The organism is Agrobacterium sp. Azo12 (assembly GCF_029193765.2).
Classification (GTDB): domain Bacteria; phylum Pseudomonadota; class Alphaproteobacteria; order Rhizobiales; family Rhizobiaceae; genus Agrobacterium.
This window is the reverse complement of record NZ_JARFYO020000001.1, coordinates 2051811-2107423: the sequence shown is the minus strand read 5'-3', so window position 1 is coordinate 2107423 and position 55613 is coordinate 2051811. Positions and strand designations below refer to the sequence as shown.

The window sequence follows — 55613 nt, the reverse complement described above, 5'->3', positions numbered from 1 at the left end:
TCGTCACCATTGGCGGTTATGTCGCATTTCTGGTTGGCCCGCCGCTGCTGGGACTGCTGGGCGAAAACTTTGGCCTGCGCAATGCCATGCTGGTGGTGCTGGCGCTGTTGCTGTGCGCCATTTTGGCGGCACCTGCGGTGCGCCCGCGCAAGCTGGCCACAACAGATGAAGCCGTGTCTCATTCTGCATAGGAACAGCCAATGACCGAGATGGAAAAGGCAATGGCCGGTTTGCTGTATGATGCCAACAATGATGCCGGGCTGATTGAACAGCGCCACGCCGCCAAGGATGCACTGTTTGAATTTAACAGCACGCCGCCGCGCCAGTTGGAAAAGCGCCGCGAGATCCTGCGCAAACTGCTGGGCAAAACCGCAGGGGCATTTCACATCGAAGCGCCGTTCAACTGCGATTACGGTTACAACATCGAGATTGGCGAAAACTTCTACGCCAATGTCAATCTGTGCATTCTCGACTGCGCCAAGGTGAGCATTGGCAACAACGTGTTTGTGGCGCCCAATGTGCATATTTGCTGCGCCGGCCACCCGCTGGATGTAGAGCGCCGCAACAAGGGACTGGAATATGCCTACCCAGTGACGATCGAGGACGATGTTTGGATTGGCGCTGGCGCACAAATTCTGCCTGGCGTGACCATTGGTCGTGGCAGCGTGATTGCCGCTGGCGCCATCGTTATCCGCGATGTGCCGCCCATGTCACTGGTTGGCGGCAACCCGGCCCGCATTATCAGAACCATCACCGAGGCCGATGTCGCCAAATACCGCGAAGCGTGATGTGACGAAACCACACCGATAAAACAGGCCGGAACCGCCATTGGAACTGACGGCAAGTGCGCTCATGTTTTCCCGTTACCGGCTGTTCGGCGCGCTGGCCGGTGCGGCGGTTATGGTAGCGGCCGCGACGACTGTGCTGATCAATGGCTGTTTTCTGCATGCGCTGATGCCGGCAACGGCACTGTGCCTGTTGCTGGCCACGCTGCTGCGCAGGCAAACGGGCGTGCAACAGCGTGATAAGCGCTGATGTGCTGGCCGCAGCGCCACTTTACCGCAGTATACCCTGGATTAACTTGAGAAAAGTTGCTGTATACAGCCTGAAAACTACAGCAACGCGGTCGATATTCAGAACAACCACAAGTAATAAAAATATACTTCAAATATTTTCAACTATTGGCTGATGTTGAGGCCAAAAAAAAACCTCGACCAGATGAATGGCCGAGGTTCCAAGCCTGCTGAAATGCTATCCCTCAAAACATCTCACAATATATAAAACAACTTTAACAGATAGTTTATGACAAAGACAATAGCTGTTTATTGGTATAATTAACGCGAATTCGAAACAAAACGAAACTTTCATACAATACATCGTTATTACCCCTTTCGCGTTAACCCAAAATTGAAAGCCAGTTTGACGAGGTGATTGCAAATCTCTAGGCACATACACTCGGTATAGTAGTGAGTGGTGTATGTGTGACTTTGCTGAGCGTTTAACAGCAGCATTTAATCAGGGAAAGACTATTCCCCGTGAGTATGAACCTGCAGAAGCGGCCAGCAAGCGCGCCAACTGCCATGAGGCCGCAGCAGATTATGTGCGCCGGAACGGTGGCACGGTTATCCATGGATGGGTGCCAAAGGGTGCAGGTTATTACACCAAACATTGCATCGTAGAGCACAATGACCGGATGATTGAGGTGGCACGGCCAGAGCAAGCCGCCTTTCCCTTTGTGCGCCACGATCTTTTTCCCGACGACTGGAATGAGCAAGGCATTTTCGTGACGGACTTTACAGCCTGGTCCAAGGGCGCGCATGAGCAACCGAGGGCCGAGAAACCCCGCAAGTTCGGTCTGTTACGTATGCTGATCGGGTAACCGCGCCCATCTTCCCCGTGTGACGTATTCCACCTCACGCCTTATTGCGTCCACGGTTTGCATTGCCCCTGCAGGTTTTCGCAGGCCAGCACATTGTTGATGGTTCTGGCACCGGTTTCGCCCGGACGCAGATGGATGGCCTGGCGCGACGGATGCCGCCTGCCCTGACTATCAACCCCGGTCATTTCCAGCTGGCACTGCGCGGCAACGCTGCAATTGTTTTCAGCGCGAATACCGCAGGACGGATTACCAAAGCTGTCACGTTGCTGCACCTTTGAAAAAGCAACACATTGGCCAACCTGTGCGGTGCCCTGTGAGGAACCTTGTCCCGCGTTGGCTTTGGCGGCCTTTTGTCTGTCATGTTCGGCAGAAACGACATTCATGCAGGGGTTCACCAGACTGGAACTTCTCTTGATCAGCCCATTGCAATAGACCTGATTGCGGTTTTGTGGCGGGACTGCAACGCACTCTCGTTGAAACTGCTGGTTGGCGGCTTTGTATCTCTGGCATTCCGGTTGCGCCTGAGCGTAGGGGTGATTGAGAAGAATGCTTTGCAGTTCATCAAAGCCCAAAGTTTCCGGAAAAATCTGCGCGATCGATATGTTGGGCGTGGTGACAACAGTTAAAAATGCGATTGCGCACAGGCGGGCCAGCAGGCTGAACATCATCTCTCCATCATTTCCAGGAAACTCGAGGGGTCACCAGGCCAGTTTTTACGAGCCCTGGGCCTGATGTAATCACCCAGATTGGGTAACGGGGGCGGTTTAATTTCGCCAGATGGGCAAAGCCGTACGGCAAACGCCCTGCGCCTGGTTTTGTTTGGCGCGGAGGTAAAGCTGTTTAAAACCCCACCTTGAATTACATTATTCCACACTCATAAAGCGAAGAACAATGTAAGAGTTAAATTCCTGATTCCATGACAAATGTTCCGGGGGTTGTGTGGGAGAGAGTGAAGGCGTCGAAGGTGGGGTCGGTTACTTCATGTGGAGTATAACCGAAAACAGGCTCATCATGGATGAGGTAACATCTGGGTATCATGGGTTTTCAGCCGAAGTGGGTGCGCAGGGCGTAACAATCGAGGATATTCTCGAACGCATCGACATTGAAATGCGAGACCGGGTGGCCAGTGCCATCATCGACAGCATCACCGAAAAGGCGCTGTTTGACCAGCGCTACAAGGTCATCCGCCCCGACGGAACGACCCGCATCATCGCCGCCCGCGCACGGCCGATCTTCGATGCGGATGACGCGCCTTTTCTGGGCTTGGGCGCCGTACATGAGGTCACCTTCAAGCGGCCAAGGTTGTTGGGCGGGACCTAAAAGCGCAGACACAACACCACAGCATTGACGGCGAGAACAGCAAACGGCTGGTTGGCCAACTGCAACGCTGTGGCCGGTCATTGCCATAACAGACCCCTCGCCTCGAAAACATCGGTCAACTGACCGAGAATATCAGCCTCACTGCGATGACCGAAACGCGCGTGCAAGGTCACAGCCACGGCCCGTATATCCACAAAGTGCAGCCGGTTTGCATCCGCCTTGTCGGCGTGCTTGTGGATGGCGTCCATCAACCGTTGGTCATCACACATCCTGTTTTTCCCACGACTTTCCATTCCAACGAGGCATGCGCCAAGGACAAAAGCCTATGCCACCATCGGTCATCGAAGTGACCGGGATCATCGAGATGATCTGGCGATGCCGGGTTGCCCACCATTAGTGGCCACCGAAAAGCGTTTGTGGATGCCTTTCGCCAGAGCGAAATGGTGACAGAACAAAAGAGCGGCGAGACAGGATCTTGAGGAGCCACGCACGCTTCGCTGCGGCCGCTATTTCACTGTGTATGTCGAGAATGGAAGTGCACGAGGTTTTCACGTTGCGCGCTCCTGTTCAGCAGGCAAGAGCACGTGACAACCCTCAGTCATCAGCGCCTACATTTTCGGTTGCTGACGATGTGGCAGGGTAAGCGCCACCAATGGGTATGTCCACTCACTGATTTCTTTATTTTCAGCAGCGCCTGCGCGGCCCACACACTGCGGCAATGAAAAGCAGAGCGCATGGATGCGGCTGGCCTTGCGAAACCCCAACGTTCACGCTTTGCACGCTACTCGACGGTTAGCGTGTATGCGCAGTCATCTTTGGCGTTCAGAGCAGACCGGGTCGGGTAGAACGCGAGCTTAACTGGCTCCCCCGCAATTCCGGCAATCGGCACAGTGATGGGAAACCTTGCAAACTTCCTGTAGCTGACCAGACGGGTGTTCTGCAGTTCAACGGCGCAGGTTCCGTTTTCTGCTTCAAGCTTGATTTTGAGCGCTCTCGAGGTTGTCGGCGTAATAATGAATGTGCTTGACTGCCCGTTGCTGGTTTCGCCCGAAACCGTCTCCACACCACCTTCAGAAATACTGATTTCCCTGTTGGCTTCGCGCGCCATGGCGGGCGAGACTTGCAAACAGATGATCGCCAGAATGAGGCTTTTGCGCATAAAACTCTCCAAAAAAGCCAACTGCACATAGATGATGTGCAATAGCCAGCCAATTTGGTTCACGTTTGCTTTAGCGCGTACGACTGCTCCATCGCTCTCTTATCGTCAAAACCTCTATCATTCGCACAAACAAAAAAAGCCCGGGACGTGCCCGGGCTTTTGTTTTTCACTTACAGTTTCGTGTCATTCGACCGGTAGCTAAACCAACGCGGAAGGAGTCTCGCTTTGGAGACTGGTACGGTTGGTGAATCCCTTAAATCGTCCAAGCAAGATGTCTTGTGCAGGTTTCTCGATCCATCGGAAAACATAGATTGAAACGATAACAGTTAGCGCAGTCGTTGCGGCCAGTACGAGTGTCAGCAGTTCGAAACTCAAATGTTTGCCGAGTAGTTTTACAGGGAACTGCAGGGTATATGGATGGATGAGGTAAAGTGAGTAAGACGCATCACCCAATAGAACAAAGAACATTAGCGTGTTGCTTTTTTCCACTCGGACCACAAGGAATGCAAGAACTATAGTCGCCGCGAAGATGGCGGACGTGATTACGCCTGGCCCAGCCCACTTAGTACTCAATGTGTGCAATACAGGTGCCGCGACGAGCAACAAAACCGCAACCACGTTCGAGCCGGCTTTGAGGCGCGAGGAACTCATGTAGGCGTTGTAAATGAGCATCCCTATGACAAACTCGACCAGTATCGGGTTTGTGTAGAACCGCCAGGGCGCGGAGCCTTCTGGCCAAATTCGTCCGATGAGCACGAGCGTCAGTATAATGCCGGAAGCAAACCATGATGCATTGCGGCCTGCCAGCAAGCAGATTCCAAAAACAAGATAGAAAAACATCTCATAGCAAAGTGTCCACCCGAGAAATAAGATCGGCTGAATCATGCCGTTTGATTTCTCAAAAGGAATAAAAAGGAATGATTTTATGACAGACTCAGCATCTATGACGGTGGAATTGAGAAGGCCTTTCCAAAACAGGGCGATTACGATCAGCCCCAAAGTCAGCAGCCAGTAAAGCGGCACAACGCGAGCTATCCTACGACGGAAAAAGTAGATCGGGCCGCGGGCTGGATTGGCAGAGTAGCAAATGATAAATCCGCTCAGGACGAAGAAGATATCGACCCCGGCGGCACCTATACCAAAATAGTTGGTGCTGAGATTGTATTCTACCGTCAAGCCACTTCCGAAGTGGAAGAGCACGACAGCAAATGCCGCCACAAATCGTAAGACCTGTAATGAGTACAGTTGAGGCCGAGCCTGCGGCGGTGTTTGAAGTTCGTTCATATCAATTGGCCGCATCTCGTTTCCAGTTCAAATCGTGCTCTAATGTTTTGGTAAGTGTTGCAGCAAGACGTGCGTGCGTTTCCGCATTGGGATGCCAGTTGCAACCAAACCCTTTTGCTTTCGTGCGGAGGGCAAGAAACCTGATTTTACCGTCACCCCGTTGGTGTCGTAGCTTAACGGCGGCTTCAATTGCGGCGCTGGCTTCGCTAAACTGACTGTCGGTCAGCATCGGACCCAAGGCAGCGTAGATCATCGCATCAGGGCTTTGGTCGCGAATTACAGCCATGAACGCAGCATATGCGTTGACAAAATTGTCTGGTTTAGTCTTTTCCGAAAAATCATTCGTCCCCAAGTTGACGATAACGACATCAAAGACCCGTCCCTTGGGGACGGCCTGCTGGAATACAAACGGCATTGTCGTGACATCAGAAGGGAACTTTGGCGACACACGAATGCCAGATGTCGCTATGGTCGTAATGTCTGCGCCGACACTTCTGGCTACGACAGCTGGGTAGGTCAGATATTGGTTTTGAGTATCCGCCGAAAACTTGCAGGATTGATCGCTGCCTTCAATACCGTATCCGGCTGAGATCGAGTCTCCGATGGCGAGTATCTGCCTGTTTCTTTTTTTTCCCGGGAGGAGCGTACCGTCCGTTTTGATTGATGACAGTGTGGTCGGACCAAACATTTTTTCGGTTCTACGGATAAGCCTCAACGTATGCTGCTGCCCGCCACCATCCGCGACAAATTGGTAGGTCTTCTTGCCGCGCGCAAGCTGCAACTTGCTCAATTTTCCATCATTCTCAACTACGAGGCTGTTCTTTCCCGAATCCTCAAGAGTGACTGACACAGCCTTTCCAGTGAATATGATTTCAAAGCCACTTCCAGGCCATTCTAATGATTGGGTCTTCTCATTTACCAACCCTAACCAGAGAGAAGGCGTGTCAATGGCAAAGGCGGACAGTGTCGGCGAAACTGCAGAAACAAACGCCGCCATCGACGCAATGGAAAGAAATCTCCCCAGAAATCGGATCATTTTACTTGTCACTGGTGGCTTCTTTCGAAAATATTCATTTTGTCGACTACCCTGCGCAAGAAGGGGGCAACAAGAAATAGATTTATGGATATTTCAAAACATTAGAAATTTTTGGAGTATTTCAAATCGGTGTATATATCAGCCACAAAACAATAATGTAATTGGTTGCATTGGGAACGGATACACCGCTCGCGTGAAAACTACAAGTAACCGCCGTAGTTATCGACTAGCATGGCGGCATTTATACAAGCCAAATTTTACTTAGCTTTGCGACATAATTGTGAGGGGTGTTTGAATTTGCGAAGGAGCTGGAATATACACCCACTCTAACCCTCCGCGCCACCATCTGATGGCCATACATCACGCAGCCACAACACAAAAAAGCCCGGGACGTGCCCGGGCTTTTTGTTATTCCGTGTGGAGTTATCAGAACTTGATACCGAGACCAATTCGAATGGCGTGCTGGTCTAGGTCGGAATTGACTGTGCCACCGCCAAGACCGCCGAAGGTGAAGTCCTTGTCACCGAAATTGGTGTAGCGATATTCAACGCGGCCGAAGACATTGTCGGTAAAGGCGTAATCGACACCAGCGCCAACAGTGAAGCCGTTGAAAGTTTCTTTCTGCTCGGCAACGAAGCCCGGCACCTCGGCAAAACCACGGCCGATTGCCCAACCGGCAGTGCCGTAAATCAAGGCGCGGTCAACGGCGTAACCGACCCGGCCACGAACAGAACCCTGCCAATCAAGGCCGTAATTGATGGAAGGTCCACCAAAACCAAGGGCCAGGGAGTCGTCGCCCCAGTTCTTTTCGAAATCACCTTCGATACCGAGAACCCAGTTATTGTCCATCTGGTGGTTATAACCGACGAAACCGCCGAGGATGCCGCCGTCAAAATCCGCTGCAAAAGCCGGGAACGGCGCACCTGCGCCAAAATCGAGGTCATGGTTGTTCCAGCCGTAACCGCCCTGCACACCGACCGTGAAACCAGTCCAGTTGAAGCCAGGCAGCTCAACAGCCACCGGTGCTGCAGGTACTTCGTAAACAGCGTCTGCAGCCATTGCGGAGGATGCTGCAAGAATGAATGCGGCGCTCAGTGCTAGTTTCTTCATGATACTAAACCCTCTCCAAAATTTCATGAGGGTCATATTACACCCATCCGAAATATAAGATGTAACTAAAAGATCACACACTTAAACATTGCATCAATACGAGGCATCTGCGGAAATTACGCTTAAAAAAGTGTCACCAAAAACGCTGCACACCGGATGTGATGCCAATGGCTCTCGTTCGCGGGTCGGTTTGGCCCAAAAAATTGCAAACGCCACCACCCCGGTTTGTATGCCGGGGTGGCGGGTGTCGGTAATGGATTGAAGGTCGCGGGCTGTTCGCTGGCGGTTAGTGCTTGCGCAGCAGCGCGCTGTTTTGGGCCGGTTTGCCGTTGTTGCCGATGCCGGAGGCGCTGATCTTGGCCTTGCCTTCACCTTGCATTGTCATGGTGCCTTTCCAGCCATTGTTGTCATCCAGCTTGACGCTGTTGCCGGATACGGAACCGGTGACCTTGGGACGCGGGAAACCGTTATTGGTCCAGAAGGTGACCTTGCCGTTGGAGATCTTCACGGTGGTTTTTCTGCCGCCGCCGCTGCTGGTGCCGCTCCATGTGCCATCCCAGGCGTTGGCCTTGGCGGTTTTGGCCTGTGTTGCCTTGGTTTGCGCAAAGGCCGGCGTGGTAGACATCAGTGCAAGCGATGCCACTGACAGAACAAGTGTGGTGATGAATTTACGCATAGGAAGCCCCCTTTTCATGCGAGGCCAACGCTAACAGATGGCGGGCGCGGCCAAATCCCCCTTATGGGTGAGCCGGCGCTGGTTGGCGGCCAGAAAATAGAAAATTTCGGTGTGTTTGGAGGCCCACACCACTGCGTGGCTGCTGACTAGGGCGTTTTATTTACCGAAAACACCGGGAACAATAAGCCGCCTTGACAGGTTCACGGCACAGATGACCAGCAACAGGCAGGAAATGTTATGAATACCGACCTTATGGCGATGTCCGCCCCGATCAAATTTGACGACGTGGATTATCTGACTGATCTGATGCTGCAATGGAGCCAGAAGCACGGGCGATCAATGGATGACCTTATGGGCCAACGCCACACAATCCTGTCTCGGTTCCGGGCTGGAGAGCGGCGGGCGGAGCGGCTTTTCTCTGACATGTGACGATGACAGGTGCTTAAGCGCGAATTTACTGGCTATTGGCGGTGATATCTGCGCAGTGTGGATTTTCTGGAGAACTCCATGCGTCGAATCATCCTGTTTGCGGCCCTTTCCCTGCATGCTCTGACTGCCGACGCGCGAGAGGCTGCAACGGAAGTTGTGGTTAGCGGCGGCGCAGCACAAATCTTCAAAAGCACCGTCACTGGCAGTGATGCCAAATCCTTTCTCATCACGTCGGATGCCGCCAGAGCCGTGACGCTGAAATTTGCTGCCAATAACAGTATTTGCGGCGTTGAAGTACAGACCACCGGCCAGCACGACTACGCCAAATATGCGCAGTTTCCGATAACAGTGCCGTTAGCCACCATGATCAACAATTCCTATAAGGTATCGTTTTTCCTGACGCGATCCGCCTGGATCGGCAAACAGCAATGCGAGTTTACCCTGTCTGTTCAGTAAGCGTCACGCTCTTTACGCCCTGCCCTTTGCGCTCACGGCGCGATGGGAAGACAGGCGAGCTATGGCAAGGCCTGATTTGAAAAAACGGCATTCGTGAGCAGAATTTGCATTCTTAAAAAAGTGCCGGCGGCAGCCGGGACTGCCGCCAGCATTCGCCAAGGAAATTGCAACGTTTCCGGAGGTGGCGAAGGTAAAAGTTGCGGCCGTTATTCGGTAATTTCCACCGGCGTGCCATCCGGCGTGATGATCACGGCCTCGTAAAATCCATCGCCGGTCAAACGCGGACCGGACATCAGGCAGCCATCTTCCACGCAGCGGCGGGCCAGTGCATCAACAGCGGCGCGGTTGCCAAGCGAAATGGCAATGTGGTCCCAGCCAAGATGATCATGGTCCAGACGGCCACGCAGCCAGGGGCCAGTCATCAGCTCAATCTGGTCGCCACTGTCAGGCAGTTTCAGAAAACGCGACACAAACCCTTCGCGGCGCTTGCTGTGATAGGCCTCGCCCACCTCTGCACCAAAATAGCGTTGCCAGAAGGCAGCGGCGGCATCGAGGTCACGGGTCCAGAGTGCGGTGTGGGCAATGCGCATGATCAGATTTCAGCCTTTCAGAACAAGGAATTGCACCCGCATTGCTGCGGGACGACACGATGAATCATTCACAAACGTGAAATAACATGCGCAAATACGCACATCAATGCACGATGTTTTACCAATCGTGCAAGAATGTGAAGGTGTCTTTGTGTGGTGACAGATGAAACGAGGCCGCGAAAGGGATGCCGCGCCTCAGCGAAACCTCACTGTTTCCACTGTTTGCAGCTGGCCTCGTGCGGTTCAGGTTTCACACCCTGTGGCGGCACGTCGGGGTCTGCATGTTTTCGCGGTGCCTGTTTGTCACAACAAAGGGCGGTGGTTGGTGAAGGCAAACGTGTTAGCGACTTCATGAACTACAACCTACACGCAAGTTCAGCGCATGGTTATTCGCCTATATGAACAACACGGCTGATACAGCCTGAGTTCAATAACAGGATGACTGCGCGCTATGGACTACCGGATGTACCTCTTCATCGAGAAAATGTTCAAGTCCACTGTGACTGCCGACAAGAATCTCGTCGATAAGGCAATAGCATCGCACGAACGACTGATCGGTATAGTCGAAGCTAAATACCAATTTAGCCCATTTGCAAATGACATCACGGCGGCATCAAATAGAACTATTGAAACAGTTAAAAAAATTGCGGGCAGCGGCGACAAATACTTCGTTAGGTATCTGAATGATGAGCAGCTAGACGATCTCGAAATAATAACAGAAGATTCTTGGACTTTTGGCCTAGCAATACTTGCCGGATATCAGGTGAAACATAATGACAAAAGCAATGCGGGTGATCCGTATGTTCTTGAGGAAGTCATTAGTTTAATCAGTTGGCAGACAATGAGCGCAGGCCCAGAGTCCATTCACTCGATCATTCAGCCAAAGCTGGAAATCTTTGAGAAAGAAGCCACAGCCAGAGCGAACGAACTTTCTGAGACTGTTTCGGCACATCGCAAACTTTTTGATGAGCAGCAACTTCTGCACGCGCAGGCTGCCGAGGCGACAGCAAGAGCGCAAGTCGAGCTTACGGTGGCCAGTCAAGGATTTGAGCATAAGGCACTTGAACTCGAAGACAAAAGCCAAGGCATTGAAAGTGACATTCGCCAACTGCGCGCCGATCTCGACGCTCAAGTCGCCAGATTTGGAACAGAGGCTGCGCGTAAACTTTGGGGTGAACGCGAGAAACAAAGCAAATGGGCTTTGATCTTATCTTCGGTCGCGATCTGCCTGCTGATAGCCGCACCCATTGCGCTCGCGGTGTGCTTTACAACTGAGATATTGCACTATCTTGCACAGATCGTGGCTGCGTCTGCCTTGCCAACGATCGACTCCAACGGCCAACAACTGCCACCACCCACTGATGCACAGGTGACGATTGCCGCAGTCGGCCGGTTGGTCATCGTGACTGTGCCCATATTCCTTTATATCTGGGCCATCCGTCTCGTTGTACGCTTTAACTCGCGTTCACTGCTGCTGTTGGATGACGCAAGGCTGCGGCTGACGATGCTGGATACCTTTTTCCACCTCATTGAAAAGGAAGGTGCCGTTAAGGAGGATCGTGCGCTCGTGCTGAATGCCTTGTTCCGCCCAGCTCCCGGCCACGGCGATAATGTCGACCCACCAAACTTTACAGAACTTGTTTCCAAAGCCATGGGAACAGGGACATCAAAGTAGGTCGTACAAATGGCGTCTTGGTTTGAAAGATTATCGTCAAATAATCCTACAGTATGGCAAGTCTGTTCCGTCTGCTAAATGAAGCCCTGCCCCAACGTTTATTCAAATAACAGGTAGGGTCGGTATGGATCATGCGATCTTGTTTCCAGCGAAGGTCATCTCGCATTCATTATCGGATAGCTTATGATGGCCGCAAGCGAATGACACGGGGAGATTTTGATGCCTGAAAGCTTGTTCAAACCCGCTGTGCCCATCCTGTTCGTGCGTGATGTCTCGGCAAGCAGCTGCTTCTACCGCGACAGGTTGGGTTTTGTGGTGGATTTTCTCTATGGCACACCACCATTTTACGGTTCGGTTTCACGCGGTCAGGCCTGCCTGCACCTGCGCCATGTTGGTGCACCAAACTTTGCTGCGCTGGCGGCAACAGAACCATCCCTGATCCTGGCGACGATTGAAGTCACTGATGTGCATGGGCTGTATGAAGAGTTTCAGGCTCAAACCGTCGATGTGGCGCAATTGCCGACCCGGCAGGATTGGGGCGGCACGGATCTGCATATCAGAGACCCCGATGGCAACGTCATTTCCTTTGTCACCTACACGCAACAACAGTGATCATGCCACCCGGCTGATCGACAGCAGGACACGCCAGTCATAAAAATTTGATGTGACCAGCAAGCCCAAACGCCCTATCCGGCTAACGAGCCAATTTGAGAATCCATAACCTGCTTCCCCGTGGAAGTTGTTTTTTTCAGGATGATGTCCTTTTGTTCCAAGTGTTTGATCTGTTTAAACTGGCACTTTGCCTTTACGTTATTGTCAGAACCATCATGCCGCTGCCGACCTCGCGGTTGGTCAAGATCATCGTCGCCGTGGCGCTGGTGGTTATTTCCCAGCACCACCTGATTACCCGCATCACCACCGGCAACATGTTTTCGCCCGAGGTGCCGCGCGCGGTGATGATAGCAGTCAATATCGGTTTCGTGTTCATCGTGCTGGCGGCAATGATGCAACTGCTTAGCGACATCATCTCCGTGCTGATCGCCCTCGTGAAGCGTCGGCAGGTGCGCGTGTCACTGACGGCACGCGCCATCATCATTGCGCTGTCGCTGGGGCTTTCCAGCTACGGCGTGTCGCAGGCGCTGCGCGTGCCTTCGCTGAAAGAGGTCACACTGGAGATTAAGGGCCTGCCACAGCAGTTTGACGGTTACCGCCTTGTGCAGCTGACCGACCTGCATTTGAGCCGGCTGTTTCAACGCGAATGGGCCGAGGCGACCGTGACCGCCGCCAATGCCATTGGTGCCGACCTTATTGTGATCACCGGCGATCTGATTGACGGTACGATCGAGGCGCGCAAAAACGATGTGCCGCCGCTGGGCGACCTGCGCGCGCCTGACGGTGTGTGGGTTATTCCCGGCAACCACGAATATTATTTCGGCCGTCCGGAATGGATGGCACAGTTCAAGTCGCTGGGCATGCAGGTGCTGGAAAACCAGCACACGCTGATTGAGCGCGATGGCGCCAGCCTGACTTTGGCTGGCGTCACCGACCGCAGCGCCGTGCCATTTGGCCAGGAAGGGCCAGACCTGCAAAAGGCGCTGGCCGGTTCGCCACCTGACAATGTCGTCGTGCTGCTGGACCACCAGCCGCGCATGGCGCAGAATGCAGCCGATCTGGGTGTGGACGTGCAGCTGTCTGGCCACACGCATGGCGGCATGATCTGGGGTTTTGACCGCATCGTTGCCATGTTCAACAACGGCTTTGTCTCCGGCCGTTATCAGGTGGGTGACATGCAGCTTTACGTCAACAATGGCACGGCGCTGTGGATCGGGTTTGCGGTGCGGCTGGGTGTTCCATCTGAACTGACGGTCATCACGTTCAAATCCGTCTGACGCGATTTCGTTGATCTGACCTGAAAACGGCGCCTCCTCAGGCGCCGTTTTGTTATCTCGACGTCTGCGTGGCATCATCCAGAAAGGCGCGCAGCCGTGGTGTCATGAAATCCAGAAAGGCGCGCACGCGGTGTGGCAGGCGTTCACCACCCATGAACAGCGCGTGCAGGTCTTCGGTGTCACCGTCCACCTCGTGTTGCAGAATTTCCACCAGCGCGCCGGAGCGCAGCTCATCCCGGATGTGATATTCACCGAGCTGTGCAATACCCATGCCCATGACAGTCATGCGCCGCACGGATTCGCCGTTGTTGCCGAGCAGAATGGCGCCCGGCGAATAATCCCAGATACGGCGGCTGGTGCGCGGTGCGGAAATCTGTTTCGAGCGGCGAAAATTAAAACCAAGGCAGCGGTGGTTTTTCAGGTCCTGCAGGTTTTGCGGCACGCCATGCTCCCTGAGATAGGCCGGTGATGCCACCACCCGGCGCTGCGCGGTGCCAAGCTTGGCAGAGGTAAGCGAGGAGTCCCCCAGATTGCCGATGCGAAAGGCGACATCGGTCCGGTCGAGATAGAGATCGACAATCTCGTCCGACAAGGACAGGTCGACCACGATATTGGGGTACAGCGCCCAGAACTGCGGCAGCAGCGGCTCTACCGCCACGGTGGCAAACCCGACCGAGGAGGTCACGCGCACCACGCCGCCACTGGCGGCTGCGCCGCGTGACACGTCACGTTCAATATCATCCAGCTCTGCCAGCAGACCCTGGCTGCGCTCATAATAGCGCCTGCCCTCTGCCGTCAGCGACAGGCGGCGGGTGGACCGTTCCAGCAGCCGCACGCCCAGACGTTCTTCCAGACGGCCAATCAGCTTGGATATATTGGAGGGAGTGATGTTCAACTGGCGGGCGGCCTCGGAAAAATTTCCGGTTTCCACCACCCGCACAAATACATCCATCTCGCCAGCACGGTTATCCATAGTCATCTCCATTTGTGAATATGGTTCATAGATGTGATGCCGCGAAACCGCGTTGTCAAGCGCGGTGTATCACCCTATTTTTCCTGTCATATTTGGCTTTCACAAACGCTTCGCCTTCTCCCAAGCGGCGATAAATACCTTGATCGAGGAATGATGATGGAAAAGACCGGACCTAACTGGCCGTTGCTTGCCTTGGCCGTGGGCGCCTTTGGCATTGGCGTTACCGAATTTGCGCCCATGGGCATGTTGCCCGTTATTGCTGATGGTGTTGATGTGTCCATCCCGTCGGCCGGGTTGCTGGTCAGCGCCTATGCCGTGGGGGTCATGGTGGGTGCGCCCTTCATGACGCTGCTGTTTTCGCGTTTTGGCAAACGCACGGCGCTGATTGCGCTGATGAGCATTTTCACCCTTGGCAATGTGCTGTCGGCCTTTGCGCCAGATTACTGGACCTTGCTGATTGCCCGCGTGGTGACCAGTCTCAACCATGGTGCGTTTTTCGGGCTTGGTGCCGTGGTGGCGGCAAGTCTTGTACGGCCGGAAAAACAGGCAACCGCGGTTGCCACCATGTTCATGGGCCTGACCATTGCCAATATTGGCGGTGTGCCAGTGGCAACCTGGATTGGCCAGCAGATTGGCTGGCGTGAGGCCTTTGGCGCAACGGCGCTGCTGGGCATTATCACCATGGGTGGTCTGGCGCTTGCGCTGCCGAAAAGTGCCGCCGGCAAACGCCCTGATGTGCGCCGGGAACTGCAGGTGATGATGCGGCCTGACGTGCTGCTGCCGCTGTTGACCACCGTGCTCGGTGCCAGCGCGATGTTTGTGCTTTACACCTATGTCGCGCCAATCCTGCAAAACCAGACCGGCGCATCGGAAGGTTTCATTACCATTGCGCTGGTGCTGATTGGCGTTGGTTTCACCATTGGCAATTATGTCGGCGGTCGTGCAGCCGACTGGTCGCTGACCGGTGCCGCCTCGATGTTTCTGGCGCTGCTGTCGCTGATGATGTTCCTGTCGCCCCTGCTGCTGGGCACCCATATTGGCGCGGCCATTACGCTGGTCATCTGGGGCATGGCGGCTTTTGCCATTGTGCCACCGTTGCAGATGCGGGTGATGCAGGCGGCGTCTGAAGCGCCGGGCCTCGCCTCCTCCATCAATATCGGCGCGTTCAACCTTGGCAATGCCATTGGTGCGGGTATTGGCGGCATGGTGATCAATGCCGGTGTCGATTACGCCTATGTGCCGGTGGCCGGTGGCGTAGCGGCCCTTGCCGCACTGGCGCTGGTGCAGATCAGCCGCCGCCTTCCACAGGCACAGGCCTGCTGATAAGACTGGTTGAGAAAAGACAAGACACCGCGCCGGACACTGTGTTGCACAGTCCGGCGCGGTGTTTTTACATCAACAGGTCAACAATACTGGAACCCACCATGAACCGGCCGCACTACAGCCACGCTATTCAACGGTTGGGCATTCTGGATGCGCTTGCGGCCTACGATCCGCATGTGGCTGGCACACCACCGCTTGGTGTGCACACCGACACCAGCGACATCGATATATTGTGCTGCGCGCCTGACGCGGACGTATTCCTTGACACTATAGTGTCTCTCTACAGCAACCACACGGGTTTCAGCTGTTGGCAGTGGGTGTCCGGTGAGCGGCCGTTGATTGCCAAATTTCACGCGGAAGGCTGGGAATTTGAAATCTATGCCAGCCCGCAGCCAGTAAAACAGCAGGCAGGATGGCGGCACTTTACCATTGAACAGCGGTTGCTTGCTTTGGGCGGCGAGACTTTCAAAGCAAAGATCATGTCACTGCGCAGTGAAGGCTATAAAACCGAACCGGCCTTCTGGGCTGCACTTGGTTTTGCTTCAAATACCCATGGTGATGCCTATTCCGGCATACTGGAACTGTGTAACGACACAGATGAAGCTCTTGTCGATAAACTTAAACAAGCAGGCTTTGTTTAAACGCGGCATATTTTCTTAAACGCCACGCGCTGCGCAACTCTATTTTTGCACCTTTTGTTGCGATTTGTATCGTTTTGCTACGGTCCAACATGGCTGATGTGCCATTTAGACTCGTTCTGCCGCATTTTTTACGTCCAAAACTTAAGAAAAACGTCGTCGCTTAAAATTGTAGTGAATTACTACAACCCATTTCAACTGATGGTGGGCATATTGCTCTCAACAGCACGCGAATGACGAGCGTGGACTACCCGGCATGAAGCCACTTTCTAAACTCTATACTTCATCTATTCTTTTAGAGAGAACAACATGCTTAGCATTACCGCCAACATTCCATCCCTGAACGCCCAGGCCAATCTTCAGCGCAGCAACGCCAGCATTGCCAACTCGCTGTCGCGCTTGTCTTCAAACCTGCGTGTCAACACATCGCAACAAGCCCCAGTCCTGCCGCCAAAGGCCGACAATTCCGCAGCAACTGCAGTGCAGGAAGCCGTTAGCAAGACGCAGACCGAGGAAGCCAAGCTCGGCAACGCGAACGAGATTTTGAACAGAATGACCACGCTGGTTCAGACGGCTGCCGGCAACAACACATCCGCTACCGACCGCGATGCAATCAACAAGGAACTTTCCGATCTCAAGGGTGAGTTGAAGAACCTTTCTGGTAGCACCAGCAGCGACGCATTGTCCAAGTCCTATGACGGCGGAAATGGCGCCTCCTACAGCCTGGTGGGTGCCGCCGGTTCGCGTGACATCAGTATTTCTGCATCGACAACGGCCGACGACTATGCCGGCATGCTGACAGCGCTCGGCAACGCTCAGGACGGTGTTTCAGCAGCCCGCGCCAGCAACGGTGCCGCGCTTTCAGCAGCAACGCAAAACTACACAGACAGCGTGGCAAGTTCTGCCAAAAGCTCAGGCCTTGCTGTGCGTGACGTTGCGCCACTTGACCGCAGTGAACTGTTGGCGTTCGCCACTTCGGCTTCGGAAGCGATGTCTGCAGCCAGACTTTCGATGGGCAATTCCAGCATCGCCCTCATTCAGGCAGCACTTCTGCGCGGCTAACACCAGCGACAGATAAAACATGAGAATGCGTGAGCGACCCTCACGCATTTTTTTTGCGTTTTTGGCTCATCATTGGCGTTCAGGTGTGGCAGACTTGCAGTGAGAGACTTGTGGCGGGAGACTGGCTGCGGCAAGCCACTTTCATGTCTGGCGACAGTCGCAAAGGATTGTGCAGTGAGCGAAAAACCACCCGTGCTGCTTTCCGGCGGCAATCCGCAAATCGAAAAAGGTGACGGTGATGCACCGGTGCAGGCCTACATAAGTGCCATGCCCGGCTGGAAACAGGGCGTCGGGCAAAAGCTCGATGCGATCATTACGTCAGTGGTGCCCAATGTTGCCAAAAAGGTGCGCTGGAACTCCCCCTTTTATGGCATCGGCGACGGCACGTCCTTCCTGTCGTTTCATTGCATGACCCGCTATATCAAGGTGGCGTTTTTTAAGGGTACAGAGCTGACGCCTGTGCCCGACCATACCTCCAAACAGGCCAACGTGCGTTATCTCCACATTGATGAGCCGGGCGTGTTTGACGAGGCGCAGTTTACGGACTGGGTGAAACAGGCAAGTGTCTTGCCGGGCGAGAAGATTTGAGGGTGAATGTCAGGGTCGGGACCCCTCACCTGAAAAATCTATGACTTAGCAAGCTAAGACCATGATTTTTCTTCCTCTCCAGGGGGAAAGCTAAGGGCGCCGGTGGCACGGCACCCGGCTTATCTCTCCCCTTGTGGGAGAGAAAGCGATTTCAACATCTTGGGACGAAGGTGCCAAGTGTTAGAAATCGCAAGTGAGGGGTCTATTTCACAAGCCCTGAAGCATGTGACAGAATGGAAAGACAAACAAAGTCGAGATTGCGTTCTATCTCTTCATTCCAGAACCGCAGGGTCGTAAAACCTTGCTCACGAAAAAACGCATCACGCTGACGGTCTGCATCGCTTAACGCATGCTGAGAACCGTCTACCTCGACAATCAATCTGGCATCGAAGCAGACGAAATCGAGAATACAGTTGTGCATCGGCACCTGCCGGCGGAACTTCAAGCCCTCCAGTTTGCCGCCACGAATGACCTGCCACAACATGTTTTCCGCTAGCGTCGAATCCTTGCGCATCGTCCTGGCGCGCAGGCGGTTTACGGGCGGTGGCTGGTGATGATGTGCCATGCGTCGGCCTCAGTTGTATCGGCGCAGGATGAAATCTTTCGTTGCGGAAATCAACATAGGCTAAGCTTGGAAATTTATGACTTGGCAGGCTTGGAAAGCACCAACCCCTCACCAAGAAAATCTACGACTTAGCTGAAGCTAAGACCGTGATTTTCTGTCCTCTCCCACAAGGGTAGAGGTAAGGGGTGCAAGCGGCACGACCTCACCTCATCAGGAACGCTCAAGATGTGCCTCAAGGGCGCGGCACCCGGCTTATCTCTCCCCTTGTGGGAGAGAAAGCGATTTCAACATCTTAAGGCGCAGCCATAAGTGTTAGAAATCGCAAGTGAGGGGTGGAATTCTACGCAAACATGCCCTTGACTTACCCCCACAACCACCGCCAACTGGCGTGAAGTATAATGACTTCAATAGAAATAAAGGTGGGCCAGTTGGTACAGGGTAACAACAAGGTAGGCACGGCGCGGGGCATTTATCTGGGCCTGCGCCAGCAGATTGCCAGCGGCGTTTATGCCCCGGGTGCCAGCCTGCCATCCAGCCGGGCGCTGGCGGAAGAGCTGGGTGTTTCACGCACCACCGTGACCACCGCATTCGAGCAGCTGATATCCGAGGGCTATGTGCTGGTGCGCCAGGGCGCAAGGCCCGTGGTCAACGACAACATGGCCGGCGACGATGGCGAGGTGCCCCACAAGACCAGCGCCACGACACCAGGACTTTCCGCCTATGCCGAGCGCACCATGGCACTGCCGCAAAGCCACCTGCCCGCCCGGCCCGGCCTGCGTTATGACTTTCGTTATGGCGATGTGTCACCAGATGATTTTCCCAAACTGGCATGGCGCAAGGCGCTGACATCTGCCGTTTTGACCCGCCGCGAACGGCTGGGTTACGGCGACCCCGCCGGCAGCGACGCCTTGCGGCAGGCCTTGCAGGGGTATCTGTGGCGGGCGCGCGGCATAAGCTGCGATTACAGGCAGATTGTGGTCGTCAATGGCTCGCAACAGGCGCTGGATCTGTGCGCGCGGGCGCTGGTGAACCCCGGCGACCGCATTGTGGTGGAAGACCCCTGTTACGCCATGGCGCGCAATGTGTTTACAACCATCGGCGCGGAGCCATTGCCGGTGGCCTGTGATGCCGATGGCATCGACACCACACAACTGCCGCAACCCGGCCAACACCAGCTGGCCTTTGTGACACCCAGCCACCAGTTTCCGCTGGGCGGCGTGTTGTCTGCCGGGCGGCGGCGCGAACTTGTCGACTGGGCGGAAAGCGGCAACGCCTATGTTCTCGAAGATGATTATGACGGCGAGTACCGTTATGACGTGCGGCCGATTGCGCCGCTGTATCTTTCTGGCCGTGGCCGGGTGATCTATATTGGCACCGTGTCCAAAACCCTGTCGCCCACCCTGCGGCTTGGTTACATGGTGCTGCCGCCGGACCTCGTGGAACCGTTTACCCGCATAAAACAGCTGGTCGATCGACAAGCGCCGACCTTTGAGCAGGACGCGCTGGCGGCGCTGATTGAAAGCGGTGCCTATGAACGGCATGTGCGCAAGATGCGGCGGCTGAATGGCGAGAGGCGCCAAGCGTTTCTCGATATCATGCACGAGGTGTTTGGCGAGCGGGTGGAGATTGTCGGCACCTCGGCCGGCCTGCATGTGGTGGTGTGGTTCAATGGCTTGAAAACCAGTGATGAGGCAAGGCTGGCAGAGGCCGCTTTGCTGGCCGGCATTGGCATTTATCCGGTGTCGCGGCTTTACAGCGCCGCCTCTGAGCGGCGGGCCGGATTTGTGTTCGGTTATGCCACCATGCCGGTGCAGAACATTCCGGACGGTGTGCGGCTGCTGGGCCGCGTGCTGGCCGCTTAGGCTTTTATAAACCGGCAGCCAACTGGACTGGTATTTTTATCGAAAACTGGCGCTTCTGGTCTGCCAGCCATCTGTTTATTGCTGCTTCAAACAAAGCCTGCACCCTGATTTCGGAACGCATCCATGCCCGTTGATATCAACCAGCTTCTGATTGTTTTTACCGCCTATATCATTGCCGCCGGCAGCCCCGGCCCCAGCAATATGCGCATTATGGGCGTGGCGATGAATGATGGCCGCAAGGCGGGTCTGGCCATTGCATCCGGCGTGGTCAGCGGCTCGATATTCTGGGGGCTGATGGCAGCATCAGGCGTGTCGGCGATTTTAAAGACCTATCCCGGCGCCATTGTTGGCCTGCAGATTTTTGGCGGGCTTTACCTGCTGTTTCTGGCCTTCAAGGCGGCGCGCGCTGCGGCTGCGCCAGACCGACCGGTGTCTCTGGACAGTGACCGGGTGGTGCCCTCCATGGGCGCGCTTTACCGGCGCGGCCTGCTGATGCACCTGATGAACCCGAAATCCATTCTGGCGTGGATTGCACTGATGACGCTTGGTCTGGGGTCGCAGGCCTCCACCACGGGTGTGGTGATTATTCTGGCCGGTTGCGCGGTGCTCAGCGTGACGATTTTCTGCGGTTACGCCATCGTGTTTTCCACCGGGCCGATGGTGCGGCTCTACCGCCGCGCCCGCCGCTGGATTGAAGGGGTGCTGGCGCTATCCTTCGGCCTTGCCGGTTTGAAACTTCTCCTGTCACGCATTTGAAAGCCAACTCCCATGTCGCTTTTTGAAGGCCTTTCGGCATTTCCCATCACGCCCACAGATGCAGCTGGCCGTGTGGACACAGACGCGCTGGCGCGCATTCTGACCCGCATTCGTGACGCCAAGGTGCACTCCATTGGCCTGCTTGGCAGCACCGGCGGCTATGCCTTTTTAAGCCGCGAGGAACGCCGCCGGGCGGTGGACTGTGCCATGGACACCGTGGGTGGCGACATTCCTGTCATCGTTGGGGTTGGCGCGCTGCGCACTGATGAGGCGCAGGCCTTGGCGCGCGATGCCAAGGCGGCCGGTGCAAACGGCTTATTGCTGGCACCGGTGTCCTACACGCCGCTGCGCGATGAGGAAGTCTACGCGCATTTTGTGGCAGTGGCTGAGGCCGGGCAGTTGCCCATGGCGATCTACAACAATCCCGGCGCAACGCGTTTCACCTTTCCACGGGCGCTGATTGCCCGCCTGGCGCAGCTGCCGAACGTCGTTGCGGTAAAAATGCCCCTGCCCGATGGCGATGATTTTGCCAGTGAACTGGCGGCCATCAGGGCCGCCACGCCCGCATCCTTCAAGGTGGGATATAGCGGTGACTGGGGCTGCGCCGCCGCGCTTTTGGCAGGCAGCGACAGCTGGTATTCGGTTATTGCCGGGTTATTGCCGGTGGAAACACTAGCCCTGGCGCAGGCATCACTGGATGGTGATAGCGTGAAGGCCGGTCAGCTCAATGCCGCCTTTGCACCGCTCTGGGCGCTGTTCAAGGAGTTTGGCAGTTTTCGGGTGATGTTCGTGATTGCCGAGCTTTTGGGCCTTGGCAGATTTGCCCCGCCACTGCCGATCCTGCCGCTGGATGACGATGCGCGCGCTCGCATCAAGGCGGCGTTAGATGGTTTGCAGGTACAGTAAGTCCTGACCCACGAGGCTAGAGGCCGGGGTGGAACGAGTAACCCAACCTACCTCATCTCTGTCCTCGGGTCAGGCCCGAGGACGAGGCATGAGGGCTGGGTGGAGCAACGTCAGTCCCAATATTGAGGATGCGACGCAGCCATGATGGCATCTGGAAAACCAATCTCACTCAACCGCAGATAGATTTTCAACCCAACACCAAGACCTGCGATCAGGCTACAATTTGCGAAAATTGTAGCTACCGACAAATTGCAGCGAAAAAGCGTATCAGCCGTTCTGGACAAGCTCCAGATGAGCGTTGTTGCCCATCAAAATTATACAAATAAGGAAAAGCGCAATAAATACAGAGGCGGCAAAACCCGCATAGACCTTAGGTGACATTGTAACATACCCCTACAACCAAGGATAGGTTTCAGAATTAACGCAAAGCGTGCAATTGGTCTAGTCCCCAAGCAAACTTTAATTTACGGGAGGTTGTAGTGCGGTGTATTTCTCACAAGACTTGTCGTGCGTGATTGACCGCTACCACGCGGATTGTTGCAGGCCGTTCCAATCGGCCACCCAGGCGACATAGTTGACGGCCAGCATGACAAAAGAGTCTCGTCAGCCAAAGACTTGAGCTGGCATAGTTTCCTGTGACAGGTACAGGAAAGAGGGCTAGTTGGGGTGGCGAGGATCTAACCACGCTAACCAGACATATTGCGGTTGCGGATAGGTGGTTAGATCCCAGGGACAGGCCCTGGGATGACGTCGAGTGGACGGAGCGGTCTGATCAAACCAAAACCCCTCACCTGAAAAATCTATCACTTAGCAAGCTAAGATGATGATTTTTCTTCCTCTCCCACAAGGGTAGAGGTAGGGGCGCCGATGGCGCCGCCCCAACCCATGACGTTATCGTATTTGGCTCGGTGGGTGCTCCGAACTCCCTCACCCCTGTGCTCGGGCTTGGCCCGAGGGATGTCACAGGGGTCCAGGCCCAGCCCAAGTCCTTGGGATGAAAAGACTCTTCTCGCCGCGCAGACGCGGGTCGACTGGATGCCTGTGACATCCCTCGGGTCAAGCCCGAGGACGAGGCATGAAGGGTTGGCTGAAGTGGCCCTCAACGGCAAACAATGCTCCAACCATTTTCTCTGCGTCATCCTCGCCGCGGTAGTGAGGATCTAACCACGCCAGCCAGACAGGTTGCTGACGTGGGGACGTGGTTAGATCCCAGGGACAAGCCCTGGGATGACGTGGAGTGGGTGGAGCGGTCTGACGACCAGCCCTCACCCACGCTGGCGCAGTGCATCCACGACAACGGCCAGCGCCGGCGACATCTGCCGACGGCTGGGATAATAGAGATGGTAACCGGTAAATGGCGGGCTCCAGTCTGTGAGCACGCTGACCAGACGCCCGGCGGCAATATGGTCCGCAACCAGATTTTCCGGGACATAGGCGATGCCGTAACCTTGCAGCGTGGCGTCAATCATCGCCACTGATGAATTGAAGGTCAGCTGCCCTTCCACCCGCACCCGCAGTTCACGGCCATCCTGTTCAAACTCCCAGGCGTAAAGACCACCCCATGTCGCCTGCCGGTGATTGATGCAGCTGTGGCCCACAAGGTCTTTGGGTGTTTCCGGTGCGGCATGGCGGGCAAAATAGGCCGGGGATGCCACGGCAATCAGCCGCCAGTCGGGGCTGATGCGAACGGCAATCATGTCCTTGTCGACACTTTCGCCCAGTCTTACGCCAGCGTCAAAACGTTCCTCGACAATGTTGCGCATGCCATTGTCGCTATAAAGCTCGACCTTGACGTCCGGATATCGCGACAGGACCTTGCCAAGCTTTGGCCAGACGGTGGTTTGCAGCGCATGATCCGACAGTGTGAGACGCACGGTGCCAGACGGCTTTTCCCGAAACGCCACCAGGTTCGCCAGATCGGCTTCGATACCCTCAAACCGTGGCCCGATTGATAACAACAGACGCTCGCCCGCCTCTGTTGTGGCCACACTGCGGGTCGTTCTGGTCAGCAGGCGCACCCCAAGCCGCGTCTCAAGCTGCTTGATGGTGTGGCTGAGCGTGGATTGCGACGTGCCGAGCGTGGCGGCGGCCTTGGTGAAGCTCTGCTCTCTGGCAACTTCAACAAACCACAGCAGATCCTTCATGTCTTCGCGCAACATTGCTGGCCTCAATTCATATTGAATTTCGATAAGTCCATGCGGATTAGCATGGATTGTTCGAAAAGTCCTGCACCAATATCTTTGTCTCACTGCAAGAGAGCGGATTTGGCTGAGGACAACATCTGATGACACTGACCTATCATCAAGACATTGAAGGCAGACGCGCCGCGTGGAGTGCCGTGCTTTCCATGACGCTGTGCGTGTTCGTGCTGATTGCATCAGAGTTCATGCCGGTCAGTCTGCTGACGCCCATTGCTGTTGACCTTGGCGTATCGGAAGGTACGACCGGTCAGGCCATATCGGTGTCTGGCATCTTTGCCGTTCTGACCAGCCTGTTCATTGCCTCTCTCACCCGCAGGCTTGACCGGCGTGTTGTGGTGCTGGGCCTGACGGGGCTGCTGATTTTATCAGGCATTATCGTGACCATTGCGCCATCCTTTACCCTGTTGATGGTCGGGCGCGCACTGCTTGGTGTGTCGATCGGTGGTTTCTGGGCCATGTCGACAGCCATTGTCATGCGCTTGGTCTCTGCCCGCGAGGTGCCAAAGGCGCTGGCGCTGCTGAATGCGGGCAACGCCATTGCCGCCACCATTTCCGCGCCTCTTGGCAGCCTTCTCGGTGCCTATATCGGCTGGCGCGGCGCGTTCTTTCTGGTGGTGCCGATTGGGCTGCTTGCCCTGTTGTGGCAGTGGGTGCGGTTGCCTGCCCTTGCACCCCGCACTGACCGCCAGTCGCACAATGTTTTCAGGCTGTTGTTGCGCGTGCCTGTTGCCACCGGCATGGCGGCCATACTGCTGCTGTTTATGGGTCAGTTTACGCTGTTTACCTATCTGCGGCCGTTTCTGGAGCAGGTCACGCAGGTCAGAATTGAAACGCTGTCGCTGTTCCTGCTGGTCATGGGTCTTTCGGGTGCGGCCGGAACCTGGATGATTGGCCGGCTTTTGCAACGCCGCCTGTTCAGCATTCTCGCCACCATTCCGCTGCTGATGGCCTGCATTGCCGGGGTGATGATTGCCGTTGGAGAACGGCCGGTTGCGGTCTTTGCCTGCCTTGTTGGCTGGGGTTTTCTGAGCACCGCAGCGCCTGTCGGCTGGGGTACGTGGCTAAGCCGCACACTGGCTGATGATGCCGAGGCAGGCGGCGGCCTGCAGGTGGCGGTCATTCAGCTGGCGATCACGGCGGGGGCATCGCTTGGCGGATTGGTGTTCGATGCCCTTGGATGGCGCTCGACATTTTCGATGAGTGCCCTGCTGCTGTGCGGCTCTTCGCTGTTGGCATTGGCCGCGTGTCGGGTGACACGGAGGCCAGCATGACCGCACGCATTTCTCAAACCCAAAGACGGGCGCTGCTGGCCACTATTCTTGCCGCCTCCACTTTCCCCTGTCGCGCATTCAGCCAGCGCGGCCCCGGCACGGAGACCAACAGGCAGGAGCGGATGAGCATGAGGATAAAGCTGAGTTTTGCAAACCGCACCATGACGGCAACGCTGTACGACAATGCCTCGGCGCGCGACTTTGCATCCATGCTGCCGCTGGACCTGACGATCAGCGACTTTGGCGGCAATGAAAAGATTGCCTATTTGCCGCGCAAGCTGACGACAGAAGGTCATGGCCCCTTCGACAACGAACAGCCGTTTGACCTTTGTTATTACATGCCGTGGGGCAATCTGGCGATGTTCCACGGTGCCTACAAACATCCGGGCCTGATCCGGCTTGGCCGTTTTGACGATGGTTTTGAGGCACTTCTTGTGCCCGGCGAATTTGCGCTGCGCATTGAGCGCATCGGCTAAATCCAACCCTTTTTGCCCCCTTCCACGACACAGGAGACTTGCCATGAGCAACGATAAGCAGACCACCACCGGCGCAAACACCAGCCGCCGAAACCTGATGAAGGTCACCGCGCTGACTGCGGCAACCATGAGCCTGTTGCCGATGGCGGCGGGCGTGACACCAGCGCTGGCGCAGGACAATGCATGGGACAAGGTGTTCCCCAAAAGCGAAAATGTGGACCATCAGAAGGTGTCGTTCAAAAACCGCTACGGCATAACACTGGCCGGTGACTTGTACCTGCCAAAGAACCGCACAAGCGCACCTTTGGCTGCTCTGGTCATCAGCGGGCCGTTTGGCGCGGTCAAGGAACAGTCGTCAGGCCTTTATGCCCAGACCATGGCAGAACGCGGTTTTGCAGCGCTGGCCTTTGACCCGTCCTACACTGGTGAAAGCGGCGGGGAGCCGCGCAACATCGCCTCGCCCGATATCAACACTGAAGATTTCAGTGCGGCGGTGGATTACATCGGCCTGCAATCTTTCGTAGACCGCGAGCGCATTGGCGTCATCGGCATTTGCGGCTGGGGCGGCATGGCTCTGAATGCAGTTGCTGCGGACAAGCGCGTCAAGGCCGTGGTGGCCAGCACCATGTATGACATGACCCGCGTCATGTCCAAGGGCTACAATGACAGCGTGACACTGGAACAGCGCACCCAGACACTGGAGCAACTGGGCCAGCAGCGCTGGCTGGATGCACAAAACGGTACCCCTGCCTACCAGCCGGCCTATAACGCCGAAATCACGGCAGATTCGCCGCAGTTCATGATCGATTACCATGATTATTACAGCACGCCGCGTGGGTATCACGCCCGTGCGGTCAACTCTGGCAACGCATGGTCGCGCACCACGCCGCTGTCGTTCATGAACATGCCGATCCTGACCTATATTGCCGAGATTTCTCCGCGCCCGGTGATGCTGGTGCATGGCGAAAACGCCCATTCGCGTTACTTCAGCGAAACGGCGTTTGCCGCCGCCGCCGAGCCGAAGGAACTGGTGATCGTGCCGGATGCCAACCACACGGATCTCTATGACCGGATGGACAAGATTCCGTTTGACCGGATTGCCGATTTCTTCGGCCAACATTTGGCGTGACTATGCGGTGACATAGTTGGGTTAGCGGCACAGCGAGTGACGCCCCAACCACCCTCATTCCCGCGCTTGTTGCGGGAATCTAGTCATCCCCAGTCTTGGGGATGAAAAGACTCTTCACGCCGCGCAGACGCGCGTGGGCTGGATGCCTGTGACAAGCACAAGGCATGAGGAGAGTTTGTTGGATCGCCTGTGTCAATCAATTGACTGCGTGCAAATACACGAACCCCTCACCTGAAAAATCTATCACTTAGCAAGCTAAGCTGATGATTTTTCTTCCTCTCCCACAAGGGTAGAGGTTGGGGTGCAAGCCTTACCGTTCCACCCCACGCTTCCGTTTGCCGTGCAGGGCTGCTAACCATGGTCCATCAATCAGCAAGGAACCTACACGGCCATGTCCACCCGCCCTATCGTCCTCGTTACCGGCGCAAGCAAGGGAATTGGTGCCGCAACGGCCGTTGCCTTTGCCAAGGCCGGTTATGACGTCTGTATCAATTACAACAGCGATGCCGAAGGCGCGACCGAGACGGTGGAACGCTGCAAATCTGAGGGCGCAAGGGCCATTGCCGCGCAGGCCGATGTCGCTGACCGTGATGCGGTGGCGCAGATGTTCCACAGTTGCGACAAGTTGCTTGGGCCCCTCTCCTGTCTCGTCAACAATGCCGGTGTCATTGGTGGTGCAAGCACCATAACAAAGCTGAAGCCGGAAAGCCTTGTTGCCACTTTCGGCACCAATGTGTTCGGCATGGTCTATTGCATTCAGGAAGCGGTCAAACGCATGGCCACCGATCAGGGCGGTGATGGCGGCGCCATCATCAACATGTCATCGGTTGCCGCAAGTCTGGGCAGCCCCGGTGAATATGTGCATTACGCCGCCTCCAAGGGTGCGGTGGAAACCCTGACGATCGGTGCGGGCAAAGAACTTGGTCCGGCCGGTATCCGCGTCAATGCGGTGCGGGTTGGCACCACGGCAACCGACATGCACCAGCGTGAAGGCAACCCCGACCGGCCGGATATGGTGGCGCGGATGACGCCGCTTGGCCGCATTGCCCAGCCCGATGACATTGCCAATGCAGCACTGTGGCTGGCCTCACCGGAGGCGAAATTCGTGTCCGGCACCATATTGACGGTCGCTGGCGGGCTGGCGCCGTAAGTCTCTCCCCATCCATTGCTGCAGATGCGTCATGTAAGCTGGACTAGCTGTGCCATGTCGGATAGACCGGGCACATTCGAAACCCAGCATACAACCAAAACAGGATTTGATGATGGCTTTGCAGTTTTCCGGCGTATTGCTTGATCTGGACGGGCTTTTGCTCGACACGGAAAGACTGCAATTCGAAGTCGGTCCCGCCGTGCTCAAAGGCATGGGTTTTGACGTGGCGCCAAGCTTTTTTCAGGCACTTGTCGGCGTGGACCGCGCCACCGGCGCCCGCATGATCAGCAAGGAACTGGGCGGTGACATTGATGGCGCAGCCCTTGACCGGGCGTGGAATGAAGCCATGGATGAACGTATGCGTGACGCCATTCCGCTGCGCCCCGGCGTGCATGACTTTCTCGATATGCTGGATGAGCAGCAACTGCCACGCGCCATCGCCACCAACAGCGAGACGGACCGCGCCAAATGGAAATTGCAACATGCCGGCCTGTTGCACCGCATGAACGCGGTTATTGGCGTGGACATGGTAAAACGTGGCAAGCCTGCGCCAGACATCTATATCATGGCCGCTGAGACCTTGGGGCTGCGGCCTGAGCAATGCGTGGCGCTTGACGACAGCGACCTTGGCGTGCGCGCCGCAATCGACGCCGGTGTGGGAAAGGTTATCCAGATACCTGACATGGTGATGAGCCGTGACCTTTACGCCCACCATCAGGCCGGATCGCTGCGGGAAGCCGGTAGCCTTATGGGGTTTTAAGCGCCCGCATTTATGCTGCAGACCGATAAGTCCAATCGAAATTGGGCCTCTAATGTCAGGGGAATTCGCACCTAACTTTGAAGGGTTGTCATCACCTTTGAAGGAATTCCTGTATGAACAAGAAACTTGCCGCCACGGCATTGTCCATGTCGCTTTCTGCAGCCGCCCCGACATTTGCTGAAGACACCAAACGCGCCAGCATGACGCAACCGCTGACGATTGCCGATATTCGGGCGGTTTCTCCCGCCCTTGGCAAATATGCCCAGACAATTGTGCTTGATGAAATCTGGAAACGGCCGGGCATGTCGCCACGCGACAGAAGCGTGGTGACCATTGCCGCACTGATTGCACGCGGCCAGACAATCGAGATGCCATTTTATTTCGAGCGGGCGCTTGATAATGGCGTGACGGCTGGCGAATTGTCGGAAATCATTACGCATCTGGCGTTTTATGCCGGTTTTCCGCAGGCCACGGCTGCCGTTGCGGTTGCCAAGAATGTGTTTGCAGCGCGCGGCATTACCGCCGACCAATTGCCACCGGAAAACCCGGAACTGCTGCCCATAAACCAGGCGGCGGAAGACAACCGCGCAAAAAGCGTTGCAGAAAGCGTTGGCCCGATCTCGCAAGGCGTTGTCGATTACACCGCCATGCTGTTTCAGGATGTGTGGCAGCGCCCCGGCCTTGCGCCGCGTGACCGCAGTCTGGTGACGGTGGCATCGCTGATTACCAACGGCCAGTCGGCGCAGGTCGGTTTTCATTTGAACAAGGCAATGGACAATGGCCTGACCGCCACCGAGGCCTCGGAACTCTTGACGACACTTGCCTTCTACGCGGGGTGGCCAAACGTATTTTCCGCAGTGCCCGTTGCCAAGGACGTGATTGAAAACCGGCCAAGCTGAGCTTTGCCGGGCGCAAGACCTGATTTGCGTCACGCAGCGTTTTTGTCGCCACCTGGCGACCCCCCCATTTCAAAGGAAAAACCATGAAAAAGACCATCGCGATTGCTGCGACACTGAGTGCGCTTGGCAGCCCGGTTGCGGCCGAAGGCATCATCATCTCGGAAAACAGCACCAGGAAATCCATGCTTGCCTCGAAAGAGCAATTTACCGGTACGGTGTTTGTGGAGCCGATGTTTGATGCCAATGACCAAAATGGCCACAGCACCGGGCTAGTGACCTTTACGCCGGGTGCGCGCACCGCCTGGCATTCGCACCCGCGAGGGCAGCTTCTTATAATTACCGAAGGTGCCGGCTGGGTGCAGGAAGACGGTGCGGAAAAACGCAACGTCAAGGCGGGCGACGTGGTGTGGTTTGCCCCCGGCATTCGACACTGGCATGGCGCAACCGACACAACTCTGATGCGCCATATTGCCCTGTCCTACATGGAAAACGGCGCCAATGTTGCTTGGTCCGATCAGGTGACAGACGAACAGTTTCGCAACTGAATTGAAACATTGTGACCCAGCCAAACAGCCCGGCCAACCATCGACAAAGGTTGGCCGACCTTGTTTTCAGGCGGCAATTTAAAGCGGTGGCAACCCCAAGTTTTCTGTCCTATTGATGCGTCAAACCTGAAAGAAGGATTGGATAAGACCATGCCCCATATTTCCGTAAAGATGTTTCCCGGAAAGACTGAAGAGCAGAAGCAGGAATTTGCCGCCAAGGTGGTGGAAGCGGCCAAGGCGATTTTCGGCTCCACCGATGCATCGCTTTCGGTTGCCATTTCCGAGGTAGAGCCACCGGAATGGGAGACCACGGTTTACGGCCCCGACATAGCAGCCAACGAGGCCGCACTTTACAAACGCCCCGGCTACGGCGATTTGGCCAAGGCGTAAATACCAACGCCTGAGCCACAAGTTCGATTTCAAAAGGCCACCGCTGATACGGTGGCCTTTGTCATGTCAGGTAATGACGGTTGGATCAGGCGTGCGGGGTTTTTCGCACAAAACGCTGTTCCAGCACCCCGCGGCCCCATTGGCTGCCAGCATATTCTTCGACCAGCGCAAACCCTCTGATCTCATAGAGGTGGCGGGCGGCGTTGAGGCCGGCAAAGGTCCACAGATGGGTTTCGGTGAAACCACTGGCGTCAACGAAATCCATCGCGGCATCCAGCAGCTTTTTGCCAGCGCCGGTGCCGCGCAGCGTATCATCGGTGATGAACCAGCGCAGATGGGCAATGCCCTCCCCGAGATCTTCACCGTCGATGGCGACCGAACCCCGCACCTGGCCCTCACGCATCGCAGCCCATATTCGGTTTTGCGGGTTTTCCAGACGGCCGCAGAACTCTGCCAGCCCACCTGCGACCCGGCTTTCAAAGGCCTGGCCGAAATCGCTGGTGCGGGCATAATAAAGCGCGTGCATCTCCGTGATGCGAGCGATGATGCCGGGTCTATAGCCGGTGACAATCTCGACCGGGCTTGATTGTGGCTTCTGGTCTCGTGGCAACAGCGCATCGGCGTAAAGCCGCATGCCCTCCAGCACAGTCTCATGCTGCCCCTGATGCAGACGGCCAAGCGCCGACGAGACCTGCGCACGGGCAAAGGCGTGAATGGATGCGACGCGCTGTTGTCCTGCCGGGGTTAGCGACAAGCGTTTGGTGCGGGTGTCTTCTTCACCGGCCGCTTCGCGCACATCGCCCGCTTCCACCAGCTTGCGCAACATGCGGCTGACGCTTGATTTTTCCAGACGCAGGATGGCGGCCAGATCACGCGCCGTCATGCCGCCCTTTTCAATTTCAATCAACGCATGCACGGCCGAGGGTGGCAGATTGGTGCCGGCAAAATCACCGCCCATGAAACCGAGTTCTCGCACCAGATGGCGCGAGGTGGCGCGGATGTGATCAATCAGCTGACTTGCGGCTTCAACGGCCATGGCATGAACTTTCAATATAGTTGCACCATGCAACCATATGCGTATTTCGATGGCTTTGGTCAATGATGATCATGAAAAATCGGGAAGACCAAGATAGCCTCAGTCCGGCGTCAGGTGATCGGCGGTTTGCCGCACGGTTTGGCAAATGGCCGGGACCGTGCGGTGATGGTGGGTGGCGGCGGCCTACAGGGTAAGGCCACCATCAATAGTCAAACTTGCGCCGGTCATGTAGGACGAACCGGAACCGGCGAGATAAGACACTACACCGGCAATTTCTGCGGGATCTGCCACACGTTTCAGCGGGCTTCTGGCCGACAACATGTCGATGATACCGGCATTCATGTCAGTGTCGGTTGGGCCGGGCTGGACATTGTTGACGGTGATACGGCGCGGCGCAAGATCAAGCGCCAGACCCTTGACCATGGCTGCGACCGCGGCTTTGGTCAGCTGGTAGACACTGCTGCCGGGAAAACCAGTGCTGATGGCGACATTGGAGCCGATGGTGATGACCCGGCCGCCATCCTTCAAATGCGGCACGGTGGCCTGAATGGACAGGAAGACGCCGCGAATATTGATGTCGAGCATCATGTTGAGCTCATCCAGGCTGACGGCGTCCACTGGATTGAGACGCAAAATGCCGGCATTAACCACCACCGTGTCTATATTTCCTAAGAGGTCAACCGTTTTGGCAACCGCCGACTGTATGGCCGCCGGGTCCGCACTGTCTGCCTGAATGGCGAAGGCGCGACCGCCCAGCGCTTCAACATGGGCCACCAGTTCATTGGCGCTGTCTGGCCGTGAGACGTAGGTAAAGGCGGTATCAAAACCATCTGCTACCAGCCGTTCGACAGCAGCGCGGCCAATGCCGCGCGCACCACCAAATACCAGAGCCGTTTTACGTTCATTGATCGTCATTCAGTGTCTCCTTTATTGACTGATCTGTCCATAATTATGCACAATAAAACCTCTCGTCTTGGAGAGGTGTTTTTTCAGGGTTTCAGGCGGGCAACAGCAAAACGTGCCATGGCCTTGAGATCATTGAGAGATGAACCAGCGCGCGCTGCCAACTGCATGCCCGTCATCGTCATCTGGATGAAGGTAGCCGTTTGGTCGACATCGAGACTTTGATCCAGTTCTCCCAGTTTCTGCCCCTCCTCCACGCGTTCTCTGATGCGTTGGTGCAGCAATGAGCCGACCTTTTGCCGGCGGGCGTTCAGCGCCTCATCCGTCACGCCGAATTCGCCCACCGAGCCAACGCCCATGCAGCCCAGCGCCCGTTCGCCATCATCATCGGCGACCAAGCCGGCCAGTAAGGCTTCGATGCCTTCAATGGGTGACGCAGGCTGTGCCAACCGTCTGACATGGCCGGAATTGGTGCGGCGCTGATAGGTATCCAGCGCCTCCAGATAAAGTGTGCGTTTGTCACCAAACGCGCCATAAAGACTTTGGCGACCGATGCCCATGGCTTCGCGCAGATCATCGGTCGATGTCGCGGCAAATCCCTTTGCCCAGAACACCCTTAATGCCTTGTCCAGCGCCGCGTCGCGGTCGAATTCTCTTGGTCTTGCCATTAGATCAAACTAGGCATTATTGACACATCAGTCAATAATTATTTTTGGGACACTGAATTCTGTCACGGGCAATTATGGCGCGACACTGATCTGGACGTATGGGCTGGTGGGCTGAAACTTCAGGTTCTCACGTGATTTCAGGTTGCGCTGCCGTGCCTAAGTGGGGGCAGCACGGCAGCGCAACCCTGCGCCGATGCACTCAAGACACAGTCATGCGGCGCAAGACGTCAGATTTGAAATAGAAATGCTGGGCAAGAGCGCCTGCGACATGGGCACCGAGCAGCAGCCAGAGGGCTGTTTTCAGCACCTCGGCATGCAGCGTGCCGGCAACGTCAATGCCCATGTAATAGGCCATCATGCCTGAAATCGGCATTGCAAATAAAAGCGCGTAGAGCAGACCATGCACCAGCCCTGCCAGCCGGTGAATGATGGGCGGTTGGCCATTTGGCTGTGGCGGCACGCCTGATGTGATGCGGATGGCAAGCCGCACCGCAACCAGAAACAGAATGGCAATGCCAACCAGCGCATGAATATTGGCCGCTGATATATCTGCGGGTTGTGGCACCTGTCCGTGTTTGACCAAACGGTGCCAGGCATTCATGCCATCCGGCAATAGCAGGTTAAAGGCAACGAGGGCTGCAACACTCCAGTGGAGAAGTTTCTGGACGGTTGAGTAACTGCGCATGGGCATGTTCCCTGAGGCTGACCTGTTTGTGACAACAGCGATGCCGCAGATGGCTGACACGAAACTGAACGAGTTGCATTGTGGAAAAAATTACACGCGAAAACCTGTGCTGGCATCAGATATGACGGCGGCGTTTCTGATCCATTTCGGAATTATCGAAGGTCCAGTTCAACACCGAGACTGTTATCGCAATGGCGATGCCCGGCCAGATCATCAACATCGGATGGTCGAAGATGAAGACGCGATATTCAAACAGCATGGAGCCCCAGTCGGGTTTTGACGGGTCTGCGCCAAGGCCGATAAAGGCCAGCGCCGCATAGGCAACGATGGCAAGGCCGGCCTGATTGCCGACATAGGTCAACATCAGCGGCAAGGTGTTGGGCAGCAGGTGGCGGGTTATCATTCTGGCCGGTGACACGCCAAGGCTTTGTGCCGCCAGAATGAAGGGCTGGCCCAGCACCCGTTTGCTGAGTGAATGGGCCAGCAGCGAATGCGGGCCAATGCCTGCCAGCCCCAATGCCACGCCGGCACTGAGCGGTGACAGGCCAAACAGCGCGGCGGCCGTCAGCGCCACGATGAGCGTGGGTACCATGATGAAAAATTCGCAGGCGCGCAGCAGAATGCTTTCACGCCAGCCGCCCAGAATGGCGGCGGTGGTGCCAAGAATGCTGCCGACAAGAAAACCGATGGAGGCCACGGCAAAGATGACGCAGCCGGTTCTCCAGCCGCCGGCCAGAATGCGCGAAAACAGATCCCGACCCAGATGGTCGGTGCCGAGAATATGCTGGCTGCTGGCACCGGCATGGCGGGCCAGAATATTGACGGCATCCGGATCATGCGGTTGCCAGAGGCCACCGGTGACGAAAAACAAAGCGATCAGCGCCAGCAACAGATAACGGATCATAGGCGGGCTCGCGGATCGAGATATTCCATGGCAAGGCGTGCGGTCGCATTCATCAGCAGCATCCACAGCGCAATGACCACGACATAGGCCTGCAACACCATCTGGTCACGGGCGGCAATGCTTTGCACGAGAAACTGGCTGATGCCCGGCAGGCCGAACAGGATTTCCATGGTTGCGGTGGAGCCAATGACCCAACCGGCCTCGGAGCGAGCGGCCGACAGCAGCGCGTAAAGCGCGCTGTGGTGGCCGTGGCGCCACAGCGCCTGGCGGGGTGACAGACCCTTGGCCAAAGCGGTGACGTAAAATGGCAGGGTTGCGGTTTGCCTGAGATCATGGCGGTAGACCCGCGCCAGTACGGCTACCGAATGCAGCGCAATCAACACAATTGGCAGGACGATCGAGGCCGTGTCATTGGCGAAGGGTCTGATCCACTTCAACTGCACGCCCAGCACCCATAACAGCACCAACCCCGCCCAGAAGGCCGGAACGGCCTGCACGAACACAGACAGGCTGCGGCTGAACCTGTCGACGATGCCGCCGGGTTTGAGCGCAGCAAAAAAGCCAAGCGGCACGGCCAGCAGCATGGCGAGAAAAAGTCCCGACAGGCCCATGAACAGCGAGACCGGCAGGCGCGCGGCAAACTCAGCAAACACCGCCTCGCCCGTGCGGAAGGACCGGCCCCAGTCGCCGACTACGAACCCTTGCAGCCAGTGCAGGTAACGCAGCGGAATTGGCTGATCCAGCCCCCATTCCGCCCGCAAGGCAGCGAATGTTGCCTCTGTTGCCGGCAGGTTCCAGACATGCACGGCAATGGCCACGGGGTCAGACGGCATTGTCGAAATAATGGCGAAGGCGGCGAAGGAAATCGCCGCCAGCCCGATGGCTGATCTGATGCAGGGCCAGATCAGGTTCATGTCTATTTCGCTTCGCCAATATCGGCGCGCAGGACGTGGTAGTCCGAACCCCAGGGCTGATAGTTTTCCAGCCGCTTTGACACACCGACATACCAGACCGGCGAGACAAGGAACGAGGCCGGAACGTCCTCGAACAGCTTGTCCTGCGCATCCAGTGCAATGCTGACGCGGGCATCCGGCTCACCTTCCGACGCGAAGCGGTCGAGAATGGCGTCAAATTCCGGCGATGCATATTTGGCGTAATTGAGCGAGGCGCCGGTGCGCAGCATCGAGTTGAGGAAGAAGGCCGGGTCACCGCTTGGTGCGGTGTGTTGTGCCCACAGCGCAATATCGAAATCGCCTGCCGAGGCAACCTGCTGGATGCTTTCGACCACCTGCGTATCAAGCTCCACGCCGACCCGTGCCAGCTGCGCCTTGACGACTGGCAGCATGGTCACGAGGTCAGGACGCTGCGGATAGGTAATGGCCAGCAGGCGCAGCGGCTTGCCGTCCTTTTCGCGGGTGCCGTTGGACCCCTTGGTCCAGCCCGCCTCCTCCAGCAGCGTTGCTGCCTTATCCAAATCTGTCACGCGGGTATTTTTACCCGCAAAAGGAAAATAGGCGGCGTAAGCGCCGGTTGCCGGTTCACCGCCATTGATGGCGGCTGCCAGTTCCGTGCGGTCAAAGGCCAGATCAAGCGCCTGGCGCACTTTGACATCTGCCAGCAGCGGCCGGGTGGTGTTGAGGAATGCCAGATACTGATACCCGACCGGGAAAGACTTGATGGTAAGGTCCGGGTTGGTTTTCAGGCGGCTGACGACTTCCGACGGCAGGCCGAAGGCCAGATCAAGCTCGCCGGATTCCAGCGCCAGTGTCATGCTTTGCGCGTCACCGAACTTGCGGAACTCAACGGGAGACCGGCTGTCTGCACCGGCAAAATGGGCGTTGGGTGCAAGGGTAATTGCGGCATCTGTCTTGAAATCGGCAATGCTGTAAGGGCCGGTAAACAGCGCCTCACCATTGGCCGCCGGTGTGTAGGCCACCAGTGGCCACTCGGCAAACAGCGCCTGAATATAGGGAACCGGCTTTTCCGTCGTGACCTTGAGTGTCAGGTCATCCACTGCGGCAAAACTCAGCTTGCCACCGGTGGCAAGCGCCGCCTTGTTGTTGGCGAAGGTGTTGTCAAATCCGGCGGCCAGCGCCTTGGCGGTGACGGGCGAACCGTCTGAAAAGGCGCGGCCGGGCTGCAGGGTGATTGTCCAGGTCAGCTCGTCATTGCGCTCTGCCTTGTCAGCCAGTTCTGGCACCAGCTTGCCATCACGATCAACGGTAAACAGGTTTTCGCCAACGCCGTGGCTGGTCAGTGCCCAGCCATTGGAACCCTTGGCCGGATCAGTGCCCGAGGTGATGTAGGTTGCGCCAACGCGCAGCGGTTCTGCGGCAAAACCGGCAGCCGCCGTGGACATGACGGCGGTGGCAAGCCAGGTCGCGCCAAGACGCGACAGGAATTTGGATGACATTTTATCTCCTCGGATCAGTTTTGGGGAATACGCAGCCGCTGCTTGCGGCCTGTTGGATGGTAGGCGTGGGTCTCGACCACATGGTTGCCGAGTTCAGGGCTGCCGAGCAGATGGCCTGCAATGATGTCATCGACCGCCTGTTCGGTAACGCCGCCGTAATAGGTGCCATCGGGAAACACCTGCAGCACCGGCGCCAGATTGCACGGCCCAAGGCAGGTGGATTTGGCCGTCATGGTGCCAGAACCGGTGACGCGCAGTTTCAAACGTTCCTGCTGGTTGCGAAGGTGGTTCCAGATCGTGTCGGCGCCCGCGCTGTTGCAGGCACCGCCGGAACAGACGAGAACGCGGTATTTCTGCGCGGGCACCAGCGAACCTTCCTGCGCTACTGCCTTGCCGGGCATGGTTTCCAGTGCCTGCGCCTGTTCCAAAAGCTCGCTCATCAGCGGCAGCATTAGGCCCGCAGAGGCGATATCGCCGGTGATGGAAATTTCGGGCCATGGCTGGGTGGCTGACGCACGCCAGCGCTTTAGCGACTTGACCAGCCAGTTGCGGAAACTCGGCTCGACCGGCAAAATCAGCGGCAGAATGGTGATATGGTCAAGCTGCTGTTCCAGCAGGGAAAACAGCCCGTCGCGCAGCGAGGGCTTGCCCTGCTCCGTAAAGGCAAATTGCACGATGTCTCCGGGATGTGACAGCGCAATATGTTCAGCCAGTTTTTCGGCAAGGCGCTGCATTTCCAGATGTGGAGATGCGGCAAAGGCAGACTTTGCAATGAGAAGAATGGCGCGCCGTGACGGGCGCATGGGTGGGGTTATCAGGTATTTTACGTCTTCATTCACTGCCAAAATCTCAAATACAGGAGGCAGCAAAAATGAAGGCATGTCTGGCAGGAAGGCCGCGCACACACTCATTCCTGTGGCACACCCCGACCACGGAATCGTATCTCGTCAGGCAGGTCTCCTGGCTTGCGGGTCAATGCCGTTGTCCGTCTTCCCGGCATTTCTGCCAGTGACATGTTGGACAAACGGCTAACCGCTTACAGTTGCGGGACAGCTTCGGTTTTGCACCGAATTCCCTCTTAGCTTCCACCCAGAGGTGGAAGAACCATGACCCGGACAAGCTACACGTTCAGATATCACTGTCAATGTTACCAAGCCGCGCTTTGGTACGGGCAGTGGATCGACCGACAGACAACACAAGTTATGTTATTACATAACATGACGATCGATTATGGCAAGGGCATTGGGTGGTGAATGCACAGCAAGCCCCTGCCCCTGGCAACCATGTGCCAAGGGCAAGGTTGGGTGACTGGCGTTAGGCTTCTTTCTGTTGCGGCTGGATCAGCGGCACATGTGGTGCGGCCGTCAGCGGCAAGTGGCCGGTCAGGCGCGGATCGGCCTGCGTTTCCACCTGAAAGGCGTATGGCCGGAAACCGGAGCGTAGGTAAAAACCGAGTGCCGAGGGATGGTCCAGCGTGCAGGTGTGCAGGTGCAGGCGTTTGATATCTCTCTGCCAGGCACGTTTCAGCGTCGCATTCATCAGCGCGCGGCCAAGACCCTTGCCAGTTGCCTCTGCTGTCAGGCCCAGAAACACCAGCTCACATTCGTTCGGCTGACGGAAATCAAGTTCCATCAGGCCGATATCCTGCTGACCATCGCGCAGCACATAGACCTCGACATCCTCATGGCCGATGATCGAGGCCAGTTTTTCATCGCTGATGATGAGGCGCGAGAACCACAGCCATTCTGCACCGATCTTTCGGTACAGCGTGCGGTAGGCCTCCAGATCTGGCTTTTCCATTCGTTCCAGGCGGATGTCACCAGCAAAGGACGGTTCTGCCGCATCAGGGTTTTCGTTCATTTCCAGACAGGTGACGACACTGGCAATATGTCCCGGCTGGACATGCGAATAACCTGATGGCGTGAAGGTCTTTGTGGTGCTCATGATGATGCTCGATATATGCTGGAAGGCAGGAATTGGGGTGGTTAGGGCTTGCGTTTAGCAGACCACCACGCGGGTAAAATGCAGCACTTCATCGCCGATATTTTCGTAAGAATAAGGCTGGGCGCTGTCGAAAATGGTGAAGTCCCCGGCTTTGACCACCACCGAACCATCCTGTTTGTTGATGCGCAGGCGACCGGCCGACACGGATATCATTTCATACCAGCCAACCGGGTCCGGCTCGGCCTGATAGGTATCGCCAACATCGATCGACCAGGACCACAATTCGGCAAGGCTGCGGGCTGGCGCCGTGCCCAACAGCACGGCAAAACTTTTGCGCGTTGCGCCGCGCCAGGCAATTTCCTCGACCTTGGTGGTGCTGGCGCTCGGATTTGCCACCATGGCCGCAAAGCCGACACCCAGCGCACGCGACAGAGAGGCCAGCTTGCTGAGGCTGATATTGGTATCGCCGCTTTCGAGATTGCTGATCATGCGACGGCTGAGGCCGGAGGCCTGGGCCAGTGCTTCCTGGCTCATGCCCGCATCGGCACGGTAACGGCGAAGATTGGCGGCCACATGCGCGAGAACATCGGATGGGTCATCTTGACTGTGCATTATATTGCTCATATTGCGTATTATTATGCACACACTTTCGAAATACAAGCTGGTTTTTTCCCGCCAGGAACTGGCGCTGATTGCCATTACCGTGGTCTGGGGCGCGACATTCCTGATCATTCACACTGCCATGAGCCATACCGGGCCGCTGTTTTTTGTCGGCCTTCGGTTTCTGGGCGCTGCCGCCATTTGTCTGGTCATTTTCCGCAAACGCATGCGGCACCTGACCCTGACCGAACTGCGTGGCGGTGCGGTTATCGGGACGTCGATTTTCGTCGTGTTTTCCCTGCAGACCTTTGGTTTGCAGACGGTCAACAGCAGCACATCGGCCTTTTTGACGGCGCTTTACGTACCGCTGGTGCCGCTGCTGCAATGGCTGGTGTTGAAACGACCACCGAAAACCACCACGCTTGTTGGCGTGGCGCTGGCCTTTGCCGGGCTTGTGATGATTGCCGGGCCGGATGCACTGCATGTCGGGCTTGGGGTCGGCGAAATTGCCACCTTGCTGAGTGCCTTTGCCATTGCCGTCGAGATATTGTTGATGAGCCGGTATGCGACGGTGGTGGATAGCGGCCGTATTTCCGTGGTGCAGTGTTTTGTGGCAAGCGCCCTTTCCTTCCTTGCCATGCCGCTGTTTGGCGAAGGCATTCCCGACTTTTCATGGGTATGGCTGACGGCAGCCCTCGGCTTGGCGGTGGCCAGCGCGCTGATCCAGTTCACCATGAACTGGGCGCAGAAAACCGTGTCGGCGTCTCGCGCCGCCATCATCTATGCCGGGGAACCGGTGTGGGGCGGCATTATTGGCCGCATGGCTGGCGACCGGCTGCCGCCGCTGGCGCTGCTGGGCGCGTTGTTTATCGTCGCCGGTGTTATCGTCAGCGAACTGAAGGCCGCTGATAAACAGCCAGATGACACGCCGCTGCCTGATGATGATGGCGTCAGGCCGGCGCCATAAGCGAGGCGGATGACGGCTGGAGCGGGAGAAACCTCAGTTTTCCAGTGTATTGAGAAAGTCCAATAACAGGCCCGATACCTCTTCGGGCCTTTCCTGTTGCAGCCAGTGACCGGCACCATCAAGCACATGGCTGCCGCGCAGACCCGGCACCAGAGACGGCATGGCAGCGATGATCTGATCCATGCCGGGAATGCTGAGGCCGGTATCCCTTTCGCCAATCATAAACAGGGCCGGCACGCTGACCATTTGGCCGATGTTTGCCTGTTGCAGTTCCCAGTTGCGGTCGAGATTGCGGTAATAATTGAGGCCACCGGTAAAGCCGCTTTTTTCAAAGGCGTGAACCAGCTGATCAAACTCGTGCTGCGGCAGCCAGGACGGCAGAGTCTTCGGGTCTGGCAGGCTGGGCAGCAGCCCTGTTTTACGGTCCACCATGCCGAACGGGTTGGGTGTCGCATCCCCGGCCTTGCGTGGCCCCGCCTCACCGCTGGCGGCAAACAGAAGTTTGCGCAGGGTCAGCGCCACGTCACGGTTAAACTCGACCTCCGCGCCTTGCGGCTCCTGAAAATACAGGGTGTAAAACAGCGCCTGATCATTTTGCGGAAAAATCTGCGATGGCGGCACGGGCGGTTGGCCCATGAAGGGAACGCTGAGTGCCGCCACGGCGCGAAAACGGTCCGGCCGCATCAGTGCGGCCTGCCAAGCAATGGTTGCGCCCCAATCATGGCCGGCAAGGACAGCCTGCTGTTCGCCCAGCGCATCCAGCAGCGCCACCAGATCACCCACCGCATGCACCACGCTATATTGGTCGTCACGCGCTGGCGCATCGGTTTTGCCATAACCGCGCAGATCCGGTGCCACGACGCGGTAACCGGCCTGCGCCAGTGCCGTAACCTGATGCCGCCAGGCACGTTTTGTCTCGGGAAAACCATGGCACAAAACAACCAGCGGGCCTTCGCCGGCTTCAAGCACGCTGATGCTGATGGTGCGGGTATTTACGGTTTTTTCGATCATCGGCTGCTCCTTGGCGGCTGGCCGCAAAAACGGCTGGGCATGGGGTGCGGAAACGGTGGTAAGCAGCGCCATCGCCTTCAGCAGAAAGTGGCAACGGCACATGTACACATCCTTTCATCGCGTAACAATAAATGTTACACGTTAGACCAGATGTCAACGTACCGTAACTTTTATTGTTTCAGAAAAGGCCATTCATGAGAACCGACGGTCGGCTTGCCAGAATGTTGCACGTGCTGGTTCACATGGGGTTGCTGGGTGGCCGGGAAACCTCCGAGCGGATTGGCCAGATGCTGAACACCAACCCTGTCGTGGTGCGCCGCACGCTGGGTTCGCTGCGCGAACATGGCATTGTGGAGTCTGAAGGCGGGCGTGGCGGCGGCTGGAAACTGACACGACCGCTGGACGAGATTACCGTGCTGGACGTGCAGCGCGCGCTGACCGCCGGCAGCATTTTGACCGCACCAACCTCTGAAGACCACCCGTCCTGCCCGGTGGAACGCGCCTCCAACCGGGTGATCGAGGCGGCGCATGCGGCAGCCGAGGCGCAGCTGGTGGAGGCCTATGCCGCAACCACCCTTGCGCAGATTGGCAGCGCGGCGCTGGATGTGACGTGATGGGTGTGGATCACAACGGGTTTATCCAGACCATTGTCACACCACCCTTTCAGGAGGCATTTCGCCCGCTGCTCGACCATATTTGCCAGCAACTTGCGCCGACAAACGTTCCTTGCGTTCACAGCGTCTATGTCTATGGCAGTGTTGCCACGGGCCAAGCCGTTGCCGGGCGCTCTGATCTTGATCTCTCCATCATCCTGCACGCCGCACCCACCTCCGATGAGGCGGCAGACCTTGAACAGATACGCCGTGAGGCAGAGACCGCCTATCCGGTGGTGAGCAAGATCGACTTCGACATCGGCCTGCTAAGTGAGGTTTTGCCGTCAGAGGCCGGCATAGCCTGGAAATATTGGCTGCGACACCACTGCCGCTGTCTCCTAGGGGAAGATCTGGCGCTTGGTGTCGGGTTGTGTCGCCCGTCGCGGCAATTGGCGCTGGCGGTGAATGGCGACTTCGAGAGAGTTCTCGGCGACTACCGTACATCACTGAGCGGAGACATCTCACACAGTACGGCTGCCCGACTGATGCGTGAGGCATCACGCAAACTGATCCGCTCCACCAATGTGTTGCAGCATCATGAGGATATCGACTGGCCGGATACGCTGGATGCCCATGCCAACCGCTTGCGCGACCGTTTTCCGTTCAGGCGTGACGATATCGATTATTTTCTGACGCAGGCTTTGACACCACAGGATGAACCTGCAGCCTTTACCGTGCGGCTGCAGTCATTTGTCGACTGGATGGCCGCGCAGAACAGAAATTTTGGCTAAAACGCTGAAGCGATGTTTCACAGGTCGTTTCCGCCCTCACCCCGAACATCGTCATTTCCGGCTTGTCCCGACAATCTGAACAGGTTGCATATTTGGCACCGGCTTGGATCCTCGCCACAAGGGCGAGGATGACGTCGAGTGGGCGGGTCGAGATGCGGCAGAACATGACCCCTCACCTGAAAAATCTGTCACTTAGCAAGCTAAGATGATGATTTTTCTTCCTCTCCCACAAGGGTAGAGGTAGGGCACGATCCCAACCCATGAACGCTATCCTATGTCGTTCAGTGCAACATACTCCCCCTCATCTCTGTGCTTGTCACAGAGATCCAGGCCAGCCCAAGTCTTTGGGATGAAAAGAAGCCTTTCGCCGCGCAGACGCGCGGCACTGGATGCCCACAGCAAGCACAAGGCATGAGGTGCCTACATAAACATACAAGCCTCACGCCAGTTCGCTGGCCGGGATGATATGCACGCCCGGTTTTTGAGAAATGGCAGCGGTCAGAAGTGCGCGGGCGATGTTATCGGCCGGGCTGACGCGCCACTGGCGCGGCAGAAGCGGGCCAATGAGCCGCATGGCATGCAGGAACACTCGTTCGCCAAGCCGGAACTCAGGCCGTTTGCCGCCGATAATGCCGGGGCGCACGATGGTAAGCGATGTGAAACGTTGCGCTTCCAGTTCCTTTTCCAGCTGACCCTTGACGCGGTTGTAAAAGAACCGCGACTTGGCGTCTGCACCAATGGCAGAGGTCAGCACATAGGTGGAGGTGCCGTAAGCCTTGGCGAGACGCGCCACATCCAGCGGGTAATCATGGTCCACCCTGCGAAACGCCAGTTGCGAGCCGGCCGCCTTGATGGTGGTGCCAAGCGTGCAGATAACCGCATCCGCCCGCCACCAATCGGCCTCGGTTGGCAGCTGGTTGAAGTCCACCTGCGGTGACAGGAGTTTTTCATGGGGCGGCAGAGGGCGGCGGGTCGGTGCAATGACCTTGGCCACAGCGGGGTCTTCCAGCGCCAGTTGCAGCACATGGCTGCCGACCAGCCCGGTGGCACCAACAATGAGCACCGTTAGGCCATCGCCTGATGTTTCTGCCATGCCGTTTTCTCCTCGCCAATCGTAGGCCCGTTTGTCTTGGGCCCGCTTGTTTTACCGACAGACCACCAAACGCGTGGAGTGGAAGGTAGGTTGCAGGGCGCAATCCAGCAAGTGCGGGCAACCTGCCGTTAGCGGATGTTACCTTGCGGCATGCCCCTTAACGGGCCAGCAGATCCCGGATTGCCTGCTCGATGAAGACGGTATCGGCATCGTTCAAACCTTCGCCGGCCACATGGCCCCAGGGTGAGTTGAGAATGCGCAGTTCGGCCCTGGCAATCCTTTCCGCCTCATAAGCGGCATCAGCGGGCGGGAAATAAAGGTCGCTGGAGCACGGCATGATGATGGTGTCTGCCGTGATGGCAGCCAGCGCCTTGTCGAGATCGCCGCCATATTTGAGATTGGCGCTGATATCGGCGTGCTGGCCAGTCCAGATATGGGCAAGCAGGTTGTTGGCATCCCGCTTCAGGAACCAGCCTTCCCAGAAATCGACCAGAAAATCTTCCAGCGACGCGTAACCCAGCGCCGTCTCATCCAGCCTTTGCCGGAAAAAGCCTTGCGAAAAACCCCATGCCGCATAGATGCGGGCGGCAACCCGCAAGCCACGATGCGGCGGCTTACCATAAAAGCCACCATGAAAATCTGCATCCAGCTCGATCGCCGCACGCACACTGTCAAAAAACAGATGGAAGTGGCGCGAGGTGCGCGCTGCACTCTGGAAGGTGAACAGCCGTTCAACCATATTTGGAAAGGCCGCCGCCCACTCAAAAGCCTGCGCACCGCCCAGCGACCAGCCAACGGCCATGTGCAGTTTGGTGATGCCGAAATGTTCCGACACCAGCCGGTGCTGCTGCTGCACATTGTCATGGATGGTGACGTGAGGAAACCTGGCATCACCTGTTGGTGACGGTGTGTTGCTGGGTGAGCTGGAGAAGCCATTGCCGAACATGTCAGGCACGATGATGAAATATTTCGCAGGGTCCAGCGCCCTGCCCGGCCCGACCAGCCAGGCGGTGTCATCATGGCTGGCGGCAAAGGATGTGTGGTAGATGATGGCGTTGTCCTTGGCGGCATTCAATGTGCCGAAGGTTTTATAGGCCAGTTTTGCCTGCCGGATGGTGCGGCGCGACTGCAGGGTGATGTCACCCAGTTCGTAGACGTCATGGGACATGTCAGTGCTCACAGATGGGTTTTGCGTTTAGAAACAAGGGTGGGAGAAACAAGGGTGGCCAGCAGCGCCAGTGCGGGCAAGATGGCTGCCAGCGCCAGATTGGTAACAAGGTCGGCCCTATCAACCACCTGCCCGCCCATAAAGGCGCCGGTGGCAATGCCAATGTTGAACACCGAGACAAACAGCGCCGAGGCAATTTCAATGGCTGATGGTGCCGCCTTCATCATCCATGTTTGCAGGGTGACGGACACGCCGCCATAGGCCACGCCCCAGAGCAGTAGCAAGGTGGCGCCCATTGCTGGCGTTGCGCCCAGCCAGACAAAACCTGATATGGCGACAACCAGCCCTAGAGAGATGGAAAGCAGCGTGAGCCTGATGTGGCTGATAGCGGCCATGCCGGCCAGAAAGTTTCCGGCAATGCCAGCGGCCCCATATAAAAACAGCAGCGCGCCGATCCATTCCAGCTTCACACCCGAGACGATCCGCAAGACGGGGCTGACAAAGGTGTAGGCCATGAAATGCCCTGTCACCAGAAGCAGCGTGATGGTGAGGCCAAACACCACAACCGGGCGCGACAGCTGGGTTTTGAACTGGCCTAAGTTGACGGACTGGCGAATGGGCAGTGCGGGCAAGGCCCAGAGGTTAAGCGCCAGCACAATGGCGCTGAACACGGCCATGGCGGCAAAGGCGGCGCGCCAGCCGGCGAAATCACCAATCACGGCGCCCATGGGCACGCCCAGTACCGAGGCGGCGGCCACCCCGCCAAAGATGATGGCGGTGGCGGTACCAACCGCATGGTCTGCCACCAGCCGCAGCGCCAGACCACCTGATATGGCCCAGATGCCGCCCATGCAGAAACCGACAATGACCCGTGCCGCCAACATCCAGCCCATGGAGGGCGCAAGGGCCGAGGCGACATTGGCAGCGACCAGCAGTGCCAGCAAACCGGCCAGAATGTGCCGCCGGTCCACACTGCCAGCCACCAGCAGAACAAAGGGCGCAAACAGCGCCGCCAGCAGCGCGGGCAACGAAATCATCAGGCCGGCTGTACCGACAGAGGTTTCCAGCGCCGTTGATATCGAGGTCATCAGTCCCACGGGCAGCATTTCCGTGGTGACGACGGAGAATGTGGCCAGCCCCACCGTTAACACGGCAGGCCAGCCGCCGCCTTTTGCCTGATCTGTCGCGGAAATATGCGGTTGCATGAGCCTGCCTGTCCTTTGCGCTTTACGCGGCCAAGATGCCGCGCCGTTGAAGACACGCTGTTTACTGGTTCCAAAAAACCGATAAAGTGGCCCCACAGGGCAAGACATGGGACGAAACGGATACAATGCTTGATCATTTTGGCGATGTGCTGGCGTTTGTGCGGGTGGCCGACAGCGGCAGTTTTACCCGCGCGGCCGAGCGGCTGGGCGTGACACGTTCTGCGGTTGGCAAAAGCATAACGCGGCTGGAGGAAAACCTTGCCACACGGCTAATACAGCGCACGACACGCAGCGCCAGCCTGACCGATGAAGGCAAGCTGTTTTACGAGCATGCGCTGCGGATTTTATGCGAAGTGGACGATGCCGAGGCAACGCTGGCCGAGCGCAACCAGACCCCGAAGGGACGTTTGCGCGTTGACCTGCCGACCGCCTTTGGCCGGCTGCACGTGCTGCCAGTGTTGCAGCGTTTTTTGCAGGATTGGCCTGAGCTGGAGGCCGATGTCTCATTTTCCGATGATTATTGCGACCTTGTGTCTGACGGTATCGATGTGGCCATTCGCATTGGCGGACCAAGCGATAGCGGCCTGATCCGCAAGGTTTTGGCCCCTCACCGGCTGGTGATGTGTGCCACGCCGGACTATCTGGCACGGCGTGGTTTGCCGCGCACGCTGGATGACTTGGCCGACCACGACAAGATTGTGTTTACCTATGCCAACGGGCTGGTGCCATGGCGCTACCAGATGGGTGGCGAGGCCCGCGATATCAGCGTTCAAGGCGCGCTGCGCCTGAGCAATACCGAAGCGATACGCGATGCTGTTCTGGCCGGGCTTGGCGTGGCGCAGTTGGGTGAATTTCTTGTCGGTGACGACATCAGGCAGGGTCGACTGATAGCGCTGCTGCCGGATTATGTGCGCGAGGAAACGCCGATCTGCGCCGTGTACCCGACGCGCCGCCACGTATCGCCCAAGGTGCGGCGCTTTGTGGAGATGCTGCGCGCCGATTGGGCCAATGGCGCGCCGTGGATCTGAACCGTTCCGAAGTTACCAGCGGATTGGGTTTTCCAGCGTTTCCCAGAAAATCCAGCGGAACACTTCGCGGCGCGGATGGTACCCGCGTTCGCGGCCGGGCTGCGCCTCTGAAAACGGGTCCAGCACATGCAGCACACCCGATGCGCTGGCGACAGCGACACGGCCGCTGACCGGATCAAAATCAAAGCCGCGCAAGGCCGAACCGAGGAACTGGGTGAACACCGGTTTGCCACCGCTTAAAGGTGCGGCATGCGACCAGCCTGCGCCGCCAATCCACGCCACCGGCTCCCCCAGACCATAGACTTCGCCGGGCAGCTGCGTCATGCCATAGGCGCGCAGATAATCGTCTGTTGTGTGCGGTTCTTCTTCGTCCTCGTCATGATCACCCTTCAGTGACGCCAGATCGCGGCAGACGGTGACGCCGCTGGAGCCGTAACGGGAGTTTGACAGCAGGCTTTTGGAGTCGTCGGTGAAACGCAGATTATAGGGGTAATCGCTCTCAGCCTCGATACGGCCATGCGGTTCAATGGTTGTCTCGGTGATGCGCTCGACATAATGACCGCCATAAACATCCTGCCAGCCATAGGCAACGTAGTGCCCATCTGGTGAGATTGCGACGTGGCTGGCATCAATGCCCAGCGGGCCGCCGAACTTGGCCTTGATGTCCTTGTAGCTGCCTATGTAAACCGGGCAATCATCGGAACCGACATTGCGCACGCCATCTTCGGCCTCATCCGCCGTGGCTTCAGCGTCCGTTTCGTCGGTATCATCATCATCGTCGTCTACGTCTTCGTCGTTCTCATCGACATGGCCGGGGCGTGGCGCCAGCAGTGTCCAGTCGCTGCCGCGCAACAGCCAGATGCCGAACTCATCACTGGCCAGAACAACGCTTTTGCCATCATCTGAAATTTCAAGGCAACGCACCGTCGTGGCATCAACCTCGATATCTTCAGGCCATGGGGTGATTTCTTGTGTGGCGGGGTCGAAACCTTCTGAAATCGCAAGGCCCTGCCCGGTGGCCAAAACAATCCAGCGCCGGTTGCGCGAAATGGCCACCATGGTGGCACCGTCCACTTCGGTGATCTCGCCGCCATCAATGTGCAGCACCTGATCATCCAGACGCACCAGAAAGGCGTCCGGCCCCAGGATGACGACAGCATGCAGGCCGACATCGCCCATATGCGAGGTGAAAGGTGTGTGGGCGGGGTCAAAACGCTCCCGCGCCCGCTGCCAGTGGCCGGCAGCGTTCAGCGCGACAACCTCATCCAGCACCGCATCGGCAAATTCTTCATCGCGCTCGTCTTCCACCAGATCTTCGTCGGATTCTTCATCGAGATCGATGATGGCCTCCAGCGCGGCGCAGACATTCAGCACCTTGGCGCGACCAATGCGGTTCCAGCTGTCAAAGTCATGGGCGGACGGGCCTTCCGATGCCTCTGGCTCGGTTTTATTGAGCAGTCGGGAAAAGATATTGCGTAACATCTGCGGGCATCACTCTCTGACAACAGTCGACAATCAAAGGCCGGTACCCGGAAATTAATGATTTCCCAGCCAGCTGCGCTTTACCGAACTTCACATCAAGATGTGACGCACGGACAGGCACAACCATACATCGCAAAAATTCGTTCCAGTGGCGATCTTTATTTTTTGGCTAAAACTTGCTTACCGCGCCCTGATCAGGCTCAACAGATCACGCGCTGCAGGACTGGCCTTCGTGCGCGCCTTCAGGGGCAACAAATGTCTTGGCAATATCAGCCAGAGTGACGCCGGCAAAACGGTCCATCAGGCGTTTTTCCGCATCGGAAAACACATCTTCCAGCGTGGCGTTGACGGCCTTTTCAATGGGGCAACCGGGCATGTCATAGGCCGGGCCGACGGCAAAAATCGAGGGTTCGCCCACCGCGCGGTAAATATCCAGCAGCGTCAGTTCTTCCAGCGGCCGCGCCAATGTCCAGCCGCCGCCATGGCCACGCTCCGAGTGCACATACCCCTGCTCACGCAGGCCCGCCATGGTACGGCGAATGACAACCGGATTGGCATCCAGCATGGTGGCAATCATGTCCGATGTCATGACGCCCTTGTGCCTGCCCATGTGGATCAACACATGCAACATGCGCGACAACCGGCTGTCCTGTCTCATCTGGTTTGCCTCATCTTCTGCCCTGTGAATCCTGCCATACCACAGGATGGACCGTTTCGTTACGGCAAATGTGTCGTGAGGGGCCGGAACCGTCCACCCTTTTTAAGCGACAGGTTTTGAGACTGTCACTCGCAGATGAAACAAAGCCGGCCGTCACCAATCGGTGACGCCAAATCAAGCTCTAACCTTGGTAGATGACCGTCGCTCTTAACGCTGCAACTTCTGCCCAGCAACGGTGCCAAGAAATCCTCCGATGGCTGCCAGAATGGCGGCAACCAGAAACGTCGCGCCCATGTTTTGAGCGATCCAAACAATTGCGCCAGCAAACAAACCGCCAACCAGACCAGGTAAAAACTGTCTCATCGTCACCTCCAATTTGCACCATGACAGGGTAGACAATTCTGCGTTGAACGCAAATCACCCCTTGATCGCTTGGAGTAACGGCCCGGCCCAAGGTAAGGTTTGGAGGCTATTGAACAGTCACAGCCAACTCGCTCTCACAATTCACCCCACCTTGAACACCCCATGGCACAGCGCTATGGGTTGCTGATTACTCTGATCCAGGAAAAGCGCGATGTTCCCGTTCTCCGAGGCCGATGCGGTTCAGCATTCCGACCCTATTCCCCAGAAATCCGAGGTGGTGATTGTTGGTGGCGGGGTGATTGGCGTGTCGACCGCGCTTTTTCTGGCCCGCAACAACATTGAGGTGACGTTGCTGGAAAAGGGGCGCATTGCGGCCGAGCAATCCTCCCGCAACTGGGGCTGGATCCGCAAGCAGGGCCGCGATGCAGACGAGTTACCAATCGTCATGGAGGCCTGCCGCCTGTGGCAAGAACTGGCGCAGGAATGCGGCGAAGACATTGGCTTGCAGCAGACCGGCGTGACCTATCTGGCACGCACATCTAAGGACATGGCCGGTTTTGAAGACTTCATGAAGATTGCCGCTGCCCACGCTCTCGACACGCGGCTGATTGACGGTGAAGCCGTGCGGCGGATGATACCGGGCATGGCGCGCAATTTTGCCGGTGCTATGGTGACGCCATCCGACATGCGGGCCGAGCCGTGGCTGGCCGTTCCGGCGCTGGCGCGGCTGGCGGTGCGCCGAGGTGTTCGCATTATCGAAAACTGCGCGGTGCGATCACTTGATACTGCTGCGGGCGCTGTCAAAGCCGTGTGGACCGAGCACGGCAAAATAGAGACATGCAATGTGCTGGTGGCCGGTGGCGCATGGTCATCGCTGTTGTTGCGCAAACACGGCGTGTCCATTCCGCAGTTGAGCGTGCGGGCGACGGTGGCGGCGACAGAGCCCATGCCGGAACTGCATGCCGGTGCGGTTGCAGAGGATGACATTGCATTTCGTCGCCGACAGGATGGCGGTTACACGCTGGCGCCCGGCGGCAGCAACTTGCTGTATGTTGGGCCGGACGCTTTTCGCCATGCCAGCAAATATATGCCGGCACTCAAGGCACATCCGTTTGGCACGCGATATGCGCCGATGGCCCCCTCTGGATATCCCGATGCCTGGACCACGCCGCGCGACTGGGCGGCCGATGAGGTAAGCCCGTTTGAGCGGATGCGGGTGCTGAACCCTGCCCCCGGCAAGCGTGAACTACAGGCGATAGAGCGCGGTTTCAACACGCTGTTTGCGCAGGCCAAACCCGTCCGGTTAAAAACCACATGGGCGGGCATGATTGACGCCATGCCGGACGTGGTGCCGGTGGTTGACCGGGTTGCTGCGATCAACGGCCTGTTTGTGGCAACGGGCATGAGCGGCCACGGTTTCGGCATTGGCCCGGGCATTGGCCGGGTGATGGCAGACCTTATTCAGGGCAATGAAACCGGCCATAACCTGCACCGCTTCCGCCTGTCGCGGTTTGCACCGGGAAATACCATCCGCCCCGGCCCGGCACTGTAAGATTACAGACCTGAGCAGCAACTGTCAGCGCAGTGGATAAGATGCATGAGTTCCCTGCCCCATCAGTGTGTCCGGCCGTCGGCATATGGGATTGTTTTTACGAAAATTTTATGCGGGGCGAAGGAACTTTAATTGCCACTGCTCGTTCATCAACCCGATGGGCAGCGTTCACTCTCAAAGGATAGCGATAATAACCGTCCTGGAACTGCACAGATAGGTTAACCCACGTGACTGCGAGAGTGCCTTGCGACAGACCAACTATGATGACCAGACTGATCTGCATGAGAGAATTGAGGCGCTTGAAGCCTATGATATCATGGATACTCCGCCAGAACCGGAGTTTGACGGCATTGTGCAGATTGCCCGCGTCATTTGCCGCACCCCCGTTGCGCTGATCAGCCTGGTGGAAGAAAACAGGCAATGGTTCAAGGCCCGTGTCGGCTTTGAACCCTGCGAGACGCCAATGGCAGGGTCTGTCTGCCAATATGCGCTGGTGAGCCGCGAATTGCTTGAAATACCCGACCTGACGGCCGATCCGCGCACCAAGGACAACCCGTTGGTTACGGACGAACCGTTCATCCGATTTTATGCGGGCGCCCCACTGATTACCCCAGACGGAATTATCATCGGCAGCCTGTGCGTGATCGATACGGTCATACGGCCTGAAGGACTGGACGAGGAACAGGCGGACGGCCTGCAGGCGCTTGCCTCGCAGGTCATTGCGCTTTTTGAAGCGCGTCGATTATCCCAGCGCAAGGATGACCTGTTTCGCCGCCAGAAAGGCATTACGGCCAGTTTGCGCAACGCGGCGAAAGAAACGCTTGCCGCGCAGGAGGCTGGTGGTGTTGGCACTTTCGAGATTGACCTGACGCGCAACGAATTGCGCGCATCGCCGGAGTTTTACCGGATCTTTCATCTGCCGCCGGCGCGGTCATATCCAACGTCCGTTTTTGAGACGATGGTTTTTTCTGACGATAAGGGCACGCAATCGACACAGGCCAACCGCGCCGATGGCTCGGCAGCACTTGATGTGGAATACCGCATCAATACGCCAGCCGGTTTGCGGTGGATTTCCCGGACTGCAAACTTCATTCGTGGCGAAAACGGCCTTCCAGTGAAAATGATCGGTGCGGTGAAGGATGTCACAGTGACCCGGCGTGCGGCAGCGCGCATACAGGCGCTGCTTGACCTGGGCGACCGGCTGACACAGCTGAGCGACATCGAGTCCATGGCATCTGCCGCCGCAGACCTGATGGCCAAAGCCCTAGATGCGACCCGCGCCGGTTTTGGCATTGTAGACCCTGTCAACGAGACCGTGTTGATGCAGCCGCAATGGACCGCACCCGGCATTACGCCCGTGACAGGCCTGCACCATTTCCGTGCCTATGGCAGCTTTATCAACGATCTGAAAATGGGCAATCCTGTCGTCATTCCTGATGTGACGCAGGACCCACGCACCGCTGCAAATGCGCAAGCACTGCTTGATCTGGGCATTCGCGTGCTGGTCAATGTACCGGTTATCGACCAGGGCAATTTCAGCCTGGTGGTGTTCGTTCACCATGACATGCCCTACCAGTGGTCGAATGAAGAAATTGCCTTTGTGCGCAGCTTTGGCGACCGCATACAGGCGGCGATTGCGCGTGTGCGGGCAGAGTCTGAGCAACAGTTGTTGCACCGGGAAATGGGCCACCGGCTGAAAAACACGCTGTCCATGGTTCTGGCCATTGCCACGCAGACCCTGCGGCCAGTCAAGGAACGGCAATATGTGGAAGCCTTTGAGCGCCGCGTTCACGCGCTGAGTACCGCCCACGATGTTTTGTTTGAGCGCAACTGGAGCAGCGCAGCAATCGTGCAGGTGATGGAACGGACCTTCGACCGGCTGTCCGTGCGCGACCGCGTGGTGCTGCAGGGCGAAGACCTGACCTTTGGTCCCAAGGGCACGCTATCGCTTTCCCTGCTGCTGCATGAGTTGACGACAAATGCGATCAAATATGGCGCGTTGTCGAACACGACAGGCAAGGTTGTGCTGCGCTGGTACCTGACGGGTGAAGGTGAGAACACAACGTTCCACCTTGACTGGCAGGAGATTGGCGGCCCACCGGTTCACGACGTAGACAAGGCAGGGTTTGGATCGAAGCTGATTAAAATGGGCCTTGGTGGAACAGGCAAGGTAGACGTTCGTTATGAGTCATCTGGACTCATTCTCCGGATGGAAGCAACGCTACACCAACTGCAACAGGCCGAACACTAATGGGTACATTCAATCCGCCCAAGAAAAATGTCGTCCTTGTTGTTGAGGATGAACCGCTACTGCTGATGGCTGCTGTCGACCTTGTTGAAGAAGCAGGTTTTGAAGCGGTCGAGGCGCGCAATGCCGATGAGGCCATCGAGATACTCAACGCGCGCGAAGACATCCGCATTGTGTTTACAGATATCGACATGCCGGGCAGCATGGATGGCATGAAACTGGCGGCCATGGTGCGCGATCGCTGGCCACCGGTGGAGATCATCATCGTTTCCGGCCATCGCAAGGTTGCCGATGACGATCTTCCTGCACGCAGCGTATTCTTTTCAAAACCCTACGACGTTGACCGCGTGACAGCGCAACTGCACGCAATGGCGGCGTAACAAACACCGCCACCTGTGCGCAGCACGCCCACGGGACTTTCTTCCCATAGCGGCCCTTCTCTAATTGGTGGGCTGAAGTCTTCTTCGTCTATCTTCTAACTGTCGGGAGTCGAGTATCGTCCACAGTTGGCCCAAAGCGAGGTCTGATGTCTTCTAAATCTGATCGGATTGGATCCGCCACGGTGGATTAATACGGTTACTTCCAGCTAGGTACAGTAGGATACGATTTCCACCAGGATCAAAAAGTTCAGCTTCTCGCCAAAGCCAACTCTGGTCCTGCGGAGGGGTCGAGAACGCGATTCCTGCAGCGGTTAGGCTATGATATTTTTCATCTAAATCGTCGCATTCGAAGTAGACGGTGGTTCCGGCGCTTACATCGCCGCCCTTGTGTAAAGAGAATGTGCTGTTTCCGTCAGGGCAGACAAAGCGTACATAGTCCGGCCGTGCATCCACCACTGGCACTAGGCCGAGAGCGCAATAGAATGTCCAACCCTCATCAAGGTCCGGTCACAGTGACTTGGTTGAGATTCATTCCACTTTCCTCTCCGAGCCTTGAAGCAGCGGAAAGTTTACGGATTTTTTCGTTCATATCAATGACCGCAATAGGCGCAAAGCAGCCGAAATCTGTGCTCGACAAAGTCGTTGTTAAGGTACCTATAGCGTTCGACATTCGCGGCCCGCGCTTCTCTGCGGGATCGGCGATTGGGCCTCCCATGATGGGGTTTCGCAGATGAAGTGGTTTAATCTATGCGGGACGCCATGATCCGGGCGTAGTCGGTCCCGTCGCCCCGCTACGCAGCCACTATGCTGGGGTTCCTGCGGCGACACTTATCCGGCCCCGGCGTCGAGAATTACCGAAATCCCGCCTGAGGGCGGTCCTATAATATTGTCGCAGGCGCAATTTTTTGCCTGTTTTTCCGTTTA

Annotated in this window: 60 protein-coding genes, 1 pseudogene and 1 riboswitch (1 of these 62 only partly in view); of the genes and pseudogenes, 32 read left to right on the top strand and 29 right to left on the bottom strand. The window is 56.9% G+C overall.

The features are described from left to right. From PYL13_RS09940 to PYL13_RS09925, 4 genes are all read left to right on the top strand, one after another. A protein-coding gene (locus PYL13_RS09940; protein WP_275641186.1) for an MFS transporter crosses the window boundary here: on the top strand, positions 1-191 show its 3' end. Its footprint begins 1012 nt before the window's first position; only the last 191 of its 1203 coding nucleotides appear in the window; its start codon lies beyond the left edge, outside the window; it ends in the stop codon at positions 189-191. Positions 192-200: 9 nt separating this feature from the next. Then, the gene (locus PYL13_RS09935) at positions 201-788 is read left to right on the top strand and encodes a sugar O-acetyltransferase (RefSeq protein ID WP_275641185.1); all 588 of its coding nucleotides are present in this window, start codon (positions 201-203) and stop codon (positions 786-788) included. A gap of 40 nt (positions 789-828) precedes the next feature. Further along, a complete protein-coding gene (locus PYL13_RS09930) occupies positions 829-1035 on the top strand; it encodes a hypothetical protein (RefSeq protein ID WP_275641184.1) in 207 nt (68 codons plus the stop codon). 442 nt (positions 1036-1477) lie between these two features. Further along, complete coding sequence (locus PYL13_RS09925) at positions 1478-1879, top strand: hypothetical protein (protein ID WP_275641183.1); 402 nt, start codon at positions 1478-1480, stop codon at positions 1877-1879. 41 nt (positions 1880-1920) lie between these two features. Here the strand turns inward: PYL13_RS09925 and PYL13_RS09920 are convergent, their stop codons facing one another. Next, complete coding sequence (locus tag PYL13_RS09920; protein ID WP_275641182.1) at positions 1921-2547, bottom strand: hypothetical protein; 627 nt, start codon at positions 2545-2547, stop codon at positions 1921-1923. Between the two features lie 271 nt (positions 2548-2818). Between PYL13_RS09920 and PYL13_RS09915 the strand changes: the two genes are divergently transcribed. Then, the gene (locus tag PYL13_RS09915) at positions 2819-3199 is read left to right on the top strand and encodes a PAS domain-containing protein (RefSeq protein WP_250982443.1); all 381 of its coding nucleotides are present in this window, start codon (positions 2819-2821) and stop codon (positions 3197-3199) included. A gap of 77 nt (positions 3200-3276) precedes the next feature. Here PYL13_RS09915 and PYL13_RS09910 read toward each other — a convergent pair whose 3' ends face one another. The 6 genes from PYL13_RS09910 to PYL13_RS09885 all read right to left on the bottom strand — a co-directional run bounded on the left by PYL13_RS09910 (position 3277) and on the right by PYL13_RS09885 (position 8464). After that, positions 3277-3468, bottom strand: coding sequence for a hypothetical protein (locus PYL13_RS09910; RefSeq protein ID WP_275641181.1), 192 nt, complete (start codon positions 3466-3468; stop codon positions 3277-3279). 512 nt (positions 3469-3980) lie between these two features. Continuing rightward, positions 3981-4358: a hypothetical protein gene (locus PYL13_RS09905; RefSeq protein ID WP_275641180.1), complete on the bottom strand. Its 378-nt coding sequence runs from the start codon at positions 4356-4358 to the stop codon at positions 3981-3983. 198 nt (positions 4359-4556) lie between these two features. Further along, entirely contained in the window at positions 4557-5657 is a 1101-nt protein-coding gene (locus PYL13_RS09900; RefSeq protein WP_259146371.1) for an acyltransferase family protein, read from the bottom strand. Continuing rightward, complete coding sequence (locus PYL13_RS09895) at positions 5644-6678, bottom strand: SGNH/GDSL hydrolase family protein (protein ID WP_259146372.1); 1035 nt, start codon at positions 6676-6678, stop codon at positions 5644-5646. Before PYL13_RS09895 ends, PYL13_RS09900 begins: the two co-directional genes overlap by 14 nt. A gap of 426 nt (positions 6679-7104) precedes the next feature. Next, positions 7105-7788: an outer membrane protein gene (locus PYL13_RS09890; protein WP_259146374.1), complete on the bottom strand. Its 684-nt coding sequence runs from the start codon at positions 7786-7788 to the stop codon at positions 7105-7107. Between the two features lie 286 nt (positions 7789-8074). Beyond that, the gene (locus tag PYL13_RS09885; protein WP_275641179.1) at positions 8075-8464 is read right to left on the bottom strand and encodes a hypothetical protein; all 390 of its coding nucleotides are present in this window, start codon (positions 8462-8464) and stop codon (positions 8075-8077) included. Between the two features lie 237 nt (positions 8465-8701). Between PYL13_RS09885 and PYL13_RS09880 the strand changes: the two genes are divergently transcribed. Together PYL13_RS09880 and PYL13_RS09875 are read left to right on the top strand one after the other, a co-directional pair. Then, entirely contained in the window at positions 8702-8893 is a 192-nt protein-coding gene (locus tag PYL13_RS09880) for a hypothetical protein (protein ID WP_250982450.1), read from the top strand. A gap of 78 nt (positions 8894-8971) precedes the next feature. Next, a complete protein-coding gene (locus PYL13_RS09875; protein WP_275641178.1) occupies positions 8972-9349 on the top strand; it encodes a hypothetical protein in 378 nt (125 codons plus the stop codon). A 206-nt stretch (positions 9350-9555) separates the two neighbouring features. Here PYL13_RS09875 and PYL13_RS09870 read toward each other — a convergent pair whose 3' ends face one another. Continuing rightward, a complete protein-coding gene (locus PYL13_RS09870) occupies positions 9556-9939 on the bottom strand; it encodes a VOC family protein (protein WP_275641177.1) in 384 nt (127 codons plus the stop codon). Between the two features lie 451 nt (positions 9940-10390). On the opposite strand from PYL13_RS09870, the gene PYL13_RS09865 reads away from it, so the two are divergent. The 3 genes from PYL13_RS09865 (at position 10391) to PYL13_RS09855 (ending at position 13503) form a co-directional block, all read left to right on the top strand. Beyond that, a complete protein-coding gene (locus PYL13_RS09865; RefSeq protein ID WP_275641176.1) occupies positions 10391-11614 on the top strand; it encodes a hypothetical protein in 1224 nt (407 codons plus the stop codon). A 219-nt stretch (positions 11615-11833) separates the two neighbouring features. Next, the gene (locus tag PYL13_RS09860) at positions 11834-12226 is read left to right on the top strand and encodes a VOC family protein (RefSeq protein WP_275641175.1); all 393 of its coding nucleotides are present in this window, start codon (positions 11834-11836) and stop codon (positions 12224-12226) included. Positions 12227-12387: 161 nt separating this feature from the next. Beyond that, a complete protein-coding gene (locus PYL13_RS09855) occupies positions 12388-13503 on the top strand; it encodes a metallophosphoesterase (RefSeq protein ID WP_441296663.1) in 1116 nt (371 codons plus the stop codon). Between the two features lie 52 nt (positions 13504-13555). Here PYL13_RS09855 and PYL13_RS09850 read toward each other — a convergent pair whose 3' ends face one another. Continuing rightward, entirely contained in the window at positions 13556-14476 is a 921-nt protein-coding gene (locus PYL13_RS09850) for a LysR family transcriptional regulator (RefSeq protein ID WP_250982454.1), read from the bottom strand. 156 nt (positions 14477-14632) lie between these two features. On the opposite strand from PYL13_RS09850, the gene PYL13_RS09845 reads away from it, so the two are divergent. The 4 genes from PYL13_RS09845 to PYL13_RS09830 all read left to right on the top strand — a co-directional run bounded on the left by PYL13_RS09845 (position 14633) and on the right by PYL13_RS09830 (position 18087). Then, positions 14633-15799: an MFS transporter gene (locus PYL13_RS09845; protein WP_275641174.1), complete on the top strand. Its 1167-nt coding sequence runs from the start codon at positions 14633-14635 to the stop codon at positions 15797-15799. A gap of 101 nt (positions 15800-15900) precedes the next feature. After that, on the top strand, positions 15901-16440 hold the full coding sequence (locus PYL13_RS09840) for a DUF4269 domain-containing protein (protein WP_275641173.1): 540 nt from the start codon (positions 15901-15903) through the stop codon (positions 16438-16440). Between the two features lie 306 nt (positions 16441-16746). Further along, complete coding sequence (locus tag PYL13_RS09835) at positions 16747-17499, top strand: flagellin (protein WP_275641172.1); 753 nt, start codon at positions 16747-16749, stop codon at positions 17497-17499. Positions 17500-17673: 174 nt separating this feature from the next. Then, a complete protein-coding gene (locus PYL13_RS09830) occupies positions 17674-18087 on the top strand; it encodes a DUF1801 domain-containing protein (RefSeq protein WP_275641171.1) in 414 nt (137 codons plus the stop codon). Between the two features lie 202 nt (positions 18088-18289). Here PYL13_RS09830 and PYL13_RS09825 read toward each other — a convergent pair whose 3' ends face one another. Next, a complete protein-coding gene (locus PYL13_RS09825) occupies positions 18290-18652 on the bottom strand; it encodes an endonuclease domain-containing protein (RefSeq protein ID WP_250982459.1) in 363 nt (120 codons plus the stop codon). Between the two features lie 419 nt (positions 18653-19071). Here PYL13_RS09825 and pdxR point away from each other — a divergent pair, with 419 nt between their 5' ends. The 3 genes from pdxR (at position 19072) to PYL13_RS09810 (ending at position 22176) form a co-directional block, all read left to right on the top strand. After that, a complete protein-coding gene (pdxR, locus tag PYL13_RS09820; protein ID WP_275641404.1) occupies positions 19072-20514 on the top strand; it encodes a MocR-like pyridoxine biosynthesis transcription factor PdxR in 1443 nt (480 codons plus the stop codon). Between the two features lie 123 nt (positions 20515-20637). Next, the gene (locus PYL13_RS09815; protein WP_192491392.1) at positions 20638-21270 is read left to right on the top strand and encodes a LysE family translocator; all 633 of its coding nucleotides are present in this window, start codon (positions 20638-20640) and stop codon (positions 21268-21270) included. 12 nt (positions 21271-21282) lie between these two features. Then, positions 21283-22176 (top strand): dihydrodipicolinate synthase family protein, encoded by an 894-nt coding sequence (locus PYL13_RS09810; protein ID WP_275641170.1) that lies wholly within the window; start codon positions 21283-21285, stop codon positions 22174-22176. A gap of 1265 nt (positions 22177-23441) precedes the next feature. On the opposite strand, the gene PYL13_RS09805 is transcribed toward PYL13_RS09810, so the two are convergent. Next, complete coding sequence (locus PYL13_RS09805) at positions 23442-24335, bottom strand: LysR family transcriptional regulator (protein ID WP_275641169.1); 894 nt, start codon at positions 24333-24335, stop codon at positions 23442-23444. A 125-nt stretch (positions 24336-24460) separates the two neighbouring features. On the opposite strand from PYL13_RS09805, the gene PYL13_RS09800 reads away from it, so the two are divergent. The 8 genes from PYL13_RS09800 to PYL13_RS09765 all read left to right on the top strand — a co-directional run bounded on the left by PYL13_RS09800 (position 24461) and on the right by PYL13_RS09765 (position 30997). Beyond that, positions 24461-25648, top strand: coding sequence for an MFS transporter (locus PYL13_RS09800; protein ID WP_275641168.1), 1188 nt, complete (start codon positions 24461-24463; stop codon positions 25646-25648). Then, the gene (locus PYL13_RS09795; RefSeq protein ID WP_275641167.1) at positions 25645-26124 is read left to right on the top strand and encodes a cyclophilin-like fold protein; all 480 of its coding nucleotides are present in this window, start codon (positions 25645-25647) and stop codon (positions 26122-26124) included. The genes PYL13_RS09800 and PYL13_RS09795 overlap by 4 nt, the downstream gene beginning before the upstream one ends. A 43-nt stretch (positions 26125-26167) precedes the next feature. Further along, the gene (locus tag PYL13_RS09790; protein ID WP_192491385.1) at positions 26168-27253 is read left to right on the top strand and encodes an alpha/beta hydrolase; all 1086 of its coding nucleotides are present in this window, start codon (positions 26168-26170) and stop codon (positions 27251-27253) included. A gap of 391 nt (positions 27254-27644) precedes the next feature. Then, complete coding sequence (locus tag PYL13_RS09785) at positions 27645-28403, top strand: SDR family oxidoreductase (protein WP_275641166.1); 759 nt, start codon at positions 27645-27647, stop codon at positions 28401-28403. A 112-nt stretch (positions 28404-28515) separates the two neighbouring features. Then, the gene (locus PYL13_RS09780) at positions 28516-29163 is read left to right on the top strand and encodes an HAD family hydrolase (protein WP_275641165.1); all 648 of its coding nucleotides are present in this window, start codon (positions 28516-28518) and stop codon (positions 29161-29163) included. A 113-nt stretch (positions 29164-29276) separates the two neighbouring features. Further along, entirely contained in the window at positions 29277-30062 is a 786-nt protein-coding gene (locus PYL13_RS09775) for a carboxymuconolactone decarboxylase family protein (RefSeq protein ID WP_275641164.1), read from the top strand. An 83-nt stretch (positions 30063-30145) separates the two neighbouring features. Continuing rightward, a complete protein-coding gene (locus PYL13_RS09770; protein ID WP_250982470.1) occupies positions 30146-30607 on the top strand; it encodes a (R)-mandelonitrile lyase in 462 nt (153 codons plus the stop codon). Positions 30608-30757: 150 nt separating this feature from the next. Further along, positions 30758-30997, top strand: a complete 240-nt coding sequence (locus PYL13_RS09765; RefSeq protein WP_250982471.1) for a tautomerase family protein — start codon at positions 30758-30760, stop codon at positions 30995-30997. Positions 30998-31082: 85 nt separating this feature from the next. On the opposite strand, the gene PYL13_RS09760 is transcribed toward PYL13_RS09765, so the two are convergent. From PYL13_RS09760 to PYL13_RS09715, 10 genes are all read right to left on the bottom strand, one after another. Next, positions 31083-32033 carry a bifunctional helix-turn-helix transcriptional regulator/GNAT family N-acetyltransferase gene (locus tag PYL13_RS09760; RefSeq protein WP_275641163.1) on the bottom strand — a complete coding sequence of 317 codons (951 nt, stop codon included), beginning with the start codon at positions 32031-32033 and terminating at the stop codon, positions 31083-31085. A gap of 183 nt (positions 32034-32216) precedes the next feature. Then, positions 32217-32948: an SDR family NAD(P)-dependent oxidoreductase gene (locus PYL13_RS09755; protein ID WP_192491379.1), complete on the bottom strand. Its 732-nt coding sequence runs from the start codon at positions 32946-32948 to the stop codon at positions 32217-32219. A gap of 74 nt (positions 32949-33022) precedes the next feature. After that, positions 33023-33604: a TetR/AcrR family transcriptional regulator gene (locus PYL13_RS09750; protein ID WP_275641162.1), complete on the bottom strand. Its 582-nt coding sequence runs from the start codon at positions 33602-33604 to the stop codon at positions 33023-33025. A 199-nt stretch (positions 33605-33803) separates the two neighbouring features. Continuing rightward, the gene (locus PYL13_RS09745) at positions 33804-34295 is read right to left on the bottom strand and encodes a cytochrome b (protein ID WP_275641161.1); all 492 of its coding nucleotides are present in this window, start codon (positions 34293-34295) and stop codon (positions 33804-33806) included. Positions 34296-34404: 109 nt separating this feature from the next. Next, on the bottom strand, positions 34405-35193 hold the full coding sequence (locus PYL13_RS09740; RefSeq protein ID WP_275641160.1) for an ABC transporter permease: 789 nt from the start codon (positions 35191-35193) through the stop codon (positions 34405-34407). Continuing rightward, positions 35190-36107 carry an ABC transporter permease gene (locus PYL13_RS09735; protein WP_275641159.1) on the bottom strand — a complete coding sequence of 306 codons (918 nt, stop codon included), beginning with the start codon at positions 36105-36107 and terminating at the stop codon, positions 35190-35192. The genes PYL13_RS09740 and PYL13_RS09735 overlap by 4 nt, the downstream gene beginning before the upstream one ends. A 2-nt stretch (positions 36108-36109) precedes the next feature. Beyond that, positions 36110-37606, bottom strand: a complete 1497-nt coding sequence (locus tag PYL13_RS09730) for an ABC transporter substrate-binding protein (RefSeq protein ID WP_275641158.1) — start codon at positions 37604-37606, stop codon at positions 36110-36112. Positions 37607-37620: 14 nt separating this feature from the next. Beyond that, complete coding sequence (locus PYL13_RS09725; protein WP_275641157.1) at positions 37621-38445, bottom strand: (2Fe-2S) ferredoxin domain-containing protein; 825 nt, start codon at positions 38443-38445, stop codon at positions 37621-37623. 94 nt (positions 38446-38539) lie between these two features. Then, positions 38540-38731, bottom strand: a riboswitch (cobalamin riboswitch). Positions 38732-38920: 189 nt separating this feature from the next. Next, positions 38921-39550 carry a GNAT family N-acetyltransferase gene (locus PYL13_RS09720; RefSeq protein WP_275641156.1) on the bottom strand — a complete coding sequence of 210 codons (630 nt, stop codon included), beginning with the start codon at positions 39548-39550 and terminating at the stop codon, positions 38921-38923. 54 nt (positions 39551-39604) lie between these two features. Next, positions 39605-40162: a helix-turn-helix domain-containing protein gene (locus tag PYL13_RS09715; RefSeq protein ID WP_275641155.1), complete on the bottom strand. Its 558-nt coding sequence runs from the start codon at positions 40160-40162 to the stop codon at positions 39605-39607. Positions 40163-40187: 25 nt separating this feature from the next. Here PYL13_RS09715 and PYL13_RS09710 point away from each other — a divergent pair, with 25 nt between their 5' ends. Beyond that, the gene (locus tag PYL13_RS09710; RefSeq protein ID WP_275641154.1) at positions 40188-41117 is read left to right on the top strand and encodes a DMT family transporter; all 930 of its coding nucleotides are present in this window, start codon (positions 40188-40190) and stop codon (positions 41115-41117) included. A gap of 33 nt (positions 41118-41150) precedes the next feature. Here the strand turns inward: PYL13_RS09710 and PYL13_RS09705 are convergent, their stop codons facing one another. Beyond that, positions 41151-42128: an alpha/beta fold hydrolase gene (locus PYL13_RS09705; RefSeq protein ID WP_275641403.1), complete on the bottom strand. Its 978-nt coding sequence runs from the start codon at positions 42126-42128 to the stop codon at positions 41151-41153. A gap of 194 nt (positions 42129-42322) precedes the next feature. Between PYL13_RS09705 and PYL13_RS09700 the strand changes: the two genes are divergently transcribed. Next, entirely contained in the window at positions 42323-42742 is a 420-nt protein-coding gene (locus PYL13_RS09700) for an RrF2 family transcriptional regulator (RefSeq protein WP_275641153.1), read from the top strand. After that, complete coding sequence (locus PYL13_RS09695; RefSeq protein WP_275641152.1) at positions 42742-43512, top strand: nucleotidyltransferase domain-containing protein; 771 nt, start codon at positions 42742-42744, stop codon at positions 43510-43512. The genes PYL13_RS09700 and PYL13_RS09695 overlap by 1 nt, the downstream gene beginning before the upstream one ends. Before the next feature lie 439 nt (positions 43513-43951). Here PYL13_RS09695 and PYL13_RS09690 read toward each other — a convergent pair whose 3' ends face one another. The 3 genes from PYL13_RS09690 to PYL13_RS09680 all read right to left on the bottom strand — a co-directional run bounded on the left by PYL13_RS09690 (position 43952) and on the right by PYL13_RS09680 (position 46978). Further along, a complete protein-coding gene (locus PYL13_RS09690) occupies positions 43952-44605 on the bottom strand; it encodes an oxidoreductase (protein ID WP_259146412.1) in 654 nt (217 codons plus the stop codon). Positions 44606-44762: 157 nt separating this feature from the next. Beyond that, positions 44763-45773, bottom strand: a complete 1011-nt coding sequence (locus PYL13_RS09685) for an alpha/beta fold hydrolase (RefSeq protein WP_275641151.1) — start codon at positions 45771-45773, stop codon at positions 44763-44765. A gap of 8 nt (positions 45774-45781) precedes the next feature. Then, positions 45782-46978 carry an MFS transporter gene (locus PYL13_RS09680; protein WP_275641150.1) on the bottom strand — a complete coding sequence of 399 codons (1197 nt, stop codon included), beginning with the start codon at positions 46976-46978 and terminating at the stop codon, positions 45782-45784. 125 nt (positions 46979-47103) lie between these two features. Between PYL13_RS09680 and PYL13_RS09675 the strand changes: the two genes are divergently transcribed. After that, positions 47104-48006 carry a LysR family transcriptional regulator gene (locus tag PYL13_RS09675; protein ID WP_275641149.1) on the top strand — a complete coding sequence of 301 codons (903 nt, stop codon included), beginning with the start codon at positions 47104-47106 and terminating at the stop codon, positions 48004-48006. Positions 48007-48018: 12 nt separating this feature from the next. Here the strand turns inward: PYL13_RS09675 and PYL13_RS09670 are convergent, their stop codons facing one another. The 3 genes from PYL13_RS09670 to PYL13_RS09660 all read right to left on the bottom strand — a co-directional run bounded on the left by PYL13_RS09670 (position 48019) and on the right by PYL13_RS09660 (position 50509). Further along, positions 48019-49488 (bottom strand): hypothetical protein, encoded by a 1470-nt coding sequence (locus tag PYL13_RS09670; protein WP_275641148.1) that lies wholly within the window; start codon positions 49486-49488, stop codon positions 48019-48021. A 208-nt stretch (positions 49489-49696) separates the two neighbouring features. Beyond that, entirely contained in the window at positions 49697-50146 is a 450-nt protein-coding gene (locus tag PYL13_RS09665) for an Rrf2 family transcriptional regulator (protein WP_275641147.1), read from the bottom strand. A 207-nt stretch (positions 50147-50353) separates the two neighbouring features. Further along, positions 50354-50509 carry a hypothetical protein gene (locus tag PYL13_RS09660; protein ID WP_259146419.1) on the bottom strand — a complete coding sequence of 52 codons (156 nt, stop codon included), beginning with the start codon at positions 50507-50509 and terminating at the stop codon, positions 50354-50356. Between the two features lie 211 nt (positions 50510-50720). Here PYL13_RS09660 and PYL13_RS09655 point away from each other — a divergent pair, with 211 nt between their 5' ends. The 3 genes from PYL13_RS09655 to PYL13_RS09645 all read left to right on the top strand — a co-directional run bounded on the left by PYL13_RS09655 (position 50721) and on the right by PYL13_RS09645 (position 54689). Continuing rightward, a complete protein-coding gene (locus PYL13_RS09655; protein ID WP_275641146.1) occupies positions 50721-52061 on the top strand; it encodes an NAD(P)/FAD-dependent oxidoreductase in 1341 nt (446 codons plus the stop codon). A gap of 244 nt (positions 52062-52305) precedes the next feature. Beyond that, the gene (locus PYL13_RS09650; protein WP_275641145.1) at positions 52306-54312 is read left to right on the top strand and encodes a GAF domain-containing protein; all 2007 of its coding nucleotides are present in this window, start codon (positions 52306-52308) and stop codon (positions 54310-54312) included. After that, a complete protein-coding gene (locus tag PYL13_RS09645; RefSeq protein WP_250982490.1) occupies positions 54312-54689 on the top strand; it encodes a response regulator in 378 nt (125 codons plus the stop codon). Before PYL13_RS09650 ends, PYL13_RS09645 begins: the two co-directional genes overlap by 1 nt. A 153-nt stretch (positions 54690-54842) precedes the next feature. On the opposite strand, the pseudogene PYL13_RS09640 reads toward PYL13_RS09645, so the two are convergent. Then, a pseudogene (locus PYL13_RS09640) lies at positions 54843-55221 on the bottom strand (VOC family protein). Between the last annotated feature and the right edge of the window lie 392 nt (positions 55222-55613).

Coding starts and splice junctions, on each gene's coding strand:
- PYL13_RS09935 (WP_275641185.1), top strand. CDS start 201: ATGACCGAGATGGAAAAGGCAATGGCCGGTTTGCTGTATGATGCCAAC.
- PYL13_RS09925 (WP_275641183.1), top strand. CDS start 1,478: ATGTGTGACTTTGCTGAGCGTTTAACAGCAGCATTTAATCAGGGAAAG.
- PYL13_RS09920 (WP_275641182.1), bottom strand. CDS start 2,547: ATGATGTTCAGCCTGCTGGCCCGCCTGTGCGCAATCGCATTTTTAACT.
- PYL13_RS09910 (WP_275641181.1), bottom strand. CDS start 3,468: ATGTGTGATGACCAACGGTTGATGGACGCCATCCACAAGCACGCCGAC.
- PYL13_RS09905 (WP_275641180.1), bottom strand. CDS start 4,358: ATGCGCAAAAGCCTCATTCTGGCGATCATCTGTTTGCAAGTCTCGCCC.
- PYL13_RS09900 (WP_259146371.1), bottom strand. CDS start 5,657: ATGCGGCCAATTGATATGAACGAACTTCAAACACCGCCGCAGGCTCGG.
- PYL13_RS09895 (WP_259146372.1), bottom strand. CDS start 6,678: ATGATCCGATTTCTGGGGAGATTTCTTTCCATTGCGTCGATGGCGGCG.
- PYL13_RS09890 (WP_259146374.1), bottom strand. CDS start 7,788: ATGAAGAAACTAGCACTGAGCGCCGCATTCATTCTTGCAGCATCCTCC.
- PYL13_RS09885 (WP_275641179.1), bottom strand. CDS start 8,464: ATGCGTAAATTCATCACCACACTTGTTCTGTCAGTGGCATCGCTTGCA.
- PYL13_RS09880 (WP_250982450.1), top strand. CDS start 8,702: ATGAATACCGACCTTATGGCGATGTCCGCCCCGATCAAATTTGACGAC.
- PYL13_RS09875 (WP_275641178.1), top strand. CDS start 8,972: ATGCGTCGAATCATCCTGTTTGCGGCCCTTTCCCTGCATGCTCTGACT.
- PYL13_RS09870 (WP_275641177.1), bottom strand. CDS start 9,939: ATGCGCATTGCCCACACCGCACTCTGGACCCGTGACCTCGATGCCGCC.
- PYL13_RS09865 (WP_275641176.1), top strand. CDS start 10,391: ATGGACTACCGGATGTACCTCTTCATCGAGAAAATGTTCAAGTCCACT.
- PYL13_RS09860 (WP_275641175.1), top strand. CDS start 11,834: ATGCCTGAAAGCTTGTTCAAACCCGCTGTGCCCATCCTGTTCGTGCGT.
- PYL13_RS09850 (WP_250982454.1), bottom strand. CDS start 14,476: ATGGATAACCGTGCTGGCGAGATGGATGTATTTGTGCGGGTGGTGGAA.
- PYL13_RS09845 (WP_275641174.1), top strand. CDS start 14,633: ATGGAAAAGACCGGACCTAACTGGCCGTTGCTTGCCTTGGCCGTGGGC.
- PYL13_RS09840 (WP_275641173.1), top strand. CDS start 15,901: ATGAACCGGCCGCACTACAGCCACGCTATTCAACGGTTGGGCATTCTG.
- PYL13_RS09835 (WP_275641172.1), top strand. CDS start 16,747: ATGCTTAGCATTACCGCCAACATTCCATCCCTGAACGCCCAGGCCAAT.
- PYL13_RS09825 (WP_250982459.1), bottom strand. CDS start 18,652: ATGGCACATCATCACCAGCCACCGCCCGTAAACCGCCTGCGCGCCAGG.
- PYL13_RS09815 (WP_192491392.1), top strand. CDS start 20,638: ATGCCCGTTGATATCAACCAGCTTCTGATTGTTTTTACCGCCTATATC.
- PYL13_RS09810 (WP_275641170.1), top strand. CDS start 21,283: ATGTCGCTTTTTGAAGGCCTTTCGGCATTTCCCATCACGCCCACAGAT.
- PYL13_RS09805 (WP_275641169.1), bottom strand. CDS start 24,335: ATGTTGCGCGAAGACATGAAGGATCTGCTGTGGTTTGTTGAAGTTGCC.
- PYL13_RS09800 (WP_275641168.1), top strand. CDS start 24,461: ATGACACTGACCTATCATCAAGACATTGAAGGCAGACGCGCCGCGTGG.
- PYL13_RS09795 (WP_275641167.1), top strand. CDS start 25,645: ATGACCGCACGCATTTCTCAAACCCAAAGACGGGCGCTGCTGGCCACT.
- PYL13_RS09790 (WP_192491385.1), top strand. CDS start 26,168: ATGAGCAACGATAAGCAGACCACCACCGGCGCAAACACCAGCCGCCGA.
- PYL13_RS09785 (WP_275641166.1), top strand. CDS start 27,645: ATGTCCACCCGCCCTATCGTCCTCGTTACCGGCGCAAGCAAGGGAATT.
- PYL13_RS09780 (WP_275641165.1), top strand. CDS start 28,516: ATGGCTTTGCAGTTTTCCGGCGTATTGCTTGATCTGGACGGGCTTTTG.
- PYL13_RS09775 (WP_275641164.1), top strand. CDS start 29,277: ATGAACAAGAAACTTGCCGCCACGGCATTGTCCATGTCGCTTTCTGCA.
- PYL13_RS09770 (WP_250982470.1), top strand. CDS start 30,146: ATGAAAAAGACCATCGCGATTGCTGCGACACTGAGTGCGCTTGGCAGC.
- PYL13_RS09765 (WP_250982471.1), top strand. CDS start 30,758: ATGCCCCATATTTCCGTAAAGATGTTTCCCGGAAAGACTGAAGAGCAG.
- PYL13_RS09760 (WP_275641163.1), bottom strand. CDS start 32,033: ATGGCCGTTGAAGCCGCAAGTCAGCTGATTGATCACATCCGCGCCACC.
- PYL13_RS09755 (WP_192491379.1), bottom strand. CDS start 32,948: ATGACGATCAATGAACGTAAAACGGCTCTGGTATTTGGTGGTGCGCGC.
- PYL13_RS09750 (WP_275641162.1), bottom strand. CDS start 33,604: ATGGCAAGACCAAGAGAATTCGACCGCGACGCGGCGCTGGACAAGGCA.
- PYL13_RS09745 (WP_275641161.1), bottom strand. CDS start 34,295: ATGCCCATGCGCAGTTACTCAACCGTCCAGAAACTTCTCCACTGGAGT.
- PYL13_RS09740 (WP_275641160.1), bottom strand. CDS start 35,193: ATGATCCGTTATCTGTTGCTGGCGCTGATCGCTTTGTTTTTCGTCACC.
- PYL13_RS09735 (WP_275641159.1), bottom strand. CDS start 36,107: ATGAACCTGATCTGGCCCTGCATCAGATCAGCCATCGGGCTGGCGGCG.
- PYL13_RS09730 (WP_275641158.1), bottom strand. CDS start 37,606: ATGTCATCCAAATTCCTGTCGCGTCTTGGCGCGACCTGGCTTGCCACC.
- PYL13_RS09720 (WP_275641156.1), bottom strand. CDS start 39,550: ATGAGCACCACAAAGACCTTCACGCCATCAGGTTATTCGCATGTCCAG.
- PYL13_RS09715 (WP_275641155.1), bottom strand. CDS start 40,162: ATGCACAGTCAAGATGACCCATCCGATGTTCTCGCGCATGTGGCCGCC.
- PYL13_RS09710 (WP_275641154.1), top strand. CDS start 40,188: ATGCACACACTTTCGAAATACAAGCTGGTTTTTTCCCGCCAGGAACTG.
- PYL13_RS09705 (WP_275641403.1), bottom strand. CDS start 42,128: ATGATCGAAAAAACCGTAAATACCCGCACCATCAGCATCAGCGTGCTT.
- PYL13_RS09700 (WP_275641153.1), top strand. CDS start 42,323: ATGAGAACCGACGGTCGGCTTGCCAGAATGTTGCACGTGCTGGTTCAC.
- PYL13_RS09695 (WP_275641152.1), top strand. CDS start 42,742: ATGGGTGTGGATCACAACGGGTTTATCCAGACCATTGTCACACCACCC.
- PYL13_RS09690 (WP_259146412.1), bottom strand. CDS start 44,605: ATGGCAGAAACATCAGGCGATGGCCTAACGGTGCTCATTGTTGGTGCC.
- PYL13_RS09685 (WP_275641151.1), bottom strand. CDS start 45,773: ATGTCCCATGACGTCTACGAACTGGGTGACATCACCCTGCAGTCGCGC.
- PYL13_RS09680 (WP_275641150.1), bottom strand. CDS start 46,978: ATGCAACCGCATATTTCCGCGACAGATCAGGCAAAAGGCGGCGGCTGG.
- PYL13_RS09675 (WP_275641149.1), top strand. CDS start 47,104: ATGCTTGATCATTTTGGCGATGTGCTGGCGTTTGTGCGGGTGGCCGAC.
- PYL13_RS09670 (WP_275641148.1), bottom strand. CDS start 49,488: ATGTTACGCAATATCTTTTCCCGACTGCTCAATAAAACCGAGCCAGAG.
- PYL13_RS09665 (WP_275641147.1), bottom strand. CDS start 50,146: ATGAGACAGGACAGCCGGTTGTCGCGCATGTTGCATGTGTTGATCCAC.
- PYL13_RS09660 (WP_259146419.1), bottom strand. CDS start 50,509: ATGAGACAGTTTTTACCTGGTCTGGTTGGCGGTTTGTTTGCTGGCGCA.
- PYL13_RS09655 (WP_275641146.1), top strand. CDS start 50,721: ATGTTCCCGTTCTCCGAGGCCGATGCGGTTCAGCATTCCGACCCTATT.
- PYL13_RS09645 (WP_250982490.1), top strand. CDS start 54,312: ATGGGTACATTCAATCCGCCCAAGAAAAATGTCGTCCTTGTTGTTGAG.